We start from the raw sequence: 42314 nt of genomic DNA, 5'->3' as shown, positions 1-42314 counted from the left end.
GTTCTCCCTCTCCCCTTCCCCCTGGCCGCCGGAGGCACACCACACCATACACACAAAGGAGCATGACATGCCGCAGGTTGTGATTTTCATGGGTTCCATTTCGGATGAGGAGAAGATGCGTCCGTGTTCGGATCTGCTCAAGGAATTGGGCATTGATCATGTGTTCACGGTCTCGTCGGCGCACCGCACGCCCGAGCGCACGGCCCGGCTGGTGGCCGAGTACGAGGCGGCCGGGTGCAGGGTGTTCATCTGTGCGGCCGGTCTGGCGGCGCATCTGGCGGGCGCGGTGGCGGCCAAGACCATCCGGCCGGTGCTGGGCGTGCCATTGTCCGCGTCGGCCCTGGGCGGCATGGACGCGCTGCTGGCCACGGTGCAGATGCCTCCGGGCTTTCCGGTAGGTACGGTGGCCCTTGACAAGGTGGGCGCGCAGAACGCGGCCTGGCTGGCGGCCCAGATCATCGCCCTGAATGACGAGGGTGTGGCCGACAAGATCAGGCAGGCGCGCGAAGGTTTCATAGCCTCGGTAGAAAAGGCGGCCGCCTCGCTGTAGGGCGAGGCGCGGCAGGTCGTTGATGCGCATCCTGCTGGTGGACAACGCGGACAGCTTCACCCGCAACCTGGAGCACCTGCTGCTCGCGACCGTGCCCGGATCGGTGGTGCGCGTGGTGCCGTATGCCCGATTGGCCGAAGCGGATACGGTTGACGCTCAGCTGGTGGTCATCTCGCCCGGTCCGGGCAGGCCAGAGGATTATCCGGCCTATGACCGGGTGCTGGCGGCGGGCGGGCCGGTGCTGGGCGTGTGCCTTGGCATGCAGATCATCAACCGGTGGCGGGGCGGGCGCACCGCCCCCCTGCCGGGCTGCGTGCATGGCCGGGCAGAAGCCATCGACTGGGCCGGTGAGCGGCAGTGCGTGGCCCGGTATCATTCGCTCCACGTCACCGAGGTGGGACGCGGGCTCACGGTGCTGGCCCGCAACGACACCGGGGTGATCATGGCCCTCGGGTCTCGGGCCGACAGGCTGCTCGGGTATCAGTTTCACCCGGAATCCTTCATGACTTTCGACGGGGGGACCTTCATTGCCCACGCCCTCGACTTTCTCGACCTGTCTTGACCGGCGGGTGTTCGACGCCCTGGCTGCGGAGCTGGTGCGCGAGAGCGACGGCGGCTTCGGCCGGGGAGCGGACGTGCTTTTGTCCGTGCCCGGCCATCCGGCGGCCACCACCCCGTTCATCGGGGCGGGCGTGACCGGCGAGCTGGTCTTTTCGGCCCGGACCACGCCGGACGAGGTCAAGGATTTCTGTTTCGGCTCGCCCGGGCCTGCCTTCGGGTTTGTCAGTTATGACTACGGAATGCTCCTGCGCGGCATCGCCTCGGCCAAGCCGCTCGACTTTCCCCTCGGACACCTCAAGAAGTACGCGGCCACGGCGCAGTACGACGACGCCACGGGCATCGTGACGGTCGCGGGCGAGGAACGGGCCGTGGACGGGCTGCGACAACGGCTTGCCCGGCTGGAGCAGGAACATCCGGCCGCCATTGCTGCTGACCGCCGGAGCAGAGGCACGCGGGGCGGGGCAGAACTGTCGCTGCCACGCGAGGCCTACGAGGCCCGGGTACGCGAGACCCTGGCCCTAATCAGGGCCGGAGATGTCTACCAGCTCAACCTTTCGACGCGGTTCCGGGTCCGCTGGCCCGGGCTGGACCCGGCCGGGCTGTTCCTGCGCCTGTGGCAGACGCGGCCCGCGCCGTTCTATGCCTGGTTCGCGTCCGGGGCGCTGAGGGTGGTCTCCACCGCGCCGGAGCGGTTCTTGCGGGTGCGCGGGGGGGAGGTGCTCTCCCAGCCCATCAAGGGCACCCTGCGCCTTGAGGATGGGGAGTATGGCCCGGACGGGACCGTGGACCCGGCCCTGATGGCGCGGCTGACCGGCTCGGCCAAGGAGGATTCGGAGCTGTCCATGATCGTGGACCTGATCCGCAACGACATCTCGGCCAACTGCGAGGTGGGTTCCGTGGCCGTGTCGGCCCACAAGTCCGTGTTCCGGGTGGACAGGCTGCTCCAGATGTACAGCGACGTCACCGGGCGGCTGCGCCAGGATCGGGACTGCCTTGATCTTTTCCTTGACGCCTTCCCGGGCGGGTCGGTGACCGGGTGCCCCAAGGCGAGCGCCATGGCCATCATCGAGGCGTTGGAACCGCACTCGCGCGGGATGTATTGCGGTTCCATGCTTGTGGTACGCGGGGAGCGCGACATGGATTCGTCCGTGGCCATCCGCACTGCGGTGTGCGACGCCAGGGCCGCCACCATGGACTTCTGGGCCGGAAGCGGCATCGTGGTGGACTCGGACCCGGCAAGCGAGTATCAGGAGACCGTGGCCAAGGCGGAAAAATTTCTGACCCTGGAGGAATTATGATCCACTACCGCAAGGGCGAATTCACCCACCAGGGGGTGCCCATGGACCCGGCCGCGCCCGCCTTCCGCTACGGCGCGGGATTCTACGAGACCATCCTCTACAACGGCCGCAAGCCCTGCCACCTGGACCTGCACCTGGACCGGCTCCTGCATTCGCTGCGCGCTTACGGGGCGCAGTACGCGGCCATCGATTTCGAGGCCGTGATCCTGGAGGTGGTCAACCGCAACGGCCTTGAAGGCAGCCCGGCCCGGGTCAACATCTTCTATCCCATGGAGTCCCCGGCCCATCCGGTGGTCATGGCCGCGCCCTACGAGCCCAAGCCGTACAAGGCGTACCGGCTGTGCCTGTGCGAGGACCGGCACGTCTCGTCGCTGAACACCTACAAGACCACCAACGCCATGTTCTTCCACCTGGCCAGGAACAAGGCCCTGCAGCGCGGATTCGACGACGCCGTGCTCCTCGATTTCGAGGACCGGCTTCTGGAGACGGCCACGGGCGCGCTGCTGTTTCGCCGGGGCGACGAATTCTTCGAGACCGAATCCCCCTACCGGCTCGCCTCCACCAGCCTGTGGCTGGCCCGGACCACGATCCAGGTAGCGCCCCGACCCATTGCTCTGGATGCCCTGCCCGAGTTAGAGCACGCCTACATCCTCAACGCCCTCATCGGCATGCGGCCCGTGGTCACCATCGGCGAGGTCGCCTTTGTGCCAGATGAAGACACCTGCCGCGAGGTCTCGGAACTCATCCTCGAAGACCCGGCCCGCTAAAAAAATGAACAAGGCCGCCGGAACATTCCGGCGGCCTTGCTATTCAGCGTTTCAACAGCTTAAAAGCTGGGAATATCTTCTACTTTTTCTGTCAGCATGAACTCGCCGCGCTCGATCCACTTCTTGAGTTCATCGGCCACCTCCAGGGACATGGCGTAGCTGGTCAGGGGAACGGTCGAGGTCTTCTTGCCGTTGACCGTGATCTCGCCGCTGCGCAGCTCCTCGAAGGTGACACGGGTCAGCTGGCGGGAGATGCCGTTGGGATAGTCGTAGCCGTAGTCCTTGACCGGCATGGTGATATCCGCGTCGCACACGCCGGTGAAGTGGGCCATCTCCTCGTTGAGCATGGGGATGGGGATGCCCACGCCCACGGCCAGGGACACGCCGTAGCCCAGCAGGGACTGGCCGCGCACGTAGCGGGCGTCCATCTGCTTGAAGTCGCCCTTGAGCATCAGGGTACCGGACGGGTTCTCGGGCAGGCCGCGTTCATTGCGCTGGGGCTTGCTCACATGCTGGGTGCCAGCGCCGATGACGTAGCCGATGCCCCCGCCCAGGAAGATGCGCGTGCCAAGGCCGATGGTCTTCAGGAAGGGATCGTTGAAAAGGGGCGATATCTGGCCCGCGGTGGCGAAGTTGGCATTGGAGCAGTTGGACTTGAGGGGGCCCATGTACGTGTAGATGGTCCGGCTGGTCAGGTTCACGGCGCAGTTGTAGTTCTGGTAGCAGTTGCGCGGGTTGAGCATCACCGCGCTGGGCAGATCGGCCAGGGTGATGTCCTTGTCCAGCTCGCGGCGCGGATAGCAGTCCGTGCCATAGGCCTCGGCGCGCAGATGCACGGCCTTGCCGCGCAGCAGGTCCTCCATGACATGCCCGCCGCCGTAGACAAACCGGCCGGGGTGGACCTTGTTCAGCGGATCGTCCTCGCTGGGCTCGGTGCAGCCCAGGTAGGCATCCACGGCCGCGATGCCGGAGTAGCAGGGCACGTTGTTGAGCCACAGCTTGGACACCTTCATCACCGGCGGCTGCTGCCCGATGTTGAAGAGCAGGCCGGAGGAGCACATGGGCGAGAAGGTGCCGGTGGTGACCACGTCCACCTCCCGGGCGGCGGCCACCTTGCCCTGCCTGCGGACGATCTCGATCATCTCCTGGGCATTGACCACCACGGCCTTGCCCTTGCGGATGCGCTCGTTGATTTCCTGGATCGTCTTGTTCACCTGATGCTGGCCCATGCTCCCTCCAGACTCGTTTCCGCCAAATTTCACCGTGTTTTCAACAGGAATCGCATCATGTCCCAAATATGTCCGCAAATCAATGGATTTATCCCGGAAAACTGCCCCGGAACGCTTGGCTTTGGCGCTGTTTTGAGGTATAGAATCGAAGAAATTTCGGGATATTTTCCAGACCCTGAACCACGGCTTTTTTACACAGTTTTTCCAACACCTTGCGCAACCGTCCCGGACAGCAAAAATCCAGAGTGAAACAATCCCTGCGCCAACATCTGCTTCAGACCAGCACCGACACGGAACTCAAGCGCTGGTTTGACCCGCTGCACCTTGTCTACGAGGAGGAGAGCAAGCGGGTCGTGGTGGGCTTTCCCCACGCCTTTTTCGCCAAGTGGTTCGAGAGCGAGGTGCAGGACCGGTTCGAGGCGCAGCTGAACATGTTCCTTGGCAACGGCTATGTGGTCAGCTACCGCGACAACGGCGGCGACAACGCCCGAGGAGGCGACCGCGCCGAGGTGGTCAAGCGCATCGACTTTCCCTTTGGTCAGGAATTCACCTTTGACACCTTCCTGATCAACAAGAAGAACTACTTTCCCATCGCCTCGGCCAGGGAGGTGGCCAAGCAATCGGCCTCGCTCTTCAACCCGTTCATCATCTGCGGGCCGGGCGGCTCGGGCAAGACCCACCTGATCCGCTCCGTGGCCAACGAGATCAGCAAGAAGCATGAGCACTCGACCCTGTTCCTGGGCTCCATGGACGAACTGCACTCCATGTACACCATCCGCTTCAAGGGCGATCCCTTCCGGGCCAGGAACCATCTTTTCGACTATGATTTCCTGTTCATCGACGATTTCCAGAAGATCAGGGAATATCCCCATTTTCAGCAGGAGGTGGTCAATCTCTTCAACCACTTCTACGACAACAAGAAGCAGATGGTCATCGGCTGCCGCGAAAAGCTGGTCAGTTGCGACTTCCTTGACGAGAGCCTGCAATCGCGCCTGGGCTGGGGGCTCATCGTCACCCTCAAGGAGCCGGACCTTGAGATACGGGTGGGCTACATCCAGCGCCAGTGCCGCCTCAAGCGGCTGACCCTGAGCAAGGAGCAGGTCCTGACCCTGGCCCAGCATTTCAGCGACTTCCGATATCTTCAGGGCGTGCTGCTCAAACTCTTCGCCTTCAGGGAGCTGGTCAAGAAAGAGATGACCCAGCGCGATTTCGAGCACATTCTGTCCAACACCGAGGAAAAGGCCAGCGACGATCTGACGCCCAAGAAGATCATGACCGTGGTCAGTGAGCATTTCAACGTCAACATCAAGGAACTGACGGGCACCAAGCGCCACCAGAACATAGCCCAGGCCAGGCAGGTGGCCATGTACCTGTGCCGTCAGATGCTCAATACATCCTACCCCGCCCTGGGCCGCGCCTTTGGCGGCAAGGACCATTCCACGGTCCTCTACTCGGTCAAGAAAATAGAACAATTGCAGGATGATGACTTCGAACTGAAACAACTGTTGAAAACGCTGAAGAATAAATGTCGCCTGACGTGACCCATGCCCGCAAACCAGGGTTTTGGGCACAACCGGTTCCTGAAATGTGCCTTGGCGTGTGCCTAAAATATATTTTCGTTCCGGCATGTTGCATTGGATAGGAACAAAGGAACCGAGACAATAAATCTCAATCAAGGAGATATTATTTATGTTACTGAAAGTGAACAGAGATGAAATCATCGAAGGCTTGCAGAAGTCGGCCAGCATCATCCCGGCCAAGACGGGCGCGGCCTTCCTGCGCACCATCTGGTTGCAGTGCGAGAACGGGAACCTGAACATCATGAGCACGGACTCGAACCTTGAGTTCATGGGTTCCTACCCCGCATCCATCGAGCAGGACGGCCTGGCCGGCGTGCAGGGCCGTGCCTTCTATGATCTGGTCAAGCAGCTGAGAAACGACCAGGGCGAGCTGGCCCTGAGCACCGACGAGGCCGGGCAGAACGTGCTGGTGGAGCAGCGGGCCAGGAAGTACAAGTTTCCGGTTAACGACCCCGAGTGGTTCCAGAAGTTTTCGAGCTTCCCGGAAAACGGCACGGTCTTCTGGTCCGGCGACTTCCTGCACGAGGTCATCGATAAGATCGCCTTTTGCATTTCGGACGAGGACTCCATGGAGGCCATCGCCTGCATCTATTTCGCCCCGCGCGAGGTCATGGGCGTGAAGAAGGTCGAGGTGTGCGGCCTCAACGGGCATCAGTTCGCCATGTTCAACTTCGTCAACGACGACATCCACGCCATGCTCCCTGACGAAGGCGTGCTGATCCAGAAGAAATATCTCGGAGAACTCAAGAAATGGCTCACGGCAGACGAGATCGAGCTGGCCATTAGCCAGAAGCGGCTCTTCTTCCGTACCGGCGACCAGCGCGAGACCTTCACCCTGCCGCTGTCCTACTACCAGTATCCCAACTATCACAACTTCCTGGCAAAGCTTGGCGACGACAATGTCTCCATCCTGGAGGTCAACCGGTTGGAGATGGTGGACGCCCTGTCCCGCGTGGCTCTGTTCAACACCGATTCCAACCGCTGCGCCTACTTCACCTTTGGCGAGGGCGAGCTGATCATCTCGGCCCAGGGCCAGGAAACAGGCACGGCGCGCGAGTCCATTGAAGCGACATTTTCCGGCGGCATGAAGCGCGTCGCGTTTCCCACCAGGAACCTCATCGAGATTCTGAACCACTTCAATTCCCCCACCGTCAAGTTCACGCTGACCGGCACCGAGGCCCCCTGCGGCCTGACCGGTGCCGATGATCGCGATTACAACGTGATCGTCATGCCCATGATGATTCAGGAAGAGACCTACTACACCGAGGAAAACGTCTAGATGAGCGACAAACAGTACACCGCCGAATCCATAACCCTGCTCGAAGGGCTTGAAGCCGTGCGCAAGCGCCCGGCCATGTATATCGGGTCCACGGACATCCGCGGCCTGCACCATCTCGTCTACGAGGTCATCGACAACTCCATTGACGAGGCCATGGCCGGGTATTGCGATACCATCAAGGTCACCCTGCACATGGACAACTCGTGCACCGTGACTGACAACGGCCGCGGCATTCCGGTGGAAATCCACCCCAAGGAAGGCATCCCGGCCGTGCAGATGGCCATGACCATGCTCCACGCTGGCGGTAAGTTCGACAACGACTCATACAAGGTTTCCGGTGGTCTGCACGGCGTGGGCGTGTCCTGCGTCAACGCCCTTTCCGAGTTCATGGAGACCACGGTCAAGCGCAACGGCAAGACCTGGCGCATCAAGTTCGAGCGTGGGGCCGTGGTCCAGGAGCTGGAGGAGATCGGCCCGGCCGATTCCACGGGCACTACCCAGCGCTTCCGGCCCGACGAGGATATTTTCGAGGTCAACCAGTTCGACTACGATACCCTGCGCAAACGTTTCAGGGAGCTGGCCTACCTCAACTCCGGCCTTGAGATCGAGTTCAAGGACGAGCGCAGCGGAGACAACGAAAAGTTCAAGTTCGACGGCGGCATCCGCCAGTATGTCAAGGACCTCAACTCCGGCCAGAATACCATCGGCGAGATCGTGTACGGCGAGGGCGAGTCCGAGAACATGATCGTGGAATTCGCCCTGCAATACACCTCGGGCTACAAGGAAAACACCTACACCTTTGCCAACAATATCCGCACCATCGAGGGCGGCACCCACCTGGCCGGGTACAAGACGGCCCTGACCCGGGCCGTCAACAACTACGTGCAAAACGGCGACCTGCCCAAGAAGCTCATCAAGAAGCTCACTGGCGACGACGTGCGCGAGGGGCTGACCTCGGTCATCTCGGTCAAGCTGCCCGACCCGCAGTTCGAAGGCCAGACCAAGACCAAGCTCGGCAACTCCGAGGCCAGCGGTCTGGTGGCGGGCGTCATCTACGAGAAGCTCAACGTCTTTTTCGAGGAAAATCCCAAGGAGGCGCGGTTCATCATCGAAAAGGTGGTGGACGCGGCCCGGGCCAGAGAGGCGGCGCGCAAGGCGCGTGATCTGGTGCGGCGCAAGGGCGCGCTCTCGGACAACTCCCTGCCCGGCAAGCTGGCCGACTGCCAGTCCAAGCGGCCCGAGGACTCGGAAATATTCATCGTCGAGGGCGACTCGGCAGGCGGCTCGGCCAAGCAGGGCCGAGACCCCAAGAATCAGGCCATCCTCCCCCTGCGCGGCAAGATCCTCAACGTCGAGAAGACCCGCATGGACAAGATGCTCGGCAACAAGGAAATCCGCGCCCTGATCACGGCCCTGGGCGTGGGCATCGGCCATGAGGAGGACGAGAAGGACTACAACAGGCTGCGCTACCACAAGGTAGTCATCATGACTGACGCCGACGTGGACGGCTCCCACATCCGCACCCTGCTCCTGACCTTCTTCTTCAGGCAGTATGAGGAGCTGATCACCCGGGGGAACCTGTACATTGCCCAGCCGCCGCTGTTTCGCGCCCACAAGGGCAAGTTCGAGAAGTTCATCAAGGACGAAATTGAGCTTGAGACCTTCCTCATGGACAAGGTGGGCACCGACGTCATCGTCAAGGCCCAGTCGGGCAAGCGGTTCATCGAGGGCATGCTCATGGACATGATGGCCTCCATCCGCTTCGTGCGGCAGAAGTTCTCCGAGGCCGAGACCGTTGGCGTGGAGCCAGGGCTGTTCCAGGCCCTCATGAACCACGAGGAGCGCATCAGCTTCACCCACTTCGATACCCACGACCACGAGGCCTTCAAGACCTGCTTCGAGGCCGTGGGCTACAAGGCGTTCATCGAGACCGAACACGATGACGAGATGAACAAGGACCGCACCTACGTCACCTTTGAGAGCGCCAACGGCCATCGCATCCGTCTGGCCATGGAGTTCTTCCACTCCAAGCTCTACAAGCAGGCCTACAAGACCTACAATGACCTCAAGCAGGCTTGCGAGGGGTTTGACTTCGCCCTGGTCCTCAAGGATGCGGAAAAGCCCGTCACGGGCATTTTCGCGCTCTATGACGCGGTCATCGAGGAAGCCCAGCGCGGCTGGCAGATCCAGCGCTACAAGGGTCTTGGCGAGATGAACCCGGAGCAGCTGTGGGAAACCACCATGCACCCGGACAAGCGGACCATGCTCCAGGTGACCATTGACGACGCGGCCGCGGCCAACGACATCTTCATGGACCTCATGGGCGACAACGTGGAGCCGCGCCGCGCCTTCATCGAGAAAAACGCCCTGGCCGTGCAGGAGCTGGATATCTAGGGCTTGCGGGGCCGAGCCGGGGACAGCGCGTGTAAGAGTGTTTCCCCGCGCGCACCCCTTGCCGGCGCTGCGAAGTCATGATTTTGGATGATTCCCGGCGGTCCGCCCGATGCGGGTCTGCCGGACAGCCCGAGGCCAAGAGACCAAAGGCATAACCGGAGGCAGAATGAACGACACGATTTCCATCGAAAGTGAACTTAAGAAAAGCTATCTTGAGTACAGCCTGAGTGTCATCATCGGGCGCGCCATCCCTGATGTCAGGGACGGCCTCAAGCCCGTGCACAGGCGCATTCTCTACGCCATGCACGACCTGGGCAACTACCACAACAGGTCTTACAAGAAATCCGCCCGAGTGGTCGGTGACGTCATCGGCAAGTACCACCCGCACGGCGACTCGGCGGTCTACGACGCCCTGGTGCGCATGGCCCAGGAATTTTCCATGCGCGACACCCTGGTGGACGGCCAGGGCAACTTCGGCTCCATCGACGGCGATGCCGCGGCGGCCATGCGGTACACCGAGGTGCGCATGGCCCGGCTGTGCTCCGAGTTCCTCGGCGACATCGAGAAGCAGACCGTTGATTTCCGGCCCAACTACGACAACACCATGCAGGAGCCCTCGGTTCTCCCCACCAAGGTGCCTAACCTGCTCCTCAACGGCACCACGGGCATTGCCGTGGGCATGGCCACCAACATCCCGCCCCACAACCTGAGTGAACTCATCGACGGCTGCGTCCACCTGCTGGACAACCCGGGCTGCACGGTCGAAGACCTGATGACCTTTGTCAAGGGGCCGGACTTCCCCACCGGCGGTATGGTCTACGGCGGCCAGGGGCTCTACGACGCCTATACCACGGGCCGTGGCTCCATCCGGATTCGCGGTGTGGTCGAGGTGGAAGAGGCAGGCAAGGGCAAGAAGGACGCCATCGTCATCAGGGAGATTCCCTACGCGCTGAACAAGTCCACCCTGGTGGAGAAGATCGCGGCCCTGGTGCACGAGAAGCGCATCGACGGCGTGGCCGACCTGCGCGACGAGTCTGACAGGCGCGGCATCCGCATCGTCCTCGACCTCAAGCGCGGGGCCATTGCCGACATCATCATCAACGCCCTGTACAAGTACACCCCCCTTGAGACGAGCTTCGGCATCAACATGATGGCCGTAGTGGGCAAGCGGCCCATGCTGCTCAACCTCAAGAGCGTCCTCGACTACTTCCTGGACCACCGGCGCGAGGTGGTCATCCGCCGCACCCGGTTCGACCTGGACAAGTGCGAAAAGCGCGTCCACATCCTCGAGGGCTTGCGCATCGCGCTGGACAACATCGACGAAGTGGTCAAGCTCATCCGCGCGTCCAAGTCGCCCGACGAGGCTCGCGACGCCCTCATGACCCGCTTTGACCTCTCCGATATCCAGGCCAGGGCGATTCTGGACATGCGTCTGCAAAAGCTCACCGGCCTGGAGCACGACAAGCTGCTCGAAGAGCTGGCCGAGCTGCTCAAGAAGATCGAGTACTTCACCTCCATCCTCAAGAACGAGGAGGTGCTCAAGTCCGTGATCCGCGAAGAATTGAAGGATATCAAGGCCAACTACTCCACCCCGCGCCGCTCCGAACTGCTCATGGCCAACCCGGACTCCATCGACATCGAGGACCTGATCCCCGACGAGGAGACCGTGATCACCCTGTCCCAGCGCGGCTACATCAAGCGCACCCCGCTCTCCAACTACACGGCCCAGCGCCGTGGCGGCAAGGGTATAGCGGGGGTACAGACCGGTGATGGCGACTTCATCCACACCTTCATGCTGACCACCAACCACCAGCATCTGGTGCTCTTCACCAACCAGGGCAAGATGTTCAAGATCAAGGCGCATCAGGTGCCCGAGGGCAGCCGCTACGCCAAGGGCGGCCACGTGGCCAACCTGCTGCCGCTGGACAAGGACGAGCACATCACCACGGCCCTGTCCCTGCGCGAGTTCGCGGACGACCGCTTCTTCCTGTTCGTGACCAAGAAGGGCATGATCAAGCGCTCCAGCATCGGCCTGTACGGCAACTGCCGGTCCACGGGCATCCGGGCCGTGAACCTGCGCGACGGCGACGAGTTGATGCTGGTCCGCGAGATCGAGCCGGATGTGGACTGCATCCTGGTGACGCGCGACGGCTCTGCCATCCGCTTCAACATCAACGATGCGCGGCCCTTGGGCCGGGCCACGGCGGGTGTCAAGGGCGTGGCCCTGCGCGGTGAGGACGAGGTGGTGGCCTGCGTGGTCACCGGCGACCCGGAGCGCGACCAGCTGCTGACCGTGTCGGCGGGCGGATTCGGCAAGCGCACCGGCATCGACCAGTACCGGCAGCAGTCGCGCGGCGGCAAGGGCATCCTGAACATGCGCCTGACCAACAAGACCGGCAAGGTCGTGGGCGCGCGCATGGTCAGCGAGAACGACGACGTGATCCTGCTGACCTCGGCCAACAAGATCATCCGCATGTCCGTCTCCGAGGTCAGTCAGACACGCGGCCGCGCCACCCAGGGTGTGCGCCTCGTGCGCATGGACGCCGACAACACCGTCATCGGCTTCGAGCTGGTCATGGAAGGGGACGAGGAGCTCAAGGACGTGGTCTCCTAGCTGGCCGTTGAAAAAGTCCAAACATGCAGGCTGTTAAAAAGTGGTGAGATGCCAGGCGCGAAAAAACTCAAGGCCGAAGCGTACTTCCTGTACGCGAGGACTTGAAAGCAGATCGCCGTATTTCAACAGCTTGCTAGGAACCCGATGCAGCGTATTCTCATGCTGATTCTGCTGGCCACGGCGATGCTCCTCGCCGTGGCCTGCTCGAACGACCGCTCCCCGGGCGACGAGGACATCCGCCGTGCCCGCGAGTCCTATTCCAAGGGATTCTATCTCGAAGCCGAAAAGGACTACGAGCGCTATCTCCAGGCCGAGCCCCAGGGCGAGTTCCGCAAGGAGGCCTGGGACCGGCTCAGCGAGATCGCCGTGACCATCAAGGGCGACATGGACCGGGCCGTGGTCCTGCTCGAAGCCATGTATCTGGAGCTGGGCATGGACCAGGGGGCGGCCTGGCAGATCATGTTTCAACTGGGCGATGTGTACGCCCAGCTGGGCAACCAGGCCAAGGCCATCGAAGCCCTGGAAAAATGCCTGGCCCACGCCGAGGGCTCGCCCAGGAGGACCTATGCCACCTTGCTGCGCATGGCCCGGCTCCACCGCTCCATGGGCAATTACGACCTCGTGGCCATGACCCTGGAGAACTGCGCGGATTCGGCCACGGACGGCCACGGCAAGGCGCGCTGTCTCTACGAGCTGGCCCAGAGCTACAGCTTCATAGGCAACCCCAGCCAGGCCCGCCGCGCCCTGGAAAGCCTGCTGGCCCTGCCCGACGCCGACGACGAGACCCGGGTCCTGGCCGTGTTCCTGCTGGCCGACATCCACGAGAGCGAGCGCGACTATGCCACGGCCCGCGAGCTGCTGCGCTCCATCCTGATCACCTATCCCAACCCCAAGGTGGTGGAGGCCCGGCTGGCCAACATGCCCGGCGGCAAAGGCCGACCGCTCCCGGCCCTGGAGCCAGACCCGGCCGATGGGCCCGGCCATGACGACTCCGACGACTCCTTTGTGCCACCCCCGGACGAGCGGTAACCCCTGCCCCTGATGCGGTCGGGCCCCCCTTTGCCCAGATATCCGGTAGCCTCAAACCCTTGTTCCGTGCTATGTGGTAGGCAAGATCGGCACACCACTGACACAGGAACAGGCATATGTGGCAGACCATACCAAAGGGCGCGGCTCCACGGCGGCTTTTCGCGGCCGCGCTCCTGCTCCTGTTCCTGCTGCCATCCACCGGCACCGCGCCTGCCCGGGCCTACCACGAATATCGGGTGCTCCTGCTCAACTCCTACAGCCTCGCGCTCACCTGGACAGCGGACATCACCCGGGGCGTGGAGCAGGGATTGGCCGTCCTGGACCATCCTGTCCGGCTCCATGTGGAGTTCATGGACACCAAGAATATCTATTCTCCCGAATACCTTGACCTGCTGGTCGCACAATACCGGCTCAAGTACCGCGACATCCGCTTTGACGTGATCATCGCCTCGGACGACAACGCGGCCCGTTTCGCCCTGGCCCACCGGGCCACCCTCTTCGGCGGCGCGCCGGTGGTCTTCTGCGGGGTCAACGACGAAAACATTCTGGAGGGCAAGCGTCCCGAGGGCGTCACCGGGATCTATGAGGCCGTGGACATCGCAGGCACCATGGAGACCATCCTCGCCCTGCAGCCCGATGTGGGCACCATCCACCTGATCAGCGACGAGACCACCACCGGCAGGATCAACCGGGCCGCCACAGAGGATATTCTGCCACTGTTCGAGGGCCAGGCGCGCTTCTCCTGGATCGAAGACACCTCCCTGCCCGAACTCGAAGCCATCCTGGCCACCCTGCCCAGGGACCATGCCTGCCTGTTCATCAGCTACAATCGCGACAGGCGCGGCCGCTGGTACACCTACGATGAGGCCATCGAGCACATCAGCCGCGCATCAACGGCCCCGGTCTACGGGTTCTGGGATTTCCTGCTGAGCCGGGGCAATGGACTGGGCATCGTGGGAGGTGTGCTCGCCTCGGGCCAGCATCAGGGCGAGCTGGCCGCGGCCATGGCCGGGCGGATCATGGCCGGGGAGCGGGCAGAGACCCTCGCGCCCGTGTCCCAGCAGGCCAATCGGCCCATGTTCGATTACGCGGCCATGAAGCGGCACGGCCTTGACCCGGACCGGATTCCCCCGGACGCCACCCTGGTCAATGTGCCCCAGTCCGTGTTCAGGCGCTATGCTCTGGAAATCTCGGCCGTGACCGTGATCATGGTGGTCATGCTGGTGTCCATCGTCCTGTTGCTGGCCACGGTGCGCGCGCGCCGGCGGGCCGAGGCCGAGCTGGCCCGGCTCAACCACACCCTGGAGGAACTGGTGGACGAGCGCACCGCCCAGCTCACAGAGCGCTCGCGCGAGCTTGAGCAGGCAAACGCGGAGCTGACCAAGCTCGACGAACTCAAGACCGCCGTGCTCAACACCGTGTCCCACGACCTGCGCACCCCGCTGACCTCGGTCCTCGGGTTCTGCAAGCTCATCGGCCGGGATTTCAACAAGCACTTCATGCCCCTGGTGGAGGGTGTCGACGGCCCGGGCGACGGGATCAGAGCCAGGGCCGAGCGCATCCGCGACAACCTGACCGTCATCGAGAAGGAAGGGGAGCGCCTGACGCGGCTGGTCAACGACTTCCTCGATCTCTCCAGGATCGAGTCCGGCAGCGCGCCCTGGCGCGACGAGCGCCTCGATCCGGCCCGGCTCATCGAGGAGGCCGCGCCCGTGCTCAAGGGGTATTTCATGGACAGCCGGGTGGTCTTCGAGGTCGATGTGGCCGGACCGCTGCCCGAGGTGGTGGCAGACCCGGACAGGCTGCTCCAGGTCCTGGCCAACCTGGTGGGCAACGGGGCCAAGTTTTCCCGCCGGGGCACGGTGCGCCTGTCGGCCTCGGCCACGGATTCCGGCTGGCTGCGGGTGGCCGTGTCCGACACCGGCATCGGCATCCCGCCCGAGGAGCTGGTCCGGGTCTTCGAGACCTTCTATCAGGTGCGAGGCGATACCGTGAACGAGCCGGTTCTGCGCGGCAGCGGCATGGGGCTGGCCATCTGCCGCCGCGTCGTGGAGCACTACGGGGGCACCATCACCGCCCAGAGCACCCCGGGCAAAGGCTCGGTCTTCATCTTCACCCTGCCGCCCGCGCCCTGATCGTTGCCCGGGCCGCTCATTCCCCCCCGGCTCATTCCCCCCTTGGACCCGGTGCGTCTTTGGTGTAATGGAATGCCAGCGCCACGACCCAACCAGCGAGCAGCCGTTGAAGATAGCCTTTTGCACCCCCTTCAAGCCCGTGGATCACCCGAGAGTCTCGGGCGACGTGACCATCGCGCGCGACCTGCACGACGCCCTGCGCGGCTTTGGCCACACGGTGGAGGTGCTGCCGTTCTTTCCGGCCAGGGAGATATATCGCAGGCCCGGCAACTGGCCCGGAGCGGTCCGCGCCCTGGGCCGGATGATCGAGGCCGCGCGCGGGGCGGACTGCTGGCTCACCCACGGCAGCTACTACAAGGTGCCCGACATCTTCGGCCCCACCGGTTCGGCCCGGCTCGGCATCCCCTATTTCCTCTTCCAGGCCTCCTATGCCCGCAACCGCGCCCGCAACCTCGCCACCTGGCCCGGCTACATCCTCAACAAGCGGACCATGCGCCGCGCTGACCATGTCTTCTGCAACCGGGTCAACGATCTGGCCGGGTGCGCCAGACTCCTGCCAAAGGATTGCTACTCCTTTGTGCGTCCCGGCCTGCCCGACGGGCTCTTCGCCCGCGACGAGGCCGCCCGGGTCCGCCTGCGCGCCGAGTGGAAGGCCGGGCCTGACACCGTGGTGGCGGTCTGCGCGGCCATGATGCGGCCCGGGGTCAAGGCCACCGGGGTGGAGTGGACCATCCGGGCCTGCGCGGAAGCTGCCCGGGTCTGCGTGGAAGCTGCCCGGACCATGGGCAAAGGGCGCGACCTGCGGCTGGTGGTGGCGGGCGACGGTCCCATGCGGGCCGAGCTCGAAGCCATGGCCCATACCGCCCTTGGTCAGCGCGCGATATTCCTGGGCATGGTGGACCGGGCCGACCTGCCCGGGGTGTTCAGCGCGGGCGATCTCTTCGCCTTCCCCGGCCTGCGCGAGAGCGTGGGCATGGTCTACCTGGAGGCCCAGCGCTGCGGCCTGCCCGTGGTGGCCACCGACGACGAGGGCGCGCCCCATGTGGTGGCCCATGAAACGTCCGGCCTGATCACCCCGGCCGACGAGGCCGCCTTCACCCGGGGCGTGGTCGCCCTGGTGCGCGACGACGCGTTTCGCTCCCGGCTCGGGGCGCAGGCCGCAGCCCACGCGACCCAGGCCCACGGCGCATCCGTCAACTATCTCGAAATGGCGCGGACAATGGAGCGCATCGTCAGCACAAGGAGACAGACCCCATGACCACCTTCTACTGCCTGCGCCACGGACAGACCGACTGGAACCAACAGTCGCGCATCCAGGGCCGCACCGACACAACTCTGTCCGATGCGGGCCGGGACATGGCCCGCACCTGGGCGCAATCGCTCCCGCAAGGCATGTTTACCATGATCCTGACCAGCCCCCTGGCCCGGGCCGTGGAAACCGCCCATATCCTCAACGAGCGCCTTGGTCTGCCCCTGCACACCGATCCCGGCCTGGTCGAGCAGGACTGGGGCCAGTGGACCGGGCTGACCAAGGCCGAACTCATGGCGCAACGGGCCAAGGTCGCGGCACAGGAAAAGCGCGGCTTCAGCTTCACCCCGCCGGGCGGCGAAAGCCGCGACGCTGTGCTCATGCGCGCCTGCGACGCCTTGATCGGGTTCACCGCCGCCCATCCCCGGGCTTCGGTCCTGGTGGTCACCCACCACGGGGTGCTCAAGTGTCTGGCCTACGCCCTGTCCGGCCTGGACTACCTGCCCGGAGAGTCCTTGCCCATCGAGCCGTACCGGCTGCACCGCATCGAATGCCTGGACAACGAACTGGCTCCGGCCCGGTTGAACATGGAGTTCGATACGTTGGCTGCTTCGGTCAAGAATCTGGCTTCGTTGAATATCCCCGAGCCGGACCCGCTCAATCCAGACATGGGGGAACCGGAAACCCCGGAGCGTTGATGCGCGTCCTCTTCTACTGCCAGCACGTGCTTGGCGTGGGCCACGTCTTCCGCTCCCTCGAGATCGTCCGCGCCCTGGCCGGGCACGAGGTGGTCATGGTCACCGGCGGGGCCGAGATCGACTTCGACCCCCCGGCCAACATGGTCCACGAGCGCCTTCCCGGCCTGATGATGTCCCCGGATTTCAAGTCCTTCATCCCCTCAGAACCCGCCGCCGACCTCGACGAGGTGCGCGCCCGCCGCATCGAGCGCTTCCGGGCCATCATGGCCCGATACCGGCCAGACGTCCTGCTCATCGAACTCTTCCCCTTTGGCCGCCGCGCCTTCCGCTTCGAGCTGCTGCCCATCCTTGAGGGCGTCAGGGCAGGGGAGTGGGGACCCTGCAAGACCGCATGCAGCCTGCGTGACATCCTGGTGGAAAAGCCCGATCCGGCCAAGTACGCCCGCCGCGTCCTGGACATGCTCAACCCGCACTTCGACCTCGTCCTGGTCCACGCCGACCCGACCCTGATCACCCTGGACGAGACCTTTCCGGCCGTGGCCGACATCGTCCCGCCCTTGCGCTACACCGGCTACGTGGCCGCACGGCCCGAACCCGGCGCAGGCCGCGCCCTGCGCCGCGAACTCGGCCTGGACTCCACGCCGCTCATAATCGCCAGCGCTGGCGGCGGCCAGGTGGGCAACGAACTCATCCAGGCCAGCATCCAATCCTCCATTCTCCTGGCCGACACGCTCCCCCACGCCCTCATGGCCTTCACCGGCCCCTATGCCCCGAAGGCCGACCACGCCCGCTGCCAGACCCTGGCCGCCGACCACCCGCACATCACCGTCCGCCGCTTCACCAGCCGCTTTCCCGCCCACCTCGACGCGGCCGATCTCTCCCTGTCGCTGGGCGGCTACAACACCACCATGAACCTGCTGGCCGCCAACACCTTTGGCCTCATTCTCCCCTTCACCCAGAACCGCGAACAAACCATGCGCACCAGCCGCCTTGAAAAACGCGGCACCGTCGGCCTGCTCAACCCGGCCGACCTCGACCCCGCCCGACTCGCCACCCGCATCGCCCAGGCCCTGACACACCCCGCCACCCCGTGCCCCATAGACCTGACCGGCGCCACCACCACCGCCCGATATTTGGAAGAGGTGGGCGGAGGGAGTGGGGTGGGGGTGGGGTGAGAGATTCCGGGGGAAAACTTTTGAAAGGGTTTCCCTCTCCCCTTCCCCCTGGCCGCCGGAGGCATGGATGCAACGAGAAAGGGAGCCTGACGGCTCCCTTTCTCGTTGAGGCTATTGTCTCCGCGCCTAGGCCACGTGGTCGGCACCGGCCTGGATGGCTTTGGTGTTGGCGGGGATGAGTTTGTGGTAGTGTGGCGAGATGACGTTTTCGAGCGAGTCGATGACTGCCGAGAGTGGGATGATGCCGGTGGCCTGGACGTAAGCGCCGATGGCGACCATGTTGGCCATGCGGGTATTGCCGAGTTTGTCGGCGATCTCGTTGCAGGGAACGGCGTAGCATTTGAGGCGGTTGGTATCGGCCAGTTCCATGTCGATGAGGGATGAGTTGATGATGTGTATGCCGTTGTCCGCGACCCGTGGCTGGAACTTGTCGAGCGACGGGCGGTTCATGGCTATGAGTGATATTGGCCGGTGGATGATGGGCGACCCGATGTCCTCTTCGGACAGGACCACGGTGCAGTTGGCGGTCCCGCCGCGCATCTCGGGTCCGTAGACCGGGATGTAGGTGACGTTGAGCCCGTCCTTCATGCCTGCGTAGGCGAGCAGGTTGCCGATGAGCATGACGCCCTGGCCGCCGAAGCCTGCGATGATTGCGTCCATGTAGCGCATCAGCAGATCCCTCCTTCCTCGGAGATGTCCTTGAACACGCCGAGCGGGAAGTAGGGAATCATCTCGTTTTGCAACCTCTCGTTGGCCTGGACCGGGGTCATCTTCCAGTTGGTGGGGCAGCCGGAGAGCAGCTCCACGAACCCGAACCCGGTGGCGTTCAGCTGGCAGTCGAAGGCCTTGCGCAGGTGTTTCTTGGCTGCACTGATGTTCTTGACGCTGTCCAGCGAGCCGCGCGCGGCATAGGCCACGCCGCCCAGGGAGGCGATGATCTCGGCCATGCGGATGGGTGCGCCCTCGTGGGTGATGCAGCGTCCGGCGGGCGTGGTGGTGGTCTTTTGGCCGATGAGGGTGGTGGGGGCCATCTGTCCGCCGGTCATGCCGTAGACGGTGTTGTTGACAAAGACCACGCAGATTTTTTCGCCCCGGTTGGCGGCGTGCATGATCTCGGCCATGCCGATGGAGGCGAGGTCGCCATCGCCCTGGTAGGTGAAGACGAAGTTGTCGGGCCGGGCGCGCTTGACGCCGGTGGCCACTGCCGGGGCGCGGCCGTGGGGTGCTTCCACGGCGTCCACGTCGAGGTAGTTGTAGAGGAAGACCGAGCAGCCGATGGAAGCCACCAGGAGCGAATTTTCGGCCAGGTTCATTTCGTCGAGCAGCTCGCCTACCAGCCTGTGGGCGATGCCATGGTGGCAGCCGGGGCAGTAGTGGGTGGGCCTGTCGATGACGCTCTCGGGCCGGGAGAAGACGAGTTTTTCTTGCATCTCAGTCATTTATTTACCCTCCAGGCAGGCGAGGATGGGGGCTTCCAGCTCGTCCGGGGTGGGCAGGTTGCCGGGGTAGATGGGGAAGAAGTCCGAGTCGGCCACGGTGCGGATGGCCAGGCGCACGTCGTCCACCATCTGGCCGAGATTGTGTTCGATGGTCAGGAACCGCTTGCCCGCCTGGGCCAGCTTCTTGAGGTCCGCGCTGGGGAAGGGGTAGAGGGTGATGGGCCGGAACAGGCCGACCTTTTTGCCCTGCTTGCGGAAGGCGCGCACTGTGGATTTGGCGATGCGGCCGATGGAGCCGTAGGCGCAGATGATCAGTTCGGCGTCTTCGGTCTCGAACTGTTCGCACTCGGCCATGTCGGTCCAGGCGTCGTACTTGGCCTGTAGGTGCCTGTTCTGCCCGGCCAGCTCGCCTTCGCCCAGGAACAGGGACTTGATGAGCCGTTTTTCGCGCGCGGTCTCGCGGGCGTTGGTGCGGCCGGTGATGGCCCAGTCGCGTCCGGCCTCGTCGTCCACGCCTTCGGGCACCCAGGGGGTGATGGGTTCCTTCATCTGGCCGAGGATGGCGTCGCCCAGGATGAGCACCGGGGTGCGGTGTTCAAAGGCGATGTCGAATGCCCGGATGGTCAGGTCGTAGGCCTCCTGCACGGTGCCGGGGCCAAAGGTGAAGTGGCGGTAGTCGCCGTGTCCGCCGCCCCGGGTGGACTGGTAGTAGTCGCCCTGGGCCGGACCGATGTCGCCCAGGCCAGGTCCGCCCCGGTTCATGTTGACGATGACCGCCGGGATTTCGGACCCGGCCATGTAGGAGATGGCCTCCTGCTTGAGCGACATGCCCGGGGACGAGGACGAGGTCATGGCCCTGATGCCTGCCGCGCCCGCGCCAAGCAGCATGTTGGCCGCAGCCACCTCGGACTCGGCCTGGACGAAATCGCCGCCCGCCTTGATGATCTCCGAGGACATGAATTCCGGGATGTCGTTCTGCGGGGTGATGGGGTAGCCGAAGAAACATTTGCACCGCGCGGCCAGGGCGCCGCGTGCGATGGCCTCGTTGCCCTTGATGAAGATGCGTTCGGGTTGTTTGCTCATGCTATTTGCCCCCTTTCTTCCTGGGGGTCTTGTAGACCGTGATGGCGATGTCCGGGCAGATCATGGCGCAGGACGCGCAGCCGGTACATTTGGCCTTCAATTCCTCCGGCACCTCGACGACCTTGTAGCCGCTGACGTTGAACCGGTCGGACTGGACGATGATGTCCACGGGACAGACCGTGGTGCACAAGAGGCATCCCTTGCACCGGTCCTCCCGAACCTCGATTCGCGACATGGAGCGCTCCCTGTTTCGACCGCGGGTTGCGGCCGACCGTTTGAATTGAGTCAAGTGGATATGGAGTGTATCCGCAATTATTTGATAAGCATCGCGTCTCCGTACGAGAAGAAGCGAAACCCGTGTGCCAGGGCATGGCCGTAGGCGTCGAGGACTCTCCGCCTTCCGGCCAGAGCCGCGATCATAATGATCAGCGATGATTCTGGCAAATGGAAGTTGGTGATCATGGCGTCCACCACCTGAAAGTCGTACCCCGGAGTGATGAAAATGTCTGTTTCGCCTCGGAATTCTCCGATGCGCCCGCTCTCGCGGACCATGCCCTCCAGACTCCGGGCGCTGGTGGTGCCCACAGCCACCACGGGCCGCCCCTGGGCCTTTGCCTCCTTGACCGCTTGGGCGGTGGCATGGGGCACCTCGATGTATTCCGAGTGCATGCGGTGCTCGCGGATGTCGGCGCAGCGCACCGGGCTGAAGGTGCCGTAGCCCACATAGAGGGTGACCTCGGCCCAGCCGAAGCCGCGCGCGGCCAGCTCGGCGCGCAGCCCGGGCGTGAAGTGCAGCCCGGCTGTGGGCGCGGCCACGGACCCGGCCTTGGCCGCGTCGTTGTAGGTGGTCTGGTAGCGCTCCCGGTCCGCTGCGGTGTCCGGCCGCTGGATGTACGGGGGCAGGGGCAGGTGGCCGATTGCCTCGAGGCGCTCGCGCAGGTCGCCGCGCCATGTCAGCTCCACCTGCCAGCGGCCGAATGTCCCGCCCTCAAGGGCTTTCAGCCTGAAATCATCGGAAAAGGTGATGCCCGAGCCGGGCTTGGGGGCCTTGGAGGCGCGCAGCAGCCCCTCGACCCGGGCCGTGTGCCAGCCCGGCTGATCGCCCGCGGCCGGGCTGATCAGCGGCAGGGGGGTGAGCAGCAGGAATTCCACGCGCCCCCCCGTGTCCTTGCTGCCGAAGACCCGGGCCGGGATGACCCGTGAGTTGTTGGCCACCAGCAGCGCGCCCGGCGGCAGGTGGTCGGCGAGTTGGTGGAACCCGCCTGATTCCAGTCCGCCCCCCACCTTGTCCAGCACCAGCAGGCGCGAGCCGTCGCGCCGGTCGGCCGGGGCCTGGGCGATGCGCTCCTGCGGGAGGTGGTAGCCGTAGCTGTCGAGCCTGTAGTCCGTGGGTATTTCCATGCATTTCTTCCGTGCGCGGTGTGCGCCCGAAAGCCTACACCACGCCGTGAATCAGTCAAATCCTTTTGTTGTCTAATTATTACAGGCTGATGAGCCCATTACGCAGGTTTTCCCCTTTTGGATTGATATTTGGCCGATTCATGGTATTTCATGAGTCATGAATTGGCTTTCCGTGGCAGAGATCGCCAAACGCACCCGCATTCCCGCGCCAACGGCGCGGCGATACGCCTCGCTCTTCAAGGACTTCCTCGGTGGACGCAAGACCGGTCGCGTGACCCGGTATCCCGAGGAAAGCATCGCCGTGTTCGAGCGCATATCCAGGCTCTATGCCGACGGTGCGGTCACAGCCGAGATCGAGGATTCCCTGCGCGCCGAATTTCCCCGCACCTTTGATGTGGATGGATCAGTGGCAGCCCAGCCTGCTCCGGGCGGGTTGCAGACCCAGGTCTACGCCGAGCTTGCCTCCTCCTTCAACGGCGTCATGGGCAAAGTGGCCTCCTGCATGGAGATTATCGCCGACCAGAAGGCGATCATAGACCGCCAGAACGAGGACATCCAGAAGCTCAAGACCGCCTTTGTGCTCCTGGCCCGCAGCCAGAAGCGGATGAAGGAGCTGCCCGCAGGGCCGGGCGTCATCTCCGAGGAGATGGAGCGCCGCACCCGCGAGCTGGAGCAAAAGGACGCCGAGATCGAGGAGATTGCCCTCAAGCTCTCCTTTGACACCTCGGACATCAAGGCCAAGCTGCAAATCCTCGAATCCGAGCTGGTCCGCCTGCGCAAGGACCGGCGCGACATGGAGAAGTACCTTCAGGAAAAGATCGAGCGGCTCAAGGAGGCCGCTGACTAGCCCTGTCAGACTGTTTAAATAGTCAAAATATGGAGGCTGTTCAAAAATGGAGAGATGCTAGGCGCGAAAAAAGTTCAAGGCCGAAGCGTACTTCTGGTACGCAAGGGTTTGAACTTTTAGAGCAACGACGCAGATCGCCGTTTTTCAACAGCCTCCGGTCCCTGTCCGGCCTCTTGTCCGGGCGCAGTTTAGACCCTTAAAACTCAGACGCCCAGGAGGATTCCATGCGTTCCATCTTCAAACTCCTTGTTGTTCTTGCCCTGGTCTTCGGCCTTTCCGCCTGCGCTACCACTGGCTCTGGCGGCTCCGGCGGGTCCGACTCGTCCACCAGCACGGCTACCCAGTATCAGGAGCCGGATTACTACTACGATTTCGACGACATCCTGATCCCCAAGGAGATCAAGTATGTCGAGAACGAGTCCTACAAGCTCGACAACGCCAAGTTCCGGGCCGCCATCATGAAGTTCAAGGGCCGCGTCCAGGTCATGGAGTTGGTCCAGTACTTCATCAACAACATGGCCAAGGACAACTGGACGCTGGTCTCCAACAACAAGGCGGGCAAGCTCTCGGTCCTCAATTTCGAGAAGTTCAACAAGAGCTGCGTCATCCAGGTGGACGACGGCTTTGGCACCGCCACCACCACCATCATTGCGGTGGAGGTCAAGGACGGCTCGCTCTCCAAGGACAAGTAACGGTATGCAGCCGCATTTCCGGTTCGCCGGATTCATGGGCAGGCGCGTCCACCTGGGCGTGACCGGTTCCATTGCCGCCTATCGGGCCCTTGATCTCCTGCGCGCCCTGCTGGCTGCCGACCTGACCGTGTCCGCCACCCTGACCGATGCCGGTGCCCGGTTTGTCACCCCCCTGAGCTTCGAGGCCTTGGGCGCTTCGCCGGTGTATGGCTCCATGTTCGGTCCGGCAGGGCAGGGCGAGGGGGCCTTTGGGCATCTTGAGCCTGGGCAGGATGCGGCCGCCCTGGTCATCGCCCCGGCCACGGCCAACATGCTGGCCAAGCTGGCCCACGGCTTGGCCGACGACATGCTCTCCTGCCAGGCCCTGGCCTTTCCCGGCCCGCGCATCGTGGCCCCGGCCATGAACCCGCGCATGTGGCAGGCTCCGGCCACCCGGCGCAACTGGGATGCCCTGGCCGATCTCGGCTTCATCCGCGTGGACCCGGAGTCCGGCGGCGTGGCCTGCGGCGACACAGGCACGGGCAGGCTGGCCCCCCTTGAAGAGATTCTGGCCGCCACCCTGCGCGCTGTTTCGCCCCAGGACTATGCTGGCAGGCGGGTGCTCGTCACCCTTGGCCCCACGCGCGAGCCTTGGGACGGTGTGCGTTTCTGGTCCAACCCTTCAAGTGGGACCATGGGCGCGTGCATGGCCATGGCCGCGCACCTGCGCGGGGCCGAGGTCACGGTGGTGGCCGGGCCGGTTGATCTCCTTTTTCCGTCCGGCATCAGGGTGGTGCCTGTGCGCACGGCCCTTGAGATGCACGAGGCCTGCCTCGACCTGTGGCCCTCAATGGACATCGCCTGCGCCACGGCCGCAGTGGCCGACTTCCGCCCCGAGCCGCACGGACCGGGCAAGTTCAAGAAGTCTGGGGCCGGGGACCTGCGCGTCAACTTTCTGCCCAACCCGGACATCCTCAAGGCCATGGGCGAGTCCAAGGCCGACCACCAGCGGCTCATCGGTTTTGCCGCCGAGACAGGCGACCCCCGGGCAGAGGCGGCCCGCAAGCTCGCGGCCAAGGGGCTTGACCTCATGGCCGCCAACGATGTTTCCCGGCAGGGGAGCGGGTTCTGCTCCGCCACCAACGAGATGTTCGTCATTGATGCCACCGGCCGCGTCGAGTCCTGGCCCGTGCTGCCCAAAACCGAGGTTGCCTGGAGACTATGGGATCACCTTCCGCTCGATTGAACACGCCCGAGCATCTGCGCGCCTTTGTGGATTGCGGCTTGCAGTTCCTCTTCGCGCCCGGTCATGCCGCGCCTGGCCATGGCGCCCCCATCGGGGCCAGCCAAGGTTCCGCGCCGTGCCCGGTCCAGGCCCCTTCGCCGCCAGTCCAGGCGCATCAGGCACGGCAGGGCGGACAGGGAAGAGTCGCTTCCGGCCCCACGTCCCGGCCGCAGTCCTCAACCCGTCCCCGTGCCGCGCAGGGTGGACCCGGGTTCCCCGAGCCGTGGGCCTCGTATTTTGCCAAGGTTGCCCCGGCCCCGCGCATTGTCTGGACCTACATGGAGCTTGGGCTTGATCTGTCCGGCCAGTCTGACCCACGACGCGCAGGCGTGCTGCGCAACCTCATCACCCATCTGCGCTGGCCGCGCGGGACCACTGCCTTCTGGCCCGTGGCCTCCTTGCTCGATGGCGCGCTTGAGCCCGACGGGGCCATGTTCTGGAAGGGGTGGGAGGTGTGGCGCACCCAGCACATCGCCTGCTTCGGGCACGAGGCGCTGCGGGTGATCCATCCCGAGGCCGAGGCGGGCTGCGCCACGGTTTTTCTTGAGCATGTCACCATCCATGTCCTGCCGCCCCTGGCGGAGCTGAAGAGCCGCCTGCCCCATGAGCAGCAGATGGCCGTGGAGGTTCTGTCTTCGTTGCGCCTGGATGTTGACTGATCCCTTCCCCAGCAACCCGAATCGTGTATAGTGGGTCAAACCCTCTTACCCCGGAGTCGCCATGCGCCATCTCTTTCGGGCCTTAACCGCCGTGCTTGTTTTTCTGGGCCTGGGCCTGGGCCTGAGCCTGGGGCTGTCCTGGCCTGCTGTTGCTGACGAATCAGAGCCCGTGGCCGCCGAATCCGATGTCGTCCAGCCCTTTGGCGTGACCAGGGTGACCGTGTCCGGGCCAATCAGCCCGGCCCAGGCCGAGCTGCTCGACAACGCGGTGGCCCATGCCGAGCGCCAGGGCAGTTCCATGGTCCTGCTGGTGCTTGATACCCCGGGCGGGCTGGGAGACTCCATGCGCTCCATGGTTTCCACCATCCTCAACGCGCCCATGCCCGTGGCCGTGTGGGTCGGTCCAGCCGGAGCGCGGGCCGCATCAGCCGGTGTCTTTCTGGTGGCCGCGTCCAGCGTGGCGGGCATGGCCCCGCAGACCACCATCGGGGCCGCCTCGCCTGTGGGACTTGGCGGAGCAGAAATCGACGGGACCATGGCCAAGAAGGTGACCCAGGATTTCACCAGCCTGGTGCGCGCCGTGTCCGAGGCGCGCGGCCGCAACAGCGAGTGGTACTCAAGCGCCGTGACCGAGAGCGTGTCCATCACCGCCAACGAGGCCCTGGAGGCCCGCGTTGTCGAGATGGTGGCGCAGTCGGACCGGGCCTTTTTGGTGCAGGCGGGCAGGGCTGGCGTCCTTCACAACGGCGCCACCATCACCTTTGATCCCGGGCAGATCCAGATCAGCGACTACGAGCCCGGCTTTCGCTACTCTTTCCTCTCCTGGCTGCTCCACCCCCAGGTGGCCTATCTGCTGCTCATGGGCGGCATGCTCGGCCTGTTCATCGAAATCACTAATCCCGGGTCCATCTTCCCCGGCGTGTTCGGCGGCCTGTGCCTGCTGCTTGGCCTGTACGCCATGTCCGTGCTGCCCACGGACGTCACCGGCCTGCTCCTGCTCGGCTTCGCCCTTTTGCTCTTTCTGCTCGAAATACAGATCGTCAGCTACGGGCTGCTTTCCCTGGCCGGGGCAGCAGCCATGTTCATCGGCTCGGTTCTCTTGTTTCGCGACGACTACGGCACCCTGGCCATTCCCACGTCCTTTATCATCCTGCCGGTGGCCGTTGTCTCAAGCGCAGCCGCAGGCTTGGTCTTTCTGGTGGTCCGTTCGCGCCGGGTGGAGCGGCCCCTTGGCCTGCCCGCCCTGGTGGGCCAGCAGGCGGAAGTGCTGGACTGGGACGGCGAATCAGGCCAGATTTTAATCCGAGGCGAAATTTGGGCCGCAAAGCGGTCTTCTACGGATTTTACCCCCCAGCGCGGCATGAAGGTCCAGGTTTTGTCCGCAAGCGCGCTGACGCTCGAAATAGGGCCCTTGGGCTCTTAACACCCGGATACCAACGGTTTCCGGACAGGAGGCAACATGCTTATCCCACAAATCATCCTTCTTGCCCTGGTGGTGGCCTTTGTGGTCTCCGCGCTTCGCGTGCTCAACGAGTACGAGCGCGGCGTCATCTTCCGCCTTGGCCGATGCATCGGGGCCAAGGGGCCGGGTTTGATCATCCTCATCCCGGTTCTCGACAAGATGGTCAAGGTGTCCATGCGCGTCCTGGCCCTTGATGTGCCGCATCAGGATGTCATCACCCAGGACAACGTCAGCCTCAAGGTCAACGCGGTGATCTATTTCCGCGTGCTGGACCCGGTCAAGGCGATTCTTGAGATAGAGGACTACATGTTCGCCACTTCGCAACTTGCGCAAACCACCCTGCGTAGCGTATGTGGTGGCGTCGAACTTGACGACCTGCTCTCGCACCGCGACAAGGTCAACTCGCAGATTCAGGCGATCCTTGATCAGCACACCGACCCCTGGGGCATCAAGGTGACCACGGTGGAGGTCAAGCACATTGACCTGCCACAGGAAATGCAGCGGGCCATGGCCAAGCAGGCCGAGGCAGAGCGCGAGCGCCGGGCCAAGGTCATCGGCGCAGAGGGCGAATACCAGGCGGCCACCAAGCTGGCCGATGCGGCCGAGATCATCGCCCGCCACCCCCAGGCCCTTCAGCTGCGCTACTTGCAGACCATGAGGGAGATGGCATCGGAGAGCAAATCCGCAACAATAATTCCGATACCGCTTGATATACTCAACGTGCTGATGCCCGCACTGGCAGGTACGAAAACCAAGGAATAGAGACCGTTCATGAAGATTCTTGTTACAGGAGCCGCAGGATTCATCGGCTTCCACCTTTCACGCGCCCTCACTGTCCTGGGGCACGAGGTTGTCGGGCTTGACAATCTCAACGACTACTACGACGTCAACCTTAAGAAGGCGCGCCTTGCCGTTTTGGGCGAGAGCGCCCTTTTTCGGCATGTGAACATCAGCCTTGAGCATGATCAGCCCATGAGCGAACTGTTCCGGGTTGAGCGCTTTACCCATGTGGTCAACCTGGCCGCCCAGGCCGGTGTGCGCTACAGCATCGAAAACCCCAGAGCCTACATCGACTCCAATGTCGTCGGTTTCCTCAATCTTCTTGAGGGATGCCGCCACAACGGGGTCGAGCATCTGGTGTACGCCTCCAGCAGCTCGGTGTACGGCCTCAACACCCATATGCCCCTTGATCCGCACCGTGGGGTTGATCATCCCATGAGCCTGTACGCTGCCACCAAGAAGGCCAATGAAATGATGGCCCACTCATACAGCAGCCTGTATTCCCTGCCCACCACGGGCCTTCGGTTCTTCACGGTCTACGGCCCCTGGGGCAGGCCGGACATGGCCCTGTTCCTCTTCACCAAGAACATCCTTGAAGGCAAGCCCATCAATGTCTTCAACTACGGCAAGATGCGCCGCGACTTCACCTATATCGACGACATCGTCGAGGGCGTGGTCCGAGTGGTGGCCAACACGGCGGCCCCGAACCCGGCCTGGGACGGCGATTCGCCCGATCCGTGCACCAGCTCGGCGCCCTATCGGGTGTACAACATCGGCAACAACCAGGTGGTCGAGCTGTCGCGCTACATAGAGGTAATAGAAGAGGTGGTCGGCAAGAAGGCCATCTACAACTACATGCCCATGCAGCCCGGCGACGTGCCAGCCACCGAGGCAGACGTGAGCGACCTGGTGCGCGATGTTGGCTTCAAGCCCAACACGTCCATCGAGGTCGGCATCCGAAGCTTCATTGACTGGTACCGAGACTACTACAAGGCATAACTTCCTCCCCGGCCCGGCGCATGCCGGGCCCTTTTTTTTGCTTTTCGGCCCGCAGCCTGACGCGGCCCCTTCTTCCTTTTTCGCCGCTTTATTGTCCCTGTTGAACTCCCCTGACTTCCGAAGGGTTTTTTTTGGGTTTTTTCCGACCTTTCCGGGCCAAGGTTCTTGCCTTCGTTTTCCATTCATCATAGGAACAAGCAAGACGCGGCCATGAGTGTTTCACGTGAAACATCGACCCCGTCATCGCAGCGTGTTTCACGTGAAACATGGATCTCGGGCGAAAACGCAGCGCACAAGTGAGGAATCCGTGGCGAGAAGAATCGTTGTAGCGAATCAGAAGGGCGGTGTGGGCAAGACGACCACCGCGGTCAATCTGGCCGCCTCCCTGGCGGTGATGGAAAAAAAGGTCCTGCTCGTGGACTTCGACCCCCAGGGCAATGCGTCGAGCGGGCTTGGGTTCTATCCGGGGGACAAGCGGGAGAACATCTACTCGGTCCTGTTTGAGCCCAAGAGCGTACGCAAGGCCATCTGCCAGACCGACATCCCGTTTCTGGACATCCTTCCTGGCACGCAGGATCTGGTGGGGGCCGAGATAGAGCTTGTGGACAAGCTGGGACGCGAATACTACCTGCGCGACCTGCTGGTGGTTGTGGACGAGGAGTACGACTACATCCTCATTGACTGCCCCCCATCGCTGGGGCTGCTGACGGTCAACGCCTTGTGCGCCGCCACCGAGCTTTTGGTGCCGCTCCAGTGCGAGTATTACGCCCTGGAGGGTATCGCGCAGCTGCTCATGACATACGAGCTGGTGCGCAAGCGCCTCAACGCGGACCTGGACATCCTCGGCGTGGTACTGACCATGTATGATTCGAGGAACAGATTGTCGTGGCAGGTGAAGAACGAGGTGCGCAAGGCCTTTCCCCAGCACCTGTTCGAGACGATCATCCCGAGGAATGTGCGCCTGTCAGAGGCCCCGAGCTTCGGCAAGCCCGTGATCAACTATGATATCAAGTCGCGCGGGGCAGAGGCCTACCTCGCCCTGGCTCAGGAAGTGGCCAAAAGCGCCACGGGTCGGGCGTGATCGGCCGGTTTGCGGTCAGTGGCATGTTGCTCGCCGCTGGGCGTGATCATCGTGAACGCTCGGCGGATGATCAGTATCTGCCCTCTTTGGTGCGGTCCTTGTCGGGCGTGAAGGGTGTGCATTCGGTCTTGATCTGGTCCTTGAAATGCTTCTTGACCACCTTGGCCTGGCAGTTGGCGCACAAAAAGGAGACCAGCCCGGCCAGGTTGGCGGAGGTCAGCCGGAATTTGCGCGGCTCGTCGGCCCGCCAGTCGTCGGTGGTGTTCCCGCAGTGCTCGCAGTGGACATCCGTGTCCACGGGGTAGGCGAAGTCCCAGTACTGGGTGAGGGTTTCCCAGTCGGCCAGGGGTTCGCGTCGGGGAGCCGGTTTGGCCACGTCGCGCAGTCCCAGGGCCGCGAGCACGGCCGGGCGGGCCTGGGTCCAGGCCGGGCCGGAGATCAGGGCGCCTATGAGGGTGCCTTCCTTGTCGTAAAGTTCGGTGATGTGGTCAGACATGCGTGCTCCGATGATTCGTGGTTGTCGGGGCGTTATAGGCGCTAAAGCTCGCGGGGGCAAGGCGCATGATGAAAGAACAGGAGAGTGGCCCATGGTCGCAGGCAACAGAGGGTTGGGACGAGGGTTGGACGCACTGCTGGGCGGTGTGCGTGAAGACGAGAAGAAGACGTCGGCATCGGCCGAGGTGCGCCTGATCGGTGTGGAGGCCATCGCCCCCAATCCCTATCAGCCGCGCCGCGAGTTTGCCCAGGCCGCCTTGGATGACCTGTGCGAGTCCATCCGTTCGCGCGGGGTACTCCAGCCGGTGCTGGTGCGCACCGTGGGTGAGGGGCACTACGAATTGGTGGCGGGCGAGCGCCGCTTGCGGGCCTCCCGGCAGGCTGGCCTTGCAGAGATCCCGGCCCTGGTGCGGGAAATGACCGACCAGGAGAGCCTGGCCATCGCTCTCATCGAGAACCTTCAGCGCGAGGACCTCAACGCCATCGAGGAGGCCTTGGGATACCAGCAGCTTCAGCGCGAGTTCGGCCTGAGTCAGGACGAGCTGGCCCGGCAGGTGGGCAAGAGCCGGTCGGGCGTGGCCAATTCGTTGCGCCTGCTTGGCCTGCCCGAGGCGGTGAGACGCGACATCCAGGCGGGAACCGTGTCCGCTGGCCACGGCCGCGCCATCATGAGCGTGGGCGACGAAAAGATCCAGGCCGAGCTGCACAAGCGCATAGTGGATAACGGCCTCACTGTGCGGCAGGCCGAGGCCCAGGCCGTGTTCTGGAAGGGGAGCGGGCGGCTTCCCGGCGCAGACGAGCTTGAGCGTGCCGTCAAAACCGACATGGGCGACACGGCCCGGCGGCCAGACCCTCTGGCCCCTGAGCTTCGGGCCGCGCAGGATTCGCTGACCAAATTGCTGGGCGTCAAGGTTCGCATCACAGGAACCATTGAAAAGGGCAAAGTGACAATTACTTACGGGTCGCAGGGTGATTTGCGGTCCTTTGCGGAAAAGGTGGGCGTCGATCTGCCGTGACCTGTGCCCCGCGATGCGGTCCCGCGCCACAGGCCCTCCATGGTCGGTCGCCATTGGGCTGTGATCAGGACATGAACCAATGAGCCCGTGGGCGCGCTTCAGCGATGCGGTTGCGCGGAGCGGAAACTGGCGGCCCTTCGCCCTGGCCCGAAGAGAACTCACCTAGAAAAATCAGGATTACCAAGGCATGAAACGCAAGATCATTCGCGAGGCGGTACACGCGCTGGCTGGCAGCAAGGTCATGATCATCGGCGACCTGATGCTTGATCATTACATGATCGGTTCCGTGGACCGCATCTCACCCGAGGCCCCGGTGCCCGTGGTCCGGGTGGAGCGCGAGACCTCGCTCCTTGGCGGGGCGGGCAATGTGGCCCGAAACATCGTCTCCCTGGGCGGCGAGGCGCTCCTTGTCGCCACCGTGGGCACAGACGAGGACGGCGCCCGGCTGGACCGTCTCTGCAACAAAGCGCAACTGCGCACCAAGCTCATCCGCGACCCGGCGCGACCCACCACCAAAAAGACCAGAATCATTGCCGGAACACAGCAAGTGGTGCGAGTGGACCAGGAGCTGGCCGTGCCTCTTCAGGATGCGGAACTCGACCAGCTCTTCAACCATCTGCAAATGGTCCTGCCCGACTTTCCGGTGATCATTCTCTCGGACTATGGCAAGGGGTTCATCTGCGAGGAATTCATGGGCCGGTTCATGGACATGGTGGCCCAGTGCGACCCCAGGCCGCTGGTGCTGGTGGACCCCAAGACCGTCAATTACGACCTCTATCAGGGGGTGGATCTGCTCACGCCCAACACCAAGGAGGCGGGGGAGGGGGCCGGTCTGCCCGTCAAGGGCCAGGATACCGTGATCAGGGCCGGGCGCGCCCTCTTTGACAGGCTCTGCTGCCGCAACCTGCTCATCACCATGGGCGGCGATGGCATGGCCCTGTTCGAGGGGCCGGACGACGTGACCCACATCCCCACCTTTGCCCGCAAGGTCTTTGACGTCACCGGCGCTGGAGATACGGTCATAGCCACCGTGGCCCTGGCTTTGGCCGCCGGCATGGACCTGCGCACGGCCTGCACCCTGGCCAACTACGCGGCAGGCATCGTGGTGGGTCAGGTGGGCGCCGCCACAGCCAGCCCGGCCGATGTGCTCGAAGCCGTGGACGAACTGCCGGAACCGGCTCTGTCCCAGTGGTAGACCGCAACACAAAAAACACGCTTTTCTGATGTGTTGCGTTGCTGTATACAACCAAGTCCAACGCGAAACGCGACCATGTCATCATGGTCTGTCATCACAAACCAGGAACTGTAAGGAATCATGATCAAAACCTCCTGCTCCCTCCCGGACACCACCATCCCCACCCTCGGTCCGGCCAGGATTGCCACCCCGCTGCTCCATCCGCGCTACGTGGACGAATCGCGGCCGCTCTCCCTGGTCATGACCTCCGAGGAACTGGCCGAGCTGGACAACGAGACCATGCTCCTCGAATTCGAGAAGGCCGGACCGCGTCAGCACCTCTACTTCGACCCGCCCAAGACCAAGTGCGCCATCGTCACCTGCGGCGGACTCTGCCCCGGCATCAACGACGTCATACGGGCCATCGTCATGGAGAGCCACTACCACTACGGAGTGCGCACCGTGCTCGGCATCCGCAACGGACTGCGGGGGTTCATCCCCAAGTACCGCTATGACCTGATGGAGTTGACGCCAAAATCCGTGTCAAACATCCACCAGTTCGGCGGGACCATCCTCGGCTCGTCGCGCGGGCCCCAGGAACCGACCGAGATCGTGGACGCCCTGGAGCGCCTGAACATCAGCGTGCTATTCGTCATCGGCGGGGACGGCACCATGCGCGCGGCCAAGGCGATCATGGACGAGGTGGCCCTGCGCAGGCGCAAGATCTCGGTCATCGGCATTCCCAAGACCATCGACAACGACATCAATTTCATCACCCGCACATTCGGCTTTGACACGGCCGTGGAAAAGGCCACCGAGGCCATCCAGTGCGCCCATGTGGAGGCCACGGGCATGGACATGGGGGTGGGGTTGGTCAAGCTCATGGGGCGCGAGGCCGGGTTCATCGCGGCCCAGGCCACCCTGGCCATGCAGGAGGTGAACTTCCTTCTGGTGCCCGAGCAACCCTTTGCCCTGGACGGGGAAAACGGACTGCTCATGGCCCTGGAGCGCCGCCTGCTGGCGCGCGGCCACGCCCTCATCGTCTGTGCAGAGGGCGCGGGCAGGGACCTGCTTGAGGAGGACAAGCGCACCGACCCATCGGGCAATCCCGTGCTGGGCGACATCTGCGGCCTGCTGGCCCGGCGCGCCAAGAGCCATTTTGATTCACGCGGCCTGGAGATGACCTTGAAGTTCATCGACCCAAGTTACATCATCCGATCCGTGCCTGCCAACGCGGGCGACCGGGTCTACTGCGGATTCCTCGGCCAGCAGGCAGTGCATGCGGCCATGGCGGGCAAGACAGGCATGGTCGTGACCCAGGTCAAGACGAGCATGGTCCACCTGCCGCTGGATCTGGTCACGTCCAAGAAGCGCTTCCTGAACATCGACTCGGACTACTGGTCCTCGGTCATGGAGGCCACGGGCCAGGAAGTCTACTTCGGGAAAAAATGAAAAGGGGGCCGCAAGGCCCCCCACGCATGTCGAGAAACAGGGCTGGACGCCCGGGCTATTCGTTGGCAGCCAGACGGCGGCGCACCTGCTCGCTCACCTGCCTGCTGGCGCTCTCCTTCTCGGAGTCGATGGCCACGGCCAGCAGCTCGAACAGCTGGTCGTAGGAAAATTCAAGGTTCAGGCTTCCGTTGGACACGATGCAGTGCGTCTCGCGCTCCTCAATGCGATAGGCCCGGCGCTCGCGCGCATGGCCGATGGCCGAGATGATGCCGTAGGCAAGCCGCCCCTGCTCGTCGCGGTAGAGCTTCTCCATGGTCAGCATGCCGGTCGTGTCGTCAAAATACATCTCCTCGCCGATGAGACGTCCCGTGACCGAGGCGTCCTCGCCGAAATCATTGGGCAGGTTGACCGTCAGGACAGGGTCGGTGTCGTGGCCGCTGGAAAATCGTTTCGACATGCGCTCTCTCCTTAGTCCAAAGGAAGCTTTAGCTGTTCTGGGCCTGTTTTGGCCGCGTCTTTCGACTTGGCTTCGCTGGATGACCGGGACTCGGCCGATTCTCTCCAGCCCCCGTTGAGGAACTCCATCAGGGCCGACTCTGCGACCCGCCACTGGCTGCCGATCTTGATGCCCTTGATGCGGCCGTCAATGATCAGCCTGTACGCCGTGCGCTGGTGCACCCGAAGCAGGTCAGCCACTTCGCGGACCGTGAGCAGGGTCGGAGGCCTCAGGGTGTCTTTGTTGTCCATAATGTCACAGACGTATTCGTGATGCTCATCCTTTGACACAGTCAGTCAAAGATTGTCAACAAAGTACAACGCTGTCACGCAAACTCTAGAGTTTTTCCACAGAAAGATCGAAGGCGTGACATTATGGGACGTTGTGGATTGTTAGGGACGTCTATAGCAGAAACCAGCGGAAAACATAATGGGAAAATGTCATGAAAAGCGAATTTGCCCAGGAAAAATGCGCAGTAAGCTCTAGAAAATGTCGCGCAAAAGTATTGAAGGCAAGCAAGCGGTGAAAGAAAATAGTGCTGTAAAATTGGTGCCTTGCACGTGCTTGCCACGGCAGTGTTCAAAGGGAACAGAAACGCGGCTAGGGCTGGCGCGGTTCGTTGCAGAAACAGGTGACAGAGGAGAAAGGTGCTGCGCGCGAGGGGCTGTGTCGGGCTTGCGGTGCATTGTGGTTGAGCCTGATGCCCTGTGTGTGGTTGTTCAGGGTCGTGCCATCCTTGAGGCCCGGTACAGGAGGCTGCTGATCGGGCAATCGAGGGGGATGTCAGGTCCCGGAGCCTGCGGGAGACCGCACGCGGGACTGTTCTCAGGGGCCGACCTCGTCCAGCAGCAGGACCGGGGCGTCTTCCTGGTCCGTTTCCAATGACTCGGTCATCTGGCGCATGATGCGGCGGAAGTAGCGGCGGTCGTTGACGGTCAAGCCGGTGTTGACAGCGGCTCGGAGGTCGCCGATGGCCTGCATCACCTGGGGCTTGAGGGCGTTGGCGCGCGGGGTCAGGGTGATGACATGGGCCCGCTTGTCGTCAGGGTCCGGGGTCCTGGCGATCAGTCCGTCGCGCTCCATCCGTTTGAGGGTGTTGGAGAGGGTGGCCTGCTCGACAGGCATCAGTTCATGCAGGGTCTTCTGGGTGATCCCGTCCCGCTGCCACAGGTAGTGCAGCACTCCGAGGTATCCGGAGTGAACGCCCAGTGGAGCCAGGCGCGCGGCCAGGCTGCGGGCATACAACCGTTGAAAGCGGGAAAGCTGGGTGAAGAACAGGGTGTCCGGTTCGTAGTGCATGGCAGGCTCCGTGTTGCAGGCCCTTGTTGATAGCAGGCTATATAGCGCCACGGGGGAAGTCAACAGGGGAAAGGCTTTACGGGGCACGGGCGGTATGGCTAGTGTGCCGGATGAAGATTGTCATGACCATTGACGATTGCGGGGCACACCCGGCGGTGGCCAGGGCGGCGGCGCGCCTTGCCCGCCAGGGGCTGGTCACTGCGGCGGGCATCGTGGCCAACGGTGCGGACGTCGAGGGCGCGGTCCGGCTGACAGGGATTGGCCTGGGCGTGCATCTCGACATCCTGCGCGGAAGGCCCGTGGGCCATTGGCAGGGTCGGGCCACGCTGGTGGACGAGGGGGGCGCGTTCCTCGGTTCGGCCGCGCGGCTCTTTGCCCGCTATGCGCAGGGTCTGGTCAGACACGAGCATGTGGAGGCCGAGTGGCGCGCCCAGATCGAGCGGGTGCTGGCCTTTGGGGTGCGGCCCGTGCACCTGTCGAGCCAGGCCAATGTCCACGCCTGGCCGACCCTGACGAAAATCGCCGGTCAGCTGGCCTCGGAATACGGCATCCGCTGGCTGCGCACTCCCGAAAAGTGCGCCGAGGTCTCGCAGCTGGACCTGAGCGCCACGCGGATGAAATTTCTCAACGTGTGCGGCATGTTCGACCGCAAAACAATCGGCGTGGGCTGGCCTGAGCGGGCGTGGGGGCCGGATGTGGCGGCAGGCGGTTTCGGCCTGTCCGCATTCAGAACCTGGCTGAGAGACGAGGTCCATGCGCTGGACAGCGACGCGATCATCGAGCTGTGCTGCCGACCGGGCCTGATCGAACCCGGGGACCCGCCCATCGCGGGCTGGTATGACCCCACCATCATCGCGCCCGTGTGGAAGGCGCACTTTACCTCGCTGACCACTGGCAACTGGCGCGAGATCCTGGACAGGCTGGGGCTCGAACCTGTCGGGTTCGACCAATTGACGCTACGGGCCGGGTGAGTACACCCAAGCCGGGAGTGCCCGGGAAGAAGTTGCCGCCTGCCCCGACGTGAGGTAGGTTGTCGTATGGAATTCAATACACTCGTCCAGACAATACGCGACCGAACAGGCCCGGACGATCAGCTGGTGATCGCCCTGTCGGGCGGTGTGGACAGCGGTCTTGTGGCCGCCGCTGCCCAGGCCGCGTGGGCGGGCGGCGCTCATGATCGGCCGCCCGTGGCCGTGACCGTGCGCAGCGAACTGACCGCCCGGACTGACTTCGAGCGGGCCGAAGCCGTGGCCCGGCACATCGGGATCAAACAGGTGGTCATCACGGCGCGGATGCTCGATCATGATCAGGTGCGGCGCAACGGGCCGGACCGCTGCTATCACTGCAAGCTCGCCCTGTTTGATCGGGTGCGCGAGCGCTGGGGTGACGACTGCGTGATCGCGGACGGCACCAACCACGATGACGACCCGGCCCGGCCGGGCCTGCGCGCCGTCCGTGAGCATGGCGTGTTCCAGCCGCTCAAGGACTTGGCAATCCCCAAGGAGGGGGTGCGCCTGCTGGCCCGCGCGGCCGGGCTGCCCAACTGGGATGCGCCCTCGGAAAGCTGTCTGGCAACGCGACTGGGCCAGGGAACGATCCTGACCCGGGAGCGGCTGGCCAAGGTGGAGCACCTGGAAGCCTTTTGGCGCGGGCGCGGGGTGCGGGCGTTGCGCGTCCGTCATGATGATATGGTGGCAACCGTGGAGTATTCAGCACAATACGCCGGAATCATGAAACAAGAAGGTGATCTTTTCAGCGTCGTGATCAGGTCCGTGGGCCTGGAGGCGGTGCGCTACAAGGAGTGGGGGGCATGAAGCCGGACGCCGTGCTCGACGCCTTTGCCGCTGGCGATCTGTCCAGGGACGAGGCCAAGGGGCTGCTCATGGCCTCCCTGGTGGTGGACGCTGGCTGCGCCAAGCTCGACCTGCATCGCCAGCTGCGCACCGGCGGGCCGGAGGTGGTCTACTGCGAGGGCAAGACCCAGGCCCAGGTGGCGGCCATCTTCGAGGCGACCGTGGCCCATGCCGGGCGCGTGCTGGGCACCAGGGCGGAGCGCGAACAGTATGAGGGCCTGCCGTCCGGCCTGGGCGCGCACTATGATCCGGTGTCACGGCTGCTGCGCGTGGGCGGAGCAGAGTCAGGGGGGTGCGGCAAGATCGTCGTGGTCTCGGCAGGCACCTCGGACCTGCCTGTGGCCGAGGAGGCGGCAGGCACCGCCGAATACCTGGGGTCGCGGGTGGAGCGACATTACGACTGCGGCGTGGCTGGCATTCACCGGCTTTTTTCCGTGCTGGAGGAGATGGCCGACGCCACGGCCATCATCGCCGTGGCCGGGATGGAGGGCGCGCTGCCCTCGGTTTTGGCCGGTGTGGTCGCGCCGCCGGTCATTGCCGTGCCCACCAGCGTGGGCTATGGCGCGAGCTTCCAGGGGCTGGCCGCCCTGCTGACCATGATGAACTCCTGCTCGCCGGGTGTGGCCGTGGTCAACATCGACAACGGCTTCGGGGCGGGTTTCCTGGCGCACAAGATCAACATGCGTGCGGCAGCGACCATGGTGCCTCCTGCGGGCAAGGGCGGGCGCTGATGCGGTACAAGGGCGAACAAGGGCGCGGGCCGAGCCAGGCCAGGGACGAGCACACGATCTATCTCGATTGCTCCACCGGGGTGAGTGGCGACATGCTTCTGGCCGCCCTGGTGGGTGCCCACGACGATCTGCACGGGCCGGGCACAGGCGCTGCCTTTCTGGAAGAGGAACTGGCCCGGCTGGGCATCGACGGGTTCGAACTGGGCTGGTCCGAGGTGTTGGTAGGCGGTATGAACACCCGCCGAGTGGACGTGATCCAGACCCGGGAGCAGCCCCTTCGCCGCCATGCGGACCTCGTGCACATCATCGAATCAAGCGGCCTGTCAGGCCGGGCAGCCGAACGGAGCGTCAAGGCCGTGACCCTGCTCGGGCAGGCCGAGGCCAAGGTCCACGGCACCACCCTGGACGCCATTCATTTCCACGAAATCGGCGCTGTGGATACCATTGTGGACATTGCGGGTGCCATGCTCCTGCTCGACGCGCTGGGGGCCATTGCGGTGTGCTGCTCGCCGGTAGATCTGGGCAGCGGATTCGTCCACTGCGCGCACGGAACAATGCCAGTTCCTGCACCGGCTTGCGCGGAACTTGCCAAGGGGCTTGTCGCCTTTGGATCGGCCTGCGGCATGGAGCGGGCCACGCCCACCGGACTGGCTATATTGCGGACAGTTGCTGACTCATGCGGATCCATGCCCCTGGGCACCACCCTGGCCGTGGGCTACGGCTCGGGCGGGCGGTCCAGCGATGAGCAGCCCACCTATGTGCGCGCCTTCGTGATCCAGCCCGTTGCGGTTGCACCGCATATCGAAGGTAGACATCAAGCCTGCGGAGGGCATCGTGAGCGCGAGTGATCGGGTCGTGGTGATCATCTCGCGCTATCGGGAAGACGTATCCTGGACCGCACGCCTGGGCTATGATTACATTGTGTACGACAAGGGCGGCCAAGGCCCGGCTGGAGCTATCCCGCTGCCGAACATCGGCCGCGAGGGACATACCTGGATGACCCATATCGTGCGCCACTACCAGGCTCTTGCGCCGGTCAATGTTTTTCTCCAGGGCGACCCGTTTGATCACATCGACGAGCAGGGGCGCGGCACGGTGGAGCAGTTGCGGTCCATGATTGAAGATGTTGTGGTCAGACAGACGCCCTTTCGCGGATTCGCCTGGTTTCGCATCGAGTGCGACCGGCTCGGCCGCCCCCACCATCTGCGCGAGCCTGAGAACCGTGGCCGCTGGGCAGGCTGGGGCCGCGACATCCCGGTGGGAGCGGTGTTCGAGGAGCTCTTCGCGGCCAAGGCGCCGGAGCGCATCGTGGCCCGGGGGGCCACCGGCTGCATTGCGGTCACGGCCGAGCGCATCCGCACCCGGCCCCTGGCTTTTTATGAGCACGCCCTGCGCCTGTTCGAGGCCGACCCGGACGATGCGGGCAACACGGGCCACGCCTTTGAGCGGCTGTGGCACCTCATCTTCAACGGCAACACCGCCTGGAACCGGGCGTATCCCGACACCACGGGGAGGTCCGCATGAGCCCGAGCCTCAACCTGCGCATCGCGCTTTCCTCGCTGGCCGCGCACAAGTGGCGGGCCATCCTGGCCATGCTCGGCGTCTTTCTCGGTGCCCTGGCCTTCACCGGCGTGCAGCACGTCTCGCAGATCATGGTCCGCCAGGCCGAGATCGAAACCGAAAAGCTCGGGCCCAACCTCTATGCAGTCATGGCCGGGTCCGTGCGCTTTCGCCGCTCGGGCACAGCCTCGGTCCAGAACATCGCCCGCAACTTCACCGTGGCCGACGCCGAGGCGGTAATCCACGGCGTTCCCTCGGTCCTCGAAGGCGCGCCGTTCGTGTCCACCACCATGCAAGTGCGCGCCGGGAGCCGGGCCGCACCGGCCAGACTCCTGGCCACCCTGCCCAACTACCAGTCCATCCGCAGCTTTCACCCGGAGCATGGCCGCTTCTTCGACGCGGCCGAGGTCCGCGACCACGCCAAGGTCTGCGTGCTCGGCCAGTCCATTGCCACGCGCCTCTTCGGCAAGCCCGAGGACGCGGTGGGCGCTTCGGTCTACCTGTTCCGGGCCAGCTTCCGCGTGCTCGGGGTCATGGAGGCCAAGGGGCGCGATCTCTCGGGCGATGACCAGGATGAATATCTGCTCATGCCGCTGACCACCTATCTGCGCCGGGTGGGCAACCAGAACTGGGTCAACGGCGTGTATCTGCGCCTGTCGAGTGAGGCCTCCCTCGACGCGGTGGGCGAGTCGGCCACGGCCATAATGCGCGCACGTCACACCATCTCGCCGGGCCAGGACGACGACTTCAGCACCATGTCGCCCAAGGACACCGTGCAACTGCAACGTCAGGCCCTGGACCTGATGACCACCCTGGGCGGCATCTCCTCGACCATCTCCTTTGCCGTGGGCGGCATGGGCATCCTGTCCATCATGATCCTGGTGGTCCGCTCGCGCCGGGTCGAGATCGGCATCCGCCGGGCCGTGGGCGGCAGACGGCGCGATATCGTGCGCCAGTTCCTCTTTGAATCAGGACTCATGGCCGGGCTCGGCGGGGCGCTGGGCGTGACAACCACCCTGGTCCTGGTCAGCGCGGGCAGCGCCCTGGCCGACCTGCCCCTGGTCATCGACCCTGCCAATCTCGCGCTGACGCTGGCCGGGTCCTGCCTGCTGGGCGTGGCCGCAGGGGCCTACCCTGCCTGGCAGGCCGCCCGCATCGAGATATTGGACGTGCTCAAGAGTTAAGTGCAACATCCCGGAAAAACACGCCTATCACATTCATATAGTCGGATATGTGAAAAAATATTGCCGACTATGTTCCACGTCATGTGGTGCCAAGTCGCAGGCAAGTGAATAATAATGGACGCAGCCAAAGCCGCGTCGGACAGTCGCCCAAGAGGATAACTCGGGAGGGACCATGGCAGACAAGCGCGTACAAATGCTGGCCGCTGCATGCATCCAGTTTCACAACGCCGACCTGGATGGGGTGTCCCTTGAGCCCCTTGCCCGGCAGGTGGGGCTGAGCGACGGGCAGGCCCGCGAACTGTTCCCGGATCGCGAGAGCCTGGAGCGGGCCGTGTACGAGCGCGCCCTCATCACCATGGCCACCGATTCCTTTGCCTCCCTGCCCGATGACAGTATCGGGGACCAGCTGACACACCTGCTGCGTGAGCGTTTCACATTCTTTGTCCGCCATCGCCTAAGCTCGCGCAAAATCCTTCTCGGTGCCATCAGCGCCGGGGGCGGGTGGCGCGATCCCTTTGAGGACCAGTTCTGGCGCTTCTCCGTCCAGGTGGTCGCGCTCCTCGAAGCCGCCAAGCGCCAGGGCGATATCCGGCCCGACGCGGATCACGCCCTCGCGGCCCGGGCCTTTGTCTCCTACTACCTCACCGGCCTGCTCCTGGCCCTGCGCAACGAAAAGACCACGGCTCAAGACGCCCTTGACTTCACCCTCCCCCTGGTTGACGCGCTTATCGACTCCCTGAGTTGAGCGGGGGGCATGCCTCCGGCGGCCAGGGGGAAGGGGAGAGGGAA

General features: G+C 63.9%; 41 protein-coding genes. 31 read left to right on the top strand and 10 right to left on the bottom strand.

From position 1 onward, the window contains the following. The first annotated feature begins 67 nt into the window (after positions 1-67). From purE to QQS14_RS12170, 4 genes are read left to right on the top strand one after another with little or no spacing between them, the layout of a single operon-like run. Positions 68-550, top strand: coding sequence for a 5-(carboxyamino)imidazole ribonucleotide mutase (gene purE, locus QQS14_RS12185; RefSeq protein ID WP_285907277.1), 483 nt, complete (start codon positions 68-70; stop codon positions 548-550). A gap of 22 nt (positions 551-572) precedes the next feature. Further along, positions 573-1112 (top strand): aminodeoxychorismate/anthranilate synthase component II, encoded by a 540-nt coding sequence (locus tag QQS14_RS12180; protein ID WP_285907276.1) that lies wholly within the window; start codon positions 573-575, stop codon positions 1110-1112. Continuing rightward, complete coding sequence (locus QQS14_RS12175) at positions 1078-2409, top strand: chorismate-binding protein (RefSeq protein WP_285907275.1); 1332 nt, start codon at positions 1078-1080, stop codon at positions 2407-2409. Before QQS14_RS12180 ends, QQS14_RS12175 begins: the two co-directional genes overlap by 35 nt. Further along, on the top strand, positions 2406-3176 hold the full coding sequence (locus tag QQS14_RS12170) for an aminotransferase class IV (protein WP_285907274.1): 771 nt from the start codon (positions 2406-2408) through the stop codon (positions 3174-3176). The genes QQS14_RS12175 and QQS14_RS12170 overlap by 4 nt, the downstream gene beginning before the upstream one ends. 59 nt (positions 3177-3235) lie before the next feature. Here the strand turns inward: QQS14_RS12170 and QQS14_RS12165 are convergent, their stop codons facing one another. After that, positions 3236-4405, bottom strand: a complete 1170-nt coding sequence (locus QQS14_RS12165) for a homocysteine biosynthesis protein (protein ID WP_285907273.1) — start codon at positions 4403-4405, stop codon at positions 3236-3238. A 245-nt stretch (positions 4406-4650) separates the two neighbouring features. On the opposite strand from QQS14_RS12165, the gene QQS14_RS12160 reads away from it, so the two are divergent. The 9 genes from QQS14_RS12160 to QQS14_RS12120 all read left to right on the top strand — a co-directional run bounded on the left by QQS14_RS12160 (position 4651) and on the right by QQS14_RS12120 (position 18558). Beyond that, positions 4651-5946, top strand: coding sequence for a helix-turn-helix domain-containing protein (locus QQS14_RS12160; RefSeq protein ID WP_285907272.1), 1296 nt, complete (start codon positions 4651-4653; stop codon positions 5944-5946). A gap of 148 nt (positions 5947-6094) precedes the next feature. After that, a complete protein-coding gene (gene dnaN, locus QQS14_RS12155) occupies positions 6095-7264 on the top strand; it encodes a DNA polymerase III subunit beta (RefSeq protein WP_285907271.1) in 1170 nt (389 codons plus the stop codon). Then, positions 7265-9658 carry a DNA topoisomerase (ATP-hydrolyzing) subunit B gene (gyrB, locus tag QQS14_RS12150; RefSeq protein WP_285907270.1) on the top strand — a complete coding sequence of 798 codons (2394 nt, stop codon included), beginning with the start codon at positions 7265-7267 and terminating at the stop codon, positions 9656-9658. It abuts the gene before it with no gap. Between the two features lie 166 nt (positions 9659-9824). Continuing rightward, positions 9825-12272: a DNA gyrase subunit A gene (gyrA, locus tag QQS14_RS12145; RefSeq protein WP_285907269.1), complete on the top strand. Its 2448-nt coding sequence runs from the start codon at positions 9825-9827 to the stop codon at positions 12270-12272. A 144-nt stretch (positions 12273-12416) separates the two neighbouring features. Continuing rightward, positions 12417-13301: a tetratricopeptide repeat protein gene (locus tag QQS14_RS12140; protein ID WP_285907268.1), complete on the top strand. Its 885-nt coding sequence runs from the start codon at positions 12417-12419 to the stop codon at positions 13299-13301. Between the two features lie 116 nt (positions 13302-13417). Continuing rightward, a complete protein-coding gene (locus tag QQS14_RS12135) occupies positions 13418-15436 on the top strand; it encodes a sensor histidine kinase (RefSeq protein WP_285907267.1) in 2019 nt (672 codons plus the stop codon). A gap of 106 nt (positions 15437-15542) precedes the next feature. Next, positions 15543-16694 (top strand): glycosyltransferase family 4 protein, encoded by a 1152-nt coding sequence (locus QQS14_RS12130; protein ID WP_285907266.1) that lies wholly within the window; start codon positions 15543-15545, stop codon positions 16692-16694. Further along, positions 16691-17383: a histidine phosphatase family protein gene (locus tag QQS14_RS12125; protein ID WP_285907265.1), complete on the top strand. Its 693-nt coding sequence runs from the start codon at positions 16691-16693 to the stop codon at positions 17381-17383. Before QQS14_RS12130 ends, QQS14_RS12125 begins: the two co-directional genes overlap by 4 nt. Then, on the top strand, positions 17383-18558 hold the full coding sequence (locus QQS14_RS12120) for a glycosyltransferase family protein (RefSeq protein ID WP_285907264.1): 1176 nt from the start codon (positions 17383-17385) through the stop codon (positions 18556-18558). Before QQS14_RS12125 ends, QQS14_RS12120 begins: the two co-directional genes overlap by 1 nt. 126 nt (positions 18559-18684) lie before the next feature. Here the strand turns inward: QQS14_RS12120 and QQS14_RS12115 are convergent, their stop codons facing one another. From QQS14_RS12115 to queA, 5 genes are all read right to left on the bottom strand, one after another. Next, complete coding sequence (locus QQS14_RS12115) at positions 18685-19227, bottom strand: 2-oxoacid:ferredoxin oxidoreductase subunit gamma family protein (RefSeq protein WP_285907263.1); 543 nt, start codon at positions 19225-19227, stop codon at positions 18685-18687. Beyond that, the gene (locus QQS14_RS12110; RefSeq protein WP_285907262.1) at positions 19227-19997 is read right to left on the bottom strand and encodes a thiamine pyrophosphate-dependent enzyme; all 771 of its coding nucleotides are present in this window, start codon (positions 19995-19997) and stop codon (positions 19227-19229) included. Before QQS14_RS12110 ends, QQS14_RS12115 begins: the two co-directional genes overlap by 1 nt. After that, complete coding sequence (locus QQS14_RS12105; protein WP_285907261.1) at positions 19998-21080, bottom strand: 3-methyl-2-oxobutanoate dehydrogenase subunit VorB; 1083 nt, start codon at positions 21078-21080, stop codon at positions 19998-20000. 1 nt (position 21081) lies between these two features. Beyond that, entirely contained in the window at positions 21082-21315 is a 234-nt protein-coding gene (locus QQS14_RS12100; protein WP_285907260.1) for a ferredoxin family protein, read from the bottom strand. Positions 21316-21392: 77 nt separating this feature from the next. Then, positions 21393-22481 carry a tRNA preQ1(34) S-adenosylmethionine ribosyltransferase-isomerase QueA gene (queA, locus tag QQS14_RS12095; RefSeq protein ID WP_285907259.1) on the bottom strand — a complete coding sequence of 363 codons (1089 nt, stop codon included), beginning with the start codon at positions 22479-22481 and terminating at the stop codon, positions 21393-21395. Positions 22482-22638: 157 nt separating this feature from the next. On the opposite strand from queA, the gene QQS14_RS12090 reads away from it, so the two are divergent. The 8 genes from QQS14_RS12090 to QQS14_RS12055 all read left to right on the top strand — a co-directional run bounded on the left by QQS14_RS12090 (position 22639) and on the right by QQS14_RS12055 (position 30265). Further along, entirely contained in the window at positions 22639-23328 is a 690-nt protein-coding gene (locus QQS14_RS12090) for a hypothetical protein (protein WP_285907258.1), read from the top strand. Positions 23329-23552: 224 nt separating this feature from the next. Beyond that, entirely contained in the window at positions 23553-24020 is a 468-nt protein-coding gene (locus tag QQS14_RS12085; protein ID WP_285907257.1) for a hypothetical protein, read from the top strand. A gap of 4 nt (positions 24021-24024) precedes the next feature. Next, positions 24025-25245 (top strand): bifunctional phosphopantothenoylcysteine decarboxylase/phosphopantothenate--cysteine ligase CoaBC, encoded by a 1221-nt coding sequence (gene coaBC, locus QQS14_RS12080; RefSeq protein WP_285907256.1) that lies wholly within the window; start codon positions 24025-24027, stop codon positions 25243-25245. After that, positions 25221-25943, top strand: a complete 723-nt coding sequence (locus QQS14_RS12075; RefSeq protein WP_285907255.1) for a hypothetical protein — start codon at positions 25221-25223, stop codon at positions 25941-25943. The genes coaBC and QQS14_RS12075 overlap by 25 nt, the downstream gene beginning before the upstream one ends. A gap of 61 nt (positions 25944-26004) precedes the next feature. Further along, positions 26005-27366 (top strand): NfeD family protein, encoded by a 1362-nt coding sequence (locus QQS14_RS12070; protein WP_285907254.1) that lies wholly within the window; start codon positions 26005-26007, stop codon positions 27364-27366. Between the two features lie 36 nt (positions 27367-27402). Then, a complete protein-coding gene (locus tag QQS14_RS12065) occupies positions 27403-28167 on the top strand; it encodes a slipin family protein (RefSeq protein WP_285907253.1) in 765 nt (254 codons plus the stop codon). A 9-nt stretch (positions 28168-28176) separates the two neighbouring features. Continuing rightward, positions 28177-29184, top strand: coding sequence for an NAD-dependent epimerase (locus QQS14_RS12060; RefSeq protein ID WP_285907252.1), 1008 nt, complete (start codon positions 28177-28179; stop codon positions 29182-29184). Positions 29185-29491: 307 nt separating this feature from the next. Further along, positions 29492-30265: a ParA family protein gene (locus QQS14_RS12055; RefSeq protein WP_285907251.1), complete on the top strand. Its 774-nt coding sequence runs from the start codon at positions 29492-29494 to the stop codon at positions 30263-30265. Positions 30266-30335: 70 nt separating this feature from the next. Here QQS14_RS12055 and QQS14_RS12050 read toward each other — a convergent pair whose 3' ends face one another. After that, positions 30336-30761 (bottom strand): hypothetical protein, encoded by a 426-nt coding sequence (locus QQS14_RS12050; protein WP_285907250.1) that lies wholly within the window; start codon positions 30759-30761, stop codon positions 30336-30338. A gap of 91 nt (positions 30762-30852) precedes the next feature. Here QQS14_RS12050 and QQS14_RS12045 point away from each other — a divergent pair, with 91 nt between their 5' ends. The 3 genes from QQS14_RS12045 (at position 30853) to QQS14_RS12035 (ending at position 34402) form a co-directional block, all read left to right on the top strand. Next, positions 30853-31776 (top strand): ParB/RepB/Spo0J family partition protein, encoded by a 924-nt coding sequence (locus tag QQS14_RS12045; protein WP_285907249.1) that lies wholly within the window; start codon positions 30853-30855, stop codon positions 31774-31776. Between the two features lie 187 nt (positions 31777-31963). After that, positions 31964-32971 (top strand): D-glycero-beta-D-manno-heptose-7-phosphate kinase, encoded by a 1008-nt coding sequence (gene rfaE1 / locus QQS14_RS12040; protein ID WP_285907248.1) that lies wholly within the window; start codon positions 31964-31966, stop codon positions 32969-32971. Between the two features lie 120 nt (positions 32972-33091). Beyond that, a complete protein-coding gene (locus tag QQS14_RS12035; protein ID WP_285907247.1) occupies positions 33092-34402 on the top strand; it encodes an ATP-dependent 6-phosphofructokinase in 1311 nt (436 codons plus the stop codon). A 55-nt stretch (positions 34403-34457) separates the two neighbouring features. On the opposite strand, the gene QQS14_RS12030 is transcribed toward QQS14_RS12035, so the two are convergent. From QQS14_RS12030 to QQS14_RS12020, 3 genes are all read right to left on the bottom strand, one after another. Beyond that, a complete protein-coding gene (locus QQS14_RS12030; RefSeq protein WP_285907246.1) occupies positions 34458-34859 on the bottom strand; it encodes a hypothetical protein in 402 nt (133 codons plus the stop codon). Positions 34860-34870: 11 nt separating this feature from the next. Then, positions 34871-35149, bottom strand: a complete 279-nt coding sequence (locus tag QQS14_RS12025; protein ID WP_285907245.1) for a helix-turn-helix domain-containing protein — start codon at positions 35147-35149, stop codon at positions 34871-34873. A 574-nt stretch (positions 35150-35723) separates the two neighbouring features. Beyond that, entirely contained in the window at positions 35724-36197 is a 474-nt protein-coding gene (locus QQS14_RS12020) for a MarR family winged helix-turn-helix transcriptional regulator (protein WP_285907244.1), read from the bottom strand. Positions 36198-36319: 122 nt separating this feature from the next. Here QQS14_RS12020 and QQS14_RS12015 point away from each other — a divergent pair, with 122 nt between their 5' ends. The 7 genes from QQS14_RS12015 to QQS14_RS11985 all read left to right on the top strand — a co-directional run bounded on the left by QQS14_RS12015 (position 36320) and on the right by QQS14_RS11985 (position 42270). After that, positions 36320-37168, top strand: a complete 849-nt coding sequence (locus tag QQS14_RS12015) for a ChbG/HpnK family deacetylase (protein WP_285907243.1) — start codon at positions 36320-36322, stop codon at positions 37166-37168. A 66-nt stretch (positions 37169-37234) separates the two neighbouring features. After that, the gene (gene larE, locus QQS14_RS12010; RefSeq protein ID WP_285907242.1) at positions 37235-38011 is read left to right on the top strand and encodes an ATP-dependent sacrificial sulfur transferase LarE; all 777 of its coding nucleotides are present in this window, start codon (positions 37235-37237) and stop codon (positions 38009-38011) included. Further along, entirely contained in the window at positions 38008-38781 is a 774-nt protein-coding gene (gene larB, locus QQS14_RS12005; RefSeq protein WP_285907241.1) for a nickel pincer cofactor biosynthesis protein LarB, read from the top strand. The genes larE and larB overlap by 4 nt, the downstream gene beginning before the upstream one ends. After that, a complete protein-coding gene (gene larC / locus QQS14_RS12000) occupies positions 38781-39629 on the top strand; it encodes a nickel pincer cofactor biosynthesis protein LarC (protein ID WP_285907240.1) in 849 nt (282 codons plus the stop codon). Before larB ends, larC begins: the two co-directional genes overlap by 1 nt. Next, complete coding sequence (locus QQS14_RS11995; protein WP_285907239.1) at positions 39616-40305, top strand: DUF3431 domain-containing protein; 690 nt, start codon at positions 39616-39618, stop codon at positions 40303-40305. Before larC ends, QQS14_RS11995 begins: the two co-directional genes overlap by 14 nt. After that, positions 40302-41525 carry an ABC transporter permease gene (locus tag QQS14_RS11990; RefSeq protein WP_285907238.1) on the top strand — a complete coding sequence of 408 codons (1224 nt, stop codon included), beginning with the start codon at positions 40302-40304 and terminating at the stop codon, positions 41523-41525. The genes QQS14_RS11995 and QQS14_RS11990 overlap by 4 nt, the downstream gene beginning before the upstream one ends. Positions 41526-41697: 172 nt before the next feature. Beyond that, positions 41698-42270 carry a TetR/AcrR family transcriptional regulator gene (locus QQS14_RS11985; RefSeq protein WP_285907237.1) on the top strand — a complete coding sequence of 191 codons (573 nt, stop codon included), beginning with the start codon at positions 41698-41700 and terminating at the stop codon, positions 42268-42270. Positions 42271-42314 lie beyond the last annotated feature (44 nt).

Origin of the sequence: Pseudodesulfovibrio pelocollis, from assembly GCF_030282845.1 — a bacterium.
In the GTDB taxonomy this organism is placed as follows: Bacteria; Desulfobacterota; Desulfovibrionia; order Desulfovibrionales; family Desulfovibrionaceae; genus Pseudodesulfovibrio; species Pseudodesulfovibrio pelocollis.
Note: the sequence above shows the minus strand (reverse complement) of the source record. Positions and strands in the feature narration are given on the sequence as shown.

What these genes read in the sequence shown, in the direction of transcription:
- QQS14_RS11990 (WP_285907238.1), top strand. Translation starts at nt 40,302, where the DNA reads ATGAGCCCGAGCCTCAACCTGCGCATCGCGCTTTCCTCGCTGGCCGCG.
- QQS14_RS12105 (WP_285907261.1), bottom strand. Translation starts at nt 21,080, where the DNA reads ATGAGCAAACAACCCGAACGCATCTTCATCAAGGGCAACGAGGCCATC.
- purE (WP_285907277.1), top strand. Translation starts at nt 68, where the DNA reads ATGCCGCAGGTTGTGATTTTCATGGGTTCCATTTCGGATGAGGAGAAG.
- dnaN (WP_285907271.1), top strand. Translation starts at nt 6,095, where the DNA reads ATGTTACTGAAAGTGAACAGAGATGAAATCATCGAAGGCTTGCAGAAG.
- QQS14_RS12085 (WP_285907257.1), top strand. Translation starts at nt 23,553, where the DNA reads ATGCGTTCCATCTTCAAACTCCTTGTTGTTCTTGCCCTGGTCTTCGGC.
- QQS14_RS12125 (WP_285907265.1), top strand. Translation starts at nt 16,691, where the DNA reads ATGACCACCTTCTACTGCCTGCGCCACGGACAGACCGACTGGAACCAA.
- larB (WP_285907241.1), top strand. Translation starts at nt 38,008, where the DNA reads ATGAAGCCGGACGCCGTGCTCGACGCCTTTGCCGCTGGCGATCTGTCC.
- QQS14_RS12020 (WP_285907244.1), bottom strand. Translation starts at nt 36,197, where the DNA reads ATGCACTACGAACCGGACACCCTGTTCTTCACCCAGCTTTCCCGCTTT.
- QQS14_RS12015 (WP_285907243.1), top strand. Translation starts at nt 36,320, where the DNA reads ATGACCATTGACGATTGCGGGGCACACCCGGCGGTGGCCAGGGCGGCG.
- QQS14_RS12165 (WP_285907273.1), bottom strand. Translation starts at nt 4,405, where the DNA reads ATGGGCCAGCATCAGGTGAACAAGACGATCCAGGAAATCAACGAGCGC.
- QQS14_RS12045 (WP_285907249.1), top strand. Translation starts at nt 30,853, where the DNA reads ATGGTCGCAGGCAACAGAGGGTTGGGACGAGGGTTGGACGCACTGCTG.
- queA (WP_285907259.1), bottom strand. Translation starts at nt 22,481, where the DNA reads ATGGAAATACCCACGGACTACAGGCTCGACAGCTACGGCTACCACCTC.
- QQS14_RS12070 (WP_285907254.1), top strand. Translation starts at nt 26,005, where the DNA reads ATGCGCCATCTCTTTCGGGCCTTAACCGCCGTGCTTGTTTTTCTGGGC.
- QQS14_RS12025 (WP_285907245.1), bottom strand. Translation starts at nt 35,149, where the DNA reads ATGGACAACAAAGACACCCTGAGGCCTCCGACCCTGCTCACGGTCCGC.
- QQS14_RS12090 (WP_285907258.1), top strand. Translation starts at nt 22,639, where the DNA reads ATGAATTGGCTTTCCGTGGCAGAGATCGCCAAACGCACCCGCATTCCC.
- QQS14_RS12100 (WP_285907260.1), bottom strand. Translation starts at nt 21,315, where the DNA reads ATGTCGCGAATCGAGGTTCGGGAGGACCGGTGCAAGGGATGCCTCTTG.
- QQS14_RS12110 (WP_285907262.1), bottom strand. Translation starts at nt 19,997, where the DNA reads ATGACTGAGATGCAAGAAAAACTCGTCTTCTCCCGGCCCGAGAGCGTC.
- QQS14_RS12140 (WP_285907268.1), top strand. Translation starts at nt 12,417, where the DNA reads ATGCAGCGTATTCTCATGCTGATTCTGCTGGCCACGGCGATGCTCCTC.
- QQS14_RS12050 (WP_285907250.1), bottom strand. Translation starts at nt 30,761, where the DNA reads ATGTCTGACCACATCACCGAACTTTACGACAAGGAAGGCACCCTCATA.
- QQS14_RS12180 (WP_285907276.1), top strand. Translation starts at nt 573, where the DNA reads ATGCGCATCCTGCTGGTGGACAACGCGGACAGCTTCACCCGCAACCTG.
- QQS14_RS12065 (WP_285907253.1), top strand. Translation starts at nt 27,403, where the DNA reads ATGCTTATCCCACAAATCATCCTTCTTGCCCTGGTGGTGGCCTTTGTG.
- QQS14_RS12115 (WP_285907263.1), bottom strand. Translation starts at nt 19,227, where the DNA reads ATGCGCTACATGGACGCAATCATCGCAGGCTTCGGCGGCCAGGGCGTC.
- QQS14_RS12060 (WP_285907252.1), top strand. Translation starts at nt 28,177, where the DNA reads ATGAAGATTCTTGTTACAGGAGCCGCAGGATTCATCGGCTTCCACCTT.
- rfaE1 (WP_285907248.1), top strand. Translation starts at nt 31,964, where the DNA reads ATGAAACGCAAGATCATTCGCGAGGCGGTACACGCGCTGGCTGGCAGC.
- QQS14_RS12035 (WP_285907247.1), top strand. Translation starts at nt 33,092, where the DNA reads ATGATCAAAACCTCCTGCTCCCTCCCGGACACCACCATCCCCACCCTC.
- larE (WP_285907242.1), top strand. Translation starts at nt 37,235, where the DNA reads ATGGAATTCAATACACTCGTCCAGACAATACGCGACCGAACAGGCCCG.
- QQS14_RS12170 (WP_285907274.1), top strand. Translation starts at nt 2,406, where the DNA reads ATGATCCACTACCGCAAGGGCGAATTCACCCACCAGGGGGTGCCCATG.
- QQS14_RS12030 (WP_285907246.1), bottom strand. Translation starts at nt 34,859, where the DNA reads ATGTCGAAACGATTTTCCAGCGGCCACGACACCGACCCTGTCCTGACG.
- gyrB (WP_285907270.1), top strand. Translation starts at nt 7,265, where the DNA reads ATGAGCGACAAACAGTACACCGCCGAATCCATAACCCTGCTCGAAGGG.
- QQS14_RS12135 (WP_285907267.1), top strand. Translation starts at nt 13,418, where the DNA reads ATGTGGCAGACCATACCAAAGGGCGCGGCTCCACGGCGGCTTTTCGCG.
- coaBC (WP_285907256.1), top strand. Translation starts at nt 24,025, where the DNA reads ATGCAGCCGCATTTCCGGTTCGCCGGATTCATGGGCAGGCGCGTCCAC.
- larC (WP_285907240.1), top strand. Translation starts at nt 38,781, where the DNA reads ATGCGGTACAAGGGCGAACAAGGGCGCGGGCCGAGCCAGGCCAGGGAC.
- gyrA (WP_285907269.1), top strand. Translation starts at nt 9,825, where the DNA reads ATGAACGACACGATTTCCATCGAAAGTGAACTTAAGAAAAGCTATCTT.
- QQS14_RS11985 (WP_285907237.1), top strand. Translation starts at nt 41,698, where the DNA reads ATGGCAGACAAGCGCGTACAAATGCTGGCCGCTGCATGCATCCAGTTT.
- QQS14_RS12120 (WP_285907264.1), top strand. Translation starts at nt 17,383, where the DNA reads ATGCGCGTCCTCTTCTACTGCCAGCACGTGCTTGGCGTGGGCCACGTC.
- QQS14_RS12075 (WP_285907255.1), top strand. Translation starts at nt 25,221, where the DNA reads ATGGGATCACCTTCCGCTCGATTGAACACGCCCGAGCATCTGCGCGCC.